At 40.0% G+C, this 57,671-nt stretch carries 50 protein-coding genes and 1 tRNA gene (2 of these 51 running past the window's edge); 35 read left to right on the top strand and 16 right to left on the bottom strand.

Annotated features, from left to right (window positions below):
- The 3 genes from nadA to ACMZOO_RS04525 form a co-directional block, all read left to right on the top strand.
- A protein-coding gene (gene nadA, locus ACMZOO_RS04535) for a quinolinate synthase NadA (protein ID WP_440905594.1) crosses the window boundary here: on the top strand, window positions 1–4 show its 3' end. It extends 1,061 nt beyond the left edge of the window; the window shows 4 of its 1,065 coding nt (coding positions 1,062–1,065); its start codon lies off the left edge, out of view; the stop codon is at window positions 2–4.
- A 120-nt stretch (window positions 5–124) separates the two neighbouring features.
- Window positions 125–215, top strand: a tRNA-Ser gene (locus ACMZOO_RS04530).
- A 274-nt stretch (window positions 216–489) separates the two neighbouring features.
- Window positions 490–1,338, top strand: a complete 849-nt coding sequence (locus ACMZOO_RS04525) for a diguanylate cyclase (RefSeq protein ID WP_440905593.1) — start codon at window positions 490–492, stop codon at window positions 1,336–1,338.
- An 811-nt stretch (window positions 1,339–2,149) separates the two neighbouring features.
- Here ACMZOO_RS04525 and folA read toward each other — a convergent pair.
- From folA to rplU, 4 genes are all read right to left on the bottom strand, one after another.
- On the bottom strand, window positions 2,150–2,647 hold the full coding sequence (gene folA / locus ACMZOO_RS04520; RefSeq protein ID WP_440905592.1) for a type 3 dihydrofolate reductase: 498 nt from the start codon (window positions 2,645–2,647) through the stop codon (window positions 2,150–2,152).
- Window positions 2,648–2,659: 12 nt separating this feature from the next.
- The gene (gene cgtA, locus ACMZOO_RS04515) at window positions 2,660–3,829 is read right to left on the bottom strand and encodes an Obg family GTPase CgtA (protein ID WP_440905591.1); all 1,170 of its coding nucleotides are present in this window, start codon (window positions 3,827–3,829) and stop codon (window positions 2,660–2,662) included.
- Window positions 3,830–3,990: 161 nt separating this feature from the next.
- Window positions 3,991–4,248 carry a 50S ribosomal protein L27 gene (gene rpmA, locus ACMZOO_RS04510; RefSeq protein WP_016955499.1) on the bottom strand — a complete coding sequence of 86 codons (258 nt, stop codon included), beginning with the start codon at window positions 4,246–4,248 and terminating at the stop codon, window positions 3,991–3,993.
- 17 nt (window positions 4,249–4,265) lie between these two features.
- Window positions 4,266–4,577, bottom strand: a complete 312-nt coding sequence (gene rplU / locus ACMZOO_RS04505) for a 50S ribosomal protein L21 (RefSeq protein WP_016955498.1) — start codon at window positions 4,575–4,577, stop codon at window positions 4,266–4,268.
- Window positions 4,578–4,843: 266 nt separating this feature from the next.
- Between rplU and ispB the strand changes: the two genes are divergently transcribed.
- Window positions 4,844–5,815, top strand: coding sequence for an octaprenyl diphosphate synthase (gene ispB, locus ACMZOO_RS04500; RefSeq protein WP_440906281.1), 972 nt, complete (start codon window positions 4,844–4,846; stop codon window positions 5,813–5,815).
- A 34-nt stretch (window positions 5,816–5,849) separates the two neighbouring features.
- Here ispB and ACMZOO_RS04495 read toward each other — a convergent pair whose 3' ends face one another.
- The gene (locus ACMZOO_RS04495; protein ID WP_440905590.1) at window positions 5,850–6,695 is read right to left on the bottom strand and encodes a DNA ligase; all 846 of its coding nucleotides are present in this window, start codon (window positions 6,693–6,695) and stop codon (window positions 5,850–5,852) included.
- A 40-nt stretch (window positions 6,696–6,735) separates the two neighbouring features.
- Entirely contained in the window at window positions 6,736–7,254 is a 519-nt protein-coding gene (locus tag ACMZOO_RS04490) for a retropepsin-like aspartic protease family protein (RefSeq protein ID WP_440905589.1), read from the bottom strand.
- A gap of 1 nt (window position 7,255) precedes the next feature.
- Between ACMZOO_RS04490 and ampD the strand changes: the two genes are divergently transcribed.
- The 5 genes from ampD (at window position 7,256) to ACMZOO_RS04465 (ending at window position 10,485) form a co-directional block, all read left to right on the top strand.
- On the top strand, window positions 7,256–7,825 hold the full coding sequence (gene ampD / locus ACMZOO_RS04485; protein ID WP_440905588.1) for a 1,6-anhydro-N-acetylmuramyl-L-alanine amidase AmpD: 570 nt from the start codon (window positions 7,256–7,258) through the stop codon (window positions 7,823–7,825).
- Window positions 7,822–8,661 (top strand): beta-lactamase regulator AmpE, encoded by an 840-nt coding sequence (ampE, locus tag ACMZOO_RS04480; RefSeq protein ID WP_440905587.1) that lies wholly within the window; start codon window positions 7,822–7,824, stop codon window positions 8,659–8,661. The genes ampD and ampE overlap by 4 nt, the downstream gene beginning before the upstream one ends.
- A 13-nt stretch (window positions 8,662–8,674) precedes the next feature.
- The gene (gene argR, locus ACMZOO_RS04475; RefSeq protein ID WP_026016743.1) at window positions 8,675–9,142 is read left to right on the top strand and encodes a transcriptional regulator ArgR; all 468 of its coding nucleotides are present in this window, start codon (window positions 8,675–8,677) and stop codon (window positions 9,140–9,142) included.
- Between the two features lie 71 nt (window positions 9,143–9,213).
- The gene (locus ACMZOO_RS04470; protein ID WP_440905586.1) at window positions 9,214–9,726 is read left to right on the top strand and encodes a hypothetical protein; all 513 of its coding nucleotides are present in this window, start codon (window positions 9,214–9,216) and stop codon (window positions 9,724–9,726) included.
- 9 nt (window positions 9,727–9,735) lie between these two features.
- A complete protein-coding gene (locus tag ACMZOO_RS04465; protein ID WP_440905585.1) occupies window positions 9,736–10,485 on the top strand; it encodes an NRDE family protein in 750 nt (249 codons plus the stop codon).
- Here ACMZOO_RS04465 and ACMZOO_RS04460 read toward each other — a convergent pair.
- From ACMZOO_RS04460 to ACMZOO_RS04435, 6 genes are all read right to left on the bottom strand, one after another.
- Window positions 10,455–12,212: a lysophospholipid acyltransferase family protein gene (locus ACMZOO_RS04460; RefSeq protein ID WP_440905584.1), complete on the bottom strand. Its 1,758-nt coding sequence runs from the start codon at window positions 12,210–12,212 to the stop codon at window positions 10,455–10,457. The genes ACMZOO_RS04465 and ACMZOO_RS04460 overlap by 31 nt on opposite strands.
- Window positions 12,200–12,826 (bottom strand): HvfX family Cu-binding RiPP maturation protein, encoded by a 627-nt coding sequence (locus ACMZOO_RS04455; protein ID WP_440905583.1) that lies wholly within the window; start codon window positions 12,824–12,826, stop codon window positions 12,200–12,202. Before ACMZOO_RS04455 ends, ACMZOO_RS04460 begins: the two co-directional genes overlap by 13 nt.
- A 65-nt stretch (window positions 12,827–12,891) precedes the next feature.
- The gene (locus ACMZOO_RS04450) at window positions 12,892–14,268 is read right to left on the bottom strand and encodes a phospholipid carrier-dependent glycosyltransferase (RefSeq protein WP_440905582.1); all 1,377 of its coding nucleotides are present in this window, start codon (window positions 14,266–14,268) and stop codon (window positions 12,892–12,894) included.
- A gap of 60 nt (window positions 14,269–14,328) precedes the next feature.
- Window positions 14,329–15,303, bottom strand: coding sequence for a hypothetical protein (locus ACMZOO_RS04445; protein WP_440905581.1), 975 nt, complete (start codon window positions 15,301–15,303; stop codon window positions 14,329–14,331).
- Window positions 15,304–15,314: 11 nt separating this feature from the next.
- Window positions 15,315–15,590 carry a hypothetical protein gene (locus ACMZOO_RS04440; protein ID WP_440905580.1) on the bottom strand — a complete coding sequence of 92 codons (276 nt, stop codon included), beginning with the start codon at window positions 15,588–15,590 and terminating at the stop codon, window positions 15,315–15,317.
- A gap of 27 nt (window positions 15,591–15,617) precedes the next feature.
- On the bottom strand, window positions 15,618–16,319 hold the full coding sequence (locus tag ACMZOO_RS04435) for a DUF445 domain-containing protein (protein WP_440905579.1): 702 nt from the start codon (window positions 16,317–16,319) through the stop codon (window positions 15,618–15,620).
- A 189-nt stretch (window positions 16,320–16,508) separates the two neighbouring features.
- On the opposite strand from ACMZOO_RS04435, the gene ACMZOO_RS04430 reads away from it, so the two are divergent.
- The gene (locus tag ACMZOO_RS04430; RefSeq protein WP_440905578.1) at window positions 16,509–18,533 is read left to right on the top strand and encodes an EAL domain-containing protein; all 2,025 of its coding nucleotides are present in this window, start codon (window positions 16,509–16,511) and stop codon (window positions 18,531–18,533) included.
- 16 nt (window positions 18,534–18,549) lie between these two features.
- On the opposite strand, the gene ACMZOO_RS04425 is transcribed toward ACMZOO_RS04430, so the two are convergent.
- Window positions 18,550–19,299, bottom strand: coding sequence for a tRNA-uridine aminocarboxypropyltransferase (locus tag ACMZOO_RS04425; protein WP_440905577.1), 750 nt, complete (start codon window positions 19,297–19,299; stop codon window positions 18,550–18,552).
- 122 nt (window positions 19,300–19,421) lie between these two features.
- On the opposite strand from ACMZOO_RS04425, the gene ACMZOO_RS04420 reads away from it, so the two are divergent.
- The 9 genes from ACMZOO_RS04420 (at window position 19,422) to ACMZOO_RS04380 (ending at window position 28,335) form a co-directional block, all read left to right on the top strand.
- Complete coding sequence (locus ACMZOO_RS04420; protein ID WP_440905576.1) at window positions 19,422–20,051, top strand: hypothetical protein; 630 nt, start codon at window positions 19,422–19,424, stop codon at window positions 20,049–20,051.
- Window positions 20,052–20,153: 102 nt separating this feature from the next.
- Window positions 20,154–20,756: a DUF2726 domain-containing protein gene (locus ACMZOO_RS04415; RefSeq protein WP_440905575.1), complete on the top strand. Its 603-nt coding sequence runs from the start codon at window positions 20,154–20,156 to the stop codon at window positions 20,754–20,756.
- Between the two features lie 57 nt (window positions 20,757–20,813).
- A complete protein-coding gene (gene mtnN, locus ACMZOO_RS04410; protein WP_440905574.1) occupies window positions 20,814–21,506 on the top strand; it encodes a 5'-methylthioadenosine/S-adenosylhomocysteine nucleosidase in 693 nt (230 codons plus the stop codon).
- Window positions 21,500–22,477, top strand: a complete 978-nt coding sequence (locus ACMZOO_RS04405; protein ID WP_440905573.1) for a cobalamin biosynthesis protein CobD/CbiB — start codon at window positions 21,500–21,502, stop codon at window positions 22,475–22,477. The genes mtnN and ACMZOO_RS04405 overlap by 7 nt, the downstream gene beginning before the upstream one ends.
- Before the next feature lie 26 nt (window positions 22,478–22,503).
- Entirely contained in the window at window positions 22,504–23,505 is a 1,002-nt protein-coding gene (locus ACMZOO_RS04400; protein WP_440905572.1) for an adenosine kinase, read from the top strand.
- Window positions 23,506–23,557: 52 nt separating this feature from the next.
- Window positions 23,558–24,922: an adenosylhomocysteinase gene (ahcY, locus tag ACMZOO_RS04395; protein WP_440905571.1), complete on the top strand. Its 1,365-nt coding sequence runs from the start codon at window positions 23,558–23,560 to the stop codon at window positions 24,920–24,922.
- A 184-nt stretch (window positions 24,923–25,106) separates the two neighbouring features.
- Complete coding sequence (locus tag ACMZOO_RS04390; protein WP_440905570.1) at window positions 25,107–26,363, top strand: extracellular solute-binding protein; 1,257 nt, start codon at window positions 25,107–25,109, stop codon at window positions 26,361–26,363.
- Window positions 26,364–27,467, top strand: coding sequence for a carbohydrate ABC transporter permease (locus ACMZOO_RS04385; protein WP_440905569.1), 1,104 nt, complete (start codon window positions 26,364–26,366; stop codon window positions 27,465–27,467). It abuts the gene before it with no gap.
- A complete protein-coding gene (locus ACMZOO_RS04380) occupies window positions 27,457–28,335 on the top strand; it encodes a carbohydrate ABC transporter permease (protein ID WP_440905568.1) in 879 nt (292 codons plus the stop codon). Before ACMZOO_RS04385 ends, ACMZOO_RS04380 begins: the two co-directional genes overlap by 11 nt.
- An 86-nt stretch (window positions 28,336–28,421) precedes the next feature.
- Here the strand turns inward: ACMZOO_RS04380 and ACMZOO_RS04375 are convergent, their stop codons facing one another.
- Window positions 28,422–29,384: a carbohydrate kinase family protein gene (locus tag ACMZOO_RS04375; RefSeq protein ID WP_440905567.1), complete on the bottom strand. Its 963-nt coding sequence runs from the start codon at window positions 29,382–29,384 to the stop codon at window positions 28,422–28,424.
- 265 nt (window positions 29,385–29,649) lie between these two features.
- Here ACMZOO_RS04375 and ACMZOO_RS04370 point away from each other — a divergent pair, with 265 nt between their 5' ends.
- The 12 genes from ACMZOO_RS04370 to ACMZOO_RS04315 all read left to right on the top strand — a co-directional run bounded on the left by ACMZOO_RS04370 (window position 29,650) and on the right by ACMZOO_RS04315 (window position 47,077).
- Entirely contained in the window at window positions 29,650–30,654 is a 1,005-nt protein-coding gene (locus ACMZOO_RS04370) for a LacI family DNA-binding transcriptional regulator (RefSeq protein ID WP_440905566.1), read from the top strand.
- 160 nt (window positions 30,655–30,814) lie between these two features.
- Entirely contained in the window at window positions 30,815–32,905 is a 2,091-nt protein-coding gene (locus ACMZOO_RS04365; RefSeq protein WP_440905565.1) for a glycoside hydrolase family 32 protein, read from the top strand.
- 109 nt (window positions 32,906–33,014) lie between these two features.
- Window positions 33,015–36,008, top strand: coding sequence for a SusC/RagA family TonB-linked outer membrane protein (locus ACMZOO_RS04360; RefSeq protein ID WP_440905564.1), 2,994 nt, complete (start codon window positions 33,015–33,017; stop codon window positions 36,006–36,008).
- A gap of 57 nt (window positions 36,009–36,065) precedes the next feature.
- Window positions 36,066–37,829, top strand: coding sequence for a RagB/SusD family nutrient uptake outer membrane protein (locus ACMZOO_RS04355; protein WP_440905563.1), 1,764 nt, complete (start codon window positions 36,066–36,068; stop codon window positions 37,827–37,829).
- A 110-nt stretch (window positions 37,830–37,939) separates the two neighbouring features.
- Window positions 37,940–40,774, top strand: coding sequence for a hypothetical protein (locus tag ACMZOO_RS04350; RefSeq protein ID WP_440905562.1), 2,835 nt, complete (start codon window positions 37,940–37,942; stop codon window positions 40,772–40,774).
- A 117-nt stretch (window positions 40,775–40,891) separates the two neighbouring features.
- Entirely contained in the window at window positions 40,892–42,949 is a 2,058-nt protein-coding gene (locus ACMZOO_RS04345; RefSeq protein ID WP_440905561.1) for a glycoside hydrolase family 32 protein, read from the top strand.
- Between the two features lie 297 nt (window positions 42,950–43,246).
- The gene (locus tag ACMZOO_RS04340) at window positions 43,247–43,621 is read left to right on the top strand and encodes a hypothetical protein (protein ID WP_440905560.1); all 375 of its coding nucleotides are present in this window, start codon (window positions 43,247–43,249) and stop codon (window positions 43,619–43,621) included.
- A gap of 148 nt (window positions 43,622–43,769) precedes the next feature.
- The gene (locus ACMZOO_RS04335; protein ID WP_440905559.1) at window positions 43,770–44,159 is read left to right on the top strand and encodes a hypothetical protein; all 390 of its coding nucleotides are present in this window, start codon (window positions 43,770–43,772) and stop codon (window positions 44,157–44,159) included.
- A 111-nt stretch (window positions 44,160–44,270) separates the two neighbouring features.
- A complete protein-coding gene (locus ACMZOO_RS04330; protein ID WP_440905558.1) occupies window positions 44,271–44,711 on the top strand; it encodes a DUF6174 domain-containing protein in 441 nt (146 codons plus the stop codon).
- A gap of 120 nt (window positions 44,712–44,831) precedes the next feature.
- Window positions 44,832–45,677, top strand: a complete 846-nt coding sequence (locus ACMZOO_RS04325) for an MBL fold metallo-hydrolase (protein WP_440905557.1) — start codon at window positions 44,832–44,834, stop codon at window positions 45,675–45,677.
- 375 nt (window positions 45,678–46,052) lie between these two features.
- Window positions 46,053–46,505, top strand: coding sequence for a helix-turn-helix domain-containing protein (locus ACMZOO_RS04320; protein WP_440905556.1), 453 nt, complete (start codon window positions 46,053–46,055; stop codon window positions 46,503–46,505).
- Between the two features lie 5 nt (window positions 46,506–46,510).
- A complete protein-coding gene (locus ACMZOO_RS04315) occupies window positions 46,511–47,077 on the top strand; it encodes a PIN domain-containing protein (protein WP_440905555.1) in 567 nt (188 codons plus the stop codon).
- 61 nt (window positions 47,078–47,138) lie between these two features.
- Here ACMZOO_RS04315 and ACMZOO_RS04310 read toward each other — a convergent pair whose 3' ends face one another.
- Complete coding sequence (locus tag ACMZOO_RS04310) at window positions 47,139–50,426, bottom strand: hypothetical protein (protein WP_440905554.1); 3,288 nt, start codon at window positions 50,424–50,426, stop codon at window positions 47,139–47,141.
- 424 nt (window positions 50,427–50,850) lie between these two features.
- Here ACMZOO_RS04310 and gtfA point away from each other — a divergent pair, with 424 nt between their 5' ends.
- From gtfA to ACMZOO_RS04295, 3 genes are all read left to right on the top strand, one after another.
- Entirely contained in the window at window positions 50,851–52,326 is a 1,476-nt protein-coding gene (gene gtfA, locus ACMZOO_RS04305) for a sucrose phosphorylase (protein WP_440905553.1), read from the top strand.
- A 235-nt stretch (window positions 52,327–52,561) separates the two neighbouring features.
- Complete coding sequence (locus tag ACMZOO_RS04300; RefSeq protein ID WP_440905552.1) at window positions 52,562–53,503, top strand: ABC transporter substrate-binding protein; 942 nt, start codon at window positions 52,562–52,564, stop codon at window positions 53,501–53,503.
- Between the two features lie 5 nt (window positions 53,504–53,508).
- Window positions 53,509–55,494: a methyl-accepting chemotaxis protein gene (locus ACMZOO_RS04295; RefSeq protein ID WP_440905551.1), complete on the top strand. Its 1,986-nt coding sequence runs from the start codon at window positions 53,509–53,511 to the stop codon at window positions 55,492–55,494.
- Here the strand turns inward: ACMZOO_RS04295 and ACMZOO_RS04290 are convergent.
- Entirely contained in the window at window positions 55,491–56,348 is an 858-nt protein-coding gene (locus ACMZOO_RS04290) for a substrate-binding domain-containing protein (protein WP_440905550.1), read from the bottom strand. The genes ACMZOO_RS04295 and ACMZOO_RS04290 overlap by 4 nt on opposite strands.
- Window positions 56,349–56,599: 251 nt before the next feature.
- Here ACMZOO_RS04290 and ACMZOO_RS04285 point away from each other — a divergent pair, with 251 nt between their 5' ends.
- Window positions 56,600–57,671, top strand: the 5' portion of a protein-coding gene (locus ACMZOO_RS04285) for an ABC transporter ATP-binding protein (RefSeq protein WP_440905549.1). 62 nt of this gene lie beyond the right edge of the window; only the first 1,072 of its 1,134 coding nucleotides appear in the window; it begins with the start codon at window positions 56,600–56,602; the stop codon falls past the right edge of the window.

Below are 57,671 nucleotides of genomic sequence, written 5' to 3'. Positions count from 1 at the left end.
TTAATCGGCACAGTTAGCTGATTAAATAAGCAAACAAAACGAATAACTGTTATTTGTTTTAATCAAGACTTGCTAAAGTGGGCTGATTTCCATATTATGCAGCCCGCTTTAACAAAAGCTCTGCGGTGAGGTGGCTGAGCGGCTGAAAGCGCACGACTGGAACTCGTGTATACGTTAATCGCGTATCGAGGGTTCAAATCCCTCCCTCACCGCCATTTCTCCTTTTAAACATTCCGAATTTAAGCTAATAACAATTTACTGGTTATTCCAGTGATTGCTCTCTCGTTTACTTCATTATTTATCAATAAACTCGATTAATTTCCACTGAGTGATTTTTCATATTTTAATTGTTTAATAATTTGTTAATATCAACTACTTATAGCTATGCTTAGCAATAGATAGTTAAGCAGGTTATACAATAAAAATAATATTTTGGTTATAGCTAAATATAACCAGTTTAAAAACACATACACGAAGTTGGAAAACAAAATGAAGAACCTAGTTATAAGCTTGGCATGCAGCTTAGGCATTTGCTTATCTGCTGCGGCCGCACAAGTGACTTTGAAAGTGAACAATTCAGAGTCCATCAATAATAAGTACCAGTTACAATTATTGAAGGAAGCGCTTTCACGCGATCCGAACAATCAATACAAAATTCAAACTTCCCCGGTTGATTTAAACGAAGGGCAAATGCTTAATTACATTAGATCCGGTGAAATGGATGTGATGTGGGGCGGAACCAATAATGACTACGAAAATGCCATGCAGCCAATTCGTATTCCATTATTTAAAGGTTTATTAGGTCACAGGCTCTTTATTATTCGACAAGGTGAGCAGGCAAGATTTAATGGGGTATCTAGTCTCTCTGGGTTAAAAGACTTTAAAGTAGGGCAAGGGCGGCAGTGGGCTGACACACAAGTGCTTAAGTCTGCTGGCTTAGACGTGGTAACTTCAATGAAATACGATGGTTTGTTTTATATGTTAGAAGGAGGGCGCTTTGATGCTTTTCCTCGTGGTGTACATGAACCATTTGCAGAAGTAACAGCTCGTCCCGAGCTTAATTTAACCGTCGAAAAAAACTTACTCTTGGTTTATCCATTAGCAGCATATTTTTTTGTCGCGAAAGACAACAATAAATTAGCCAAAGTAATAGAGTCAGGTTTGATGGAAATGATAGATGATGGTTCGTTTGACCAATTTTTTTATCAAAACCCTATGGTTGCTGAAGCGCTAGAAAATGCGCAGCTCGCTAACCGAACTGTGTTTAGAATTGATAACCCAAATATGCCACCTTTAACCCCATATGATAACGAGAAGCTGTGGTTTAAAGTTGAGTAGTAACAGATAAGTTTGAATTGAGAGAAGAGTGAATGGTGGCGACCTCAGTCGCCACCCAAAGACATATCATCTAACCTTGATGAAGACTTGCCTGTCGTGTGTATCCCTAAAAGCACCTTGCGGTGTGTCCTAAAGTATTATTCTTCTTTTATTTTGCATCCAGCGGGATTCCACCCATCTTTCCTTATACCTCGTCCTGAGCTATCCCATTTCCCTAGCATCAATGCTCTCTGCTCCTTGCTTGCTAACTCCTTAGCCGTTGCTCCATTTCGTCCTACTTCCTATAATCCTTATTCCTATGTGTGTCCTTGGTGCTTGTCCTAAGCTATTTTGTCCTTGTGTCCCTAAATTCCATACCGTCCTGGTTATCCAATCCTTCATCCATTCCTTTTTAACAGCAGTACCATCCGAGTACCCTAGTATCCATACACCTTGTTTTTCCAACTCCACCGGCGTAAGACCATTTACACCTTTTCTTTCCTAGAAAACTAAAATATCCATATATTCCATTTCCTGTTTTGTCCGTGTCGCTCTGAACCTTGGGTGCGTCCTTTTTCCTAAGCAACGAGTGTTATAGTACTTAATTGACTGTTAGTCTGAAACTAACTAAATGAAAATTAATTTTATTCATCAATTTTAAATATTGTTCAGTTAGGTGTAAAAATTAATAAATACAATGACTTATTTATTTTTGTTTCTAAAGAATTACGATAAGTAGGGATAAGTCTCAATGTCGGTGTGAGAAATATCTTACATGTAAAGGGCGAAAATGATATTCAATAGAATGAAATGAGAGCTTAGCAGCGCCGCATCAACGGCGCGTGTAAGTATAAAAGGTATGAGCTAGTGGATTTTTATCGTCTACTAGGCCGACTGTTTCTTCAGATACTTGCCATTCTTGTGGATTAATTTCAGGAAAGTAAGTGTCTGCATCCACTTCTGTTTCTACTATAGTTACGTATAGCCTGTCAGCATGGCTGAGCATGCTTTGGTAAATATGACCGCCGCCTATGACGACAATTTCTTGTTCGTCAGTTAATTCTCGTTTAGCGATTTCAACAGCCTGGTCAATTGATGAGGCTAGCTGCACATCTGGGTGAGGGCTGGTTTCCTGACGGCTTATAACAATGTTTAAGCGACCCGGTAACGGGCGGCCAATCGAGTCATAAGTTTTACGTCCCATGATAACTGGCTTACCTAAAGTTTGTTGTTTAAAAAACTTTAGGTCATTGGGTAAATGCCACAAGAGTTTATTGTCTTTACCTATGGCGCGTTGTGGCGTCATAGCCGCTATCATTGAAATGATCATGCAAAATACTCGCTATTTTTGATAGATAATTTCTGGGCCATCGTCATCATCATCCCAGTCATCGTCGTCCCAATCGTCATCGTCCCATTCTTCCGATTCCATCACACTGTCGTGGTAGTTTTGCCATTTGAACTCAACTTGCTCTTCAGTTTTTTGTTCTTCAAGGCTAGGTAGTGGATGTTCTAACAACCAGTCACCTAATACATTAACTAAATCTTGTGTGCCATTACGCTCAGCAGCAGACATAGAATAAATTGGTCCTTGCCAATCTAGTGCTGCAACAATCTCTTCCATTTTGGCTTTGGCGTCTTCTTCTAACATAAGGTCTATTTTATTAAAAACCAACCAGCGCGGTTTTTCAGCCAACTCAGGGCTGTATTTAGATAGTTCGTCAACAATAGTCACAGCATCTTCAATCGGATCTGAGCCGTCAAAAGGTTCTATATCAACAATGTGCAATAGTACGCGACAGCGCTCTAAATGTTTTAAGAAACGAATACCTAAACCAGCACCTTCTGAGGCGCCTTCAATTAACCCTGGAATATCCGCAACAACAAAACTATTACCTACGCCTTGGCGAACAACACCTAGGTTAGGTACTAAAGTTGTGAAAGGGTAGTTGGCAATTTTGGGTTTAGCCGCAGAAACAGCACTTATAAAGGTAGATTTACCCGCGTTTGGCATACCTAACAAACCAACATCCGCAAGTAGCATAAGCTCTAACTTCAACTCGCGAACTTCACCTGAGGTGCCTGGAGTTTTTTGTCTAGGGGCGCGGTTTACACTACTTTTAAAACGTGTATTACCTAAACCGTGAAAACCACCTTTTGCCACCATCAACTTTTGTTCATGGCGTAATACTTCACCTATTACTTCACCGGTTTCCGCATCAGTTGCACGCGTACCAACAGGCACTTTTAAGTATTTATCTTGACCGCGACGGCCTGTACAGTTTTTACTTTTACCGTTTTCACCACGCTCAGCTGCATGGAATCTTTCAAAACGATAGTCAATTAGGGTGTTTAAACCTTCGTCGGCAATTAAATATACATCACCGCCATCGCCGCCATCACCGCCGTCAGGGCCACCGTTTGGAATGTATTTTTCACGACGAAAACTGACACAGCCATTACCACCGTCACCAGCATCTACTTTAATTTCAACTTCATCGACAAAATTCATGGGTTACCTCTTGGTGTTACCATTAAACGCCAGCTTATTCTAATCTCGGCTTGGTTAAATATTGTACATATTAATTTTAGTTGAGATTGGAATAAACTTGCGGAAATAAAACAAAAAACCCCGCCAGAGCGGGGTTTTTACAAATTCAAATCGGATTGGTCTTAAGCAGCTTCGATGCTTACAAATTTACGATTTTGTGGACCTTTAACTTCAAATTTAACTTTACCATCAGATAAAGCAAATAAAGTGTGGTCACGACCAATACCAACATTGCTACCCGCGTGGAACTTAGTACCACGTTGACGAACAAGGATGTTACCCGCTAATACAGATTCACCACCGAAACGTTTAACACCTAAACGTTTACTTTCTGAATCACGTCCGTTACGAGTACTACCTGCAGCCTTTTTATGTGCCATTGATTCAGTCTCCTAAATTAAGCGTTAATGCCAGTGATCTTAACTTCAGTGTACCACTGACGATGACCAGCTTGCTTGCGAGAATGCTTACGACGTCTAAATTTAACAATCGTTACTTTCTCACCACGACCGTGACCAACAACTTCTGCAGTCACTTTACCGCCGTTTACATAAGGTGCGCCAATTTTGATGTCTTCGCCATTAGAGATTAACAATACGTTGTCGAATTCAATAGAAGAACCAGCTTCTAATTCAACTTTCTCTAGGCGGACGGTTTGGCCCTCAGTTACACGGTGTTGTTTACCACCACTTTGGAAAACCGCGTACATATTCTACTCCGCTCACTATAAAGACGTTAGCTTAACTAACGTACAAATCTTCAAAACAGGGCGCGAATTCTAAGGCAAAGCTTTTAAGATCGCAACCCTAATTTAGCTTAAAATTACTATTTATTCAGTGCTTACTCATATTAATTGTTTATGTTGACTAAATGGCTGAGTTACACGGCTTTGAAACTAGTATCTTGGGTATATTTGAAAAAGCGTGTAAACTTAGCGCAAATTTTAACTCAGACCAAACAATTCAGTTTTTATCAATGCAGCTAGAACAAATAAAGCAGTTGGCCAGCGAAGATATGTTGGCAGTTAACAAGGTTATTGCCGACCAATTACAAAGCGACGTTGCGCTTATTCAGCAGTTAGGTTTTTATATAGTTAATAGTGGTGGAAAACGAATTCGCCCATTAATTACCACGTTAGCTGCTAGAGCACTTGCCGCAAAAACGTCTGAGCACATTACCCTAGCTGCAATTATCGAATTTATCCACACAGCTACCTTATTGCACGATGATGTTGTTGACGAATCAGATAAACGTCGTGGTCGTGATACCGCAAATGCTTTATTTGGTAATTCTGCGTCTGTGTTGGTTGGTGACTTTTTATATACTCGCTCCTTTCAAATGATGGTGTCGCTCAATCAAATGAAAGTGATGCAGGTCTTATCGGATGCAACCAACGTGATTGCCGAAGGTGAAGTGATGCAATTAATGAATTGCAACGACCCTAGCACAACTGAAGCTTCGTATATGGAAGTTATTTATTGTAAAACGGCTAAATTATTCGAAGCTGCGACACGTTTAGCTGCTGTGTTGACAGAGCAAGATGAAAAAGTTGAACAAGCTTTAGCTGATTATGGCTGTTATTTAGGCACTGCTTTTCAATTAATGGATGATTGGTTAGATTATGCGGGTGAGTCTGAAAACTTAGGCAAAAACGTTGGTGACGATTTGGCCGAAGGTAAACCTACCTTGCCGCTTATTCATGCAATGCAACATGCACAGCCAACAGAAGCTGAGTTAATTAGCCATGTGATTGAGCAAGGTGATGGACTAGCGCAACTCAATGCTGTACTAGCTATTATTAAACAAACCAATTCGTTGGACTACACCTATCAGCAAGCGGAAAAACATGCACAAATGGCGGTTGATGCTTTAGCTGTTTTACCTGACTCTGATTACAAACAAGCACTAGAGTCGCTAGCTTGGTTATCTGTACACCGAGACAGTTAGAAGCGACAACTAGGAAATTAATTAGAAGCGAAAGTTAGTAACCTTCGCTTCTAACCCGCAAAAATACCGGAAATCTCGGTAATTCATTTTTAGTTAAACCTGTGAATTTATAAGTGATTATGCTGCCAATCGCCGGTGGGTTGGCTCGCTGCGCTTTTGATAAACCACTACCTATCTTAAATTGTTTACCCGTTAATAAATCTTCTACTAATAAAGCGCCAACTAAACCTGAAAATTGGCCTTTGCCGGCAATATATTCAATGATTTTAGCTTCAGCATCGGTAAATTTTTTCACTTTAATTAGGTCGTCACTGCGTTTACCACGATACAGCGCGGATTTTTTATGCAGCATTAGTCCTTCAGCACCATTATTTACGTATTGATTGAGCAGAGTTTGCAGTTGTTGGTGGGTACCCACATCAAATTGTTCAACTATTTTAATTGAACTGTTGCTGGGTAACTGCTGCGCAAGCTCCAACATTTTTAGATAGCGAGCTGAGAATTCAATGGGTAAATTGGGCAAATCAAACACCATAAACTTTACTTGTTGCCACCTGGGGTCGGTCGCATCATGGATAATTGACATTAAGTCTGCAAATTGATTGTGTCCAAGCCACAATTCACCATCCAGTGGCATATTGGGGAAGTTTGCAACAAAACTAACGGGTGGGTTTATCGGATTGCCTTGCCTAGTCCAAAACGCTTGTCCGTCCCAATAAGCACGCACACCATCATATTTTTCACTGACAAGATAGTCACTTAGTTTTATGTCAGCAGAATATTTTTCTGCCAACATTAACTCTATAGGTTTGGCTTGGATTGAATAGCCGCAAGTTAGCAGCACAACAACAAGAATAAAGCCGAGAGATCTTTGAAACATAGAACACTCCTTGTTCAAATTATTTTAGTAGATTATTCAGTTAATTATATTGGCGCAAAGTGAGTATATTGCCGCGCTGACTAAATTCAATCCGTTTTAACGCGCTCATGCCAAGTAATATTGAGTCTTGTTGCATGTGCGGATTAATATTAGCTCGTACATTGGTTAAGGTTATATCACCTATTTCTAAACGCTCTATGTTGGTGCTATACACAGTGACTGTGCCATTTGCCGTACCAACAGGGAAACTCTCGCCATAACGTAAACCTAAACCTTGAGCTATATGTTCAGGTATAGAAACATGGGTTGCGCCCGTATCCAATAAAAACGTGACAATGCGGCCATTAATTCTGCCATTGGTTACATAATGACCTTGGCGGTTGCGAGTTAATTCTACTTCAATGGCACCTTGACCTGTATAATGGCTTGAAGGGTTTTGATTCGGGTTTTCTTTTTTGTTTAAATAGCCTTCAAACCAATAGGTTAATAGAAAAAATGCAATGATCCATGCGGCATAATTCATCCATTTGCCGGTTTTTTGATTTAAATCTGGTTCCACTATGACTCAACCTCAATTTATGTCTGAGCAACATGATATTTTAACTGACGTAATTTTTAAACCTTCGGCGTTTTATAATCAAAGGCCACAAGGCTGTGATGTTGATTTATTGGTGATCCATTGTATTTCTCTGCCAGAAGGTCAATACGGTTTACCTTATATTGAAGATTTGTTTTTGGGCTGTTTAGATTGCACTAAACACCCAAGTTTTATTGACTTGCAAGGTTTAGAGGTATCGGCACATTTTTTAATTAAACGAAATGGCCAAGTGCTGCAATTTGTTCCTATGAATCAAAGGGCGTGGCATGCAGGTGTGTCTAACTTTGCTGGGCGAGATAATTGTAATGATTTTTCAATTGGCATAGAGTTAGAAGGCACAGACCAAAGTGACTTTACCCAAGTTCAGTACCAAGCTTTAGCAATAACGACACGACAAATCATGGCTTTATACCCTAAAATAACCTTGGAACGTATTGTTGGGCATAGTGACATAGCACCGGGGCGAAAAACTGACCCTGGTGTAGGTTTTAATTGGAAGACATTTAAACAATTGGTGAGGGACATAGAATGACATTACTCAGTATCTTCATTGTTGTGCTACTTGAGCGTGTGGTAAAAGTAGAAGAGCAGTTTCACTACCGCCATTATTTCAATTGGTATCAGCAAAAATTTGCCGATAATTTTAAAGCGACAGATAACATGAGTGCTGAGTTATTTGTTGTGGTGTGGTTGGCATTACCGGTTCTTTTGTTGAGTTTATTGCTGTCGTTGTTGGGTGATGGTTTATTGGCGCTGATAATAAACTGTTTTGTACTTTTTTTATGTTATGGCTGCCCACAACATAGAAGTTGTTATCGTCAGTATTTAGAAGCGGCGTGCCGCAGCGATCAACAAGCTTGTTTTGAATATTCGCTGCAACTAGGCCAACAACTAACCGAAGAAAGCAAAAGCGAAAGTTTAGGGCAAACCTTAGTTTGGATTAATTTTAGACATTATTTTTCCGTGATCTTTTGGTTTGTTGTGTTAGGTGCACCAGGCGCTTTGTTATATGTGTTTGCCCGTAATTTGGCAAAATTGTCTGCACAGCAGCAAGAGTTGGCGTGGATAAAAGATGCAAGTGAACGCTTGTTGGCTATTTTAGTTTGGTTACCTGTGCGTATTTCTGGTTTTGCGATTTTATTTGTCGGTCATTTTTCCAAAGCTTTACCTGTGTGGTTAGCCGGTGTTGGTCAACTCGGGTTGTCTGCGCGTAGCTATTTAGCCAATATTGCTAAAGCTGCCGAAGATGTGCATTCGCCAGAAGATGATCATTTAACTGAGCCTTGTGTCATGTTAAAACTAGCCAAACGTGCATTTTTATTTCAGTTAAGTGTTATTGCTGTTTTAACTTTGTCTGGTGTTATTTAAGGGTTGTAGTCGTTTGAATCAAACAGAAAAACAAGATGCGCTACTTAAAGCGTTTAAAACTTTATTGCGAGAACAAAGCTTTTCTTCGCAAGCGGATATTGTTGATGCGTTAAAAGAAGAGGGCTTTGACAATATTAGCCAATCAAAAGTCTCACGGTTATTGAGCCGATTTGGCGCTGTGCGCACACGTAATGCATTACAAGAAATGGTTTATTGTTTGCCTCCAGAATTAGGCGTGCCAACCACAGACAGCCCGCTAAAGCAGTTGGTTTTAGAGGTTAGCCATAATCAAGCTATGATAATTGTTAGAACAACACCAGGTGCAGCACAGTTGATAGCACGTATGTTAGATTCGTTAAATAAATCGCATGGTGTGTTAGGGACAATTGCCGGTGACGATACTATTTTTATTGCGCCAGTTGATACATCTGTTATTGAAACTACCTGTGAACAAATAGAAGAATTTTTTCAAACCGTTTAATCGCGTATTTTCGCTGAAATTTCAGTTGGGTTTGTTCGGTCTATTCTTCTGTATTGTAATAAGGAAAACATATGGTTGAATATTGTCGCAGTGTACTTAAACAAATTGCAGTCGTAATAGATAGTTTGTCTACACAAGAATACAGTTTGAGTCAGCAACAACAATCGAGCGTGGGTGCACATATTCGGCATATTCTTGATCATTTTATCGCTGTGACCAAAGCATTAGATTCGGGTGTGGTTGACTATAGCCATCGCAGTCGTGGTAGTTTAATTGAGCATTGTGCTGATACTGCAATCGCAACAATAATCGATTTAGATAACACACTAGCTGAGCAATTTTGTCCAACAGTGTGCGAGAAGCGGATTAAACTCATCCCTGAAACGGCAGATTTATTAACTGACCAAGATTTTTTATACTCGAATATACAGCGTGAACTTATGTTTATCGCGAGCCACGCTGTCCACCATTTAGCTTTAATAAAAATGCGTTTCCCAACTGATCATCCGATACAGCAAATCGAATATTTAGGTTATGCGCCTGCGACCATTCAAGCGCTTAAGTCATCGGCGCTACAAGAATAATATAAACTTATGTGTACCTTAACTTGGCAAATGCTGGAAGGTGGTTATCGGCTATTGTTTACGCGGGATGAACAGCGCAGTCGAGCGCCAGCTTTGTTACCTCAAGTTGATGAAAAACTTGCTGCTGTTTATCCGCTCGACCCACAAGGGCAAGGCACTTGGATTGCAACCAATAAACAAGGACAAACTTGGTGTTTATTAAATCTATACGCAGAGCCCAATGCTGAGCCCACCAATATTCGGCCTATACAGGCTAAAAACAGCCGCGGCGAAATTATCCTTATGTGCCTTGAGCAATTGACCCATAGCACACTATCAGACGAGCAAATCAAAGACTGGCTACAGCTTTTGTGCGAGTCCAAAGGTTTTACCCCTTTTACTTTGTGTTATTTCCCCGAGGTGACAGAGCAACAAGACTATCAACCAAAGTATTGGCAATGGGATGGCCAACAGATAACACAAGGCAGTTTACCTAAGATGTTTACATCATCAGGTAAATTATTCTCCGAAGTAAAAAACAATCGCCAAGCTGTGTTTGCGCATATGCCAAAGGTTAATCAGCAGGATGCTCAATGGGCATTTCACCAAAGCCATGTGCCGCTTAAAAGCCATTTAAGCGTGTGTATGCATAGGGAGGATGCAAAAAGCATTAGCCTCACTGAAGTGATAGTCAAAAATAACTTACAGCAGATGTCATACTGGCAAAGTTCACCGTGCAAAGCCGATTATCAACAGCCTGATAGGCTAATTCGCCTATAGTTTTGCCAATTTTTGCCTAAATATAATTTTAACCATTTATCTGCCGTATCGGGCAGGTGAACTTTAAGTAACAATCCAGGTGTTTGGGCAAATTGTCCATCAATGGCTAAGGCAATAAATTCTGCACCTAGTTGATGGTATTGTTTGACTAATACAGGCAAGCCCTTGTTGTCTGGCTCTATTTGTTTAACCAGCCAATCTAAAATTTCTATCTTGCTCGCAGAACAAATTTTATTGTGCTGCTGTGCGCTATCTAAAAATCTTTGCACTTCAGCTATTTTTGCATGAGCAAACGACTGTTTAGCTAAAGCGCTGCTATCGGGTTTTTTAATCAAAAACTGTTCAATTAGATAGACGCTAAGTGGGCTATAACATCTACTTAAAGAGACAGTGCCGTATAAGGTGCGGTATTTAGGATATTTAACAACAAAATGACCTATGCCTTTAAACAGCATCAACAAGGCTTGATAGCTGCGTTGGTATTCAGAAACAATAAAAGAACGACCCATCTCTAAACAAGCAGTTTGTTTACCGACAAACTTGGCTGAAAAATTAAACATTTGTTCCAGGTAGGTCGGTGATATTTGGTCGGTTTGCCCCATGCGATAAGCACCAATAATTTGTTGCTGTTGTTGGTCGAAAATAAACAAATGTTGGTAGCTATAATCAAAATCATCACCATCTTGTGCTGCACCGCTGCCTTCTTGCCAATCTCTAAAAGTTTGTTCTCGCAGCCGCCTGATTTGTGCCAAACAATGCGGAATTTGTTCACCATCCGCATGTAGTACCAACCAAGTTTTATAACTCACTAATGTTTGTGCCTCAGCAATCTGATTCACTTCAGCTGCCATTAAATCGCCACTTTCAGCAGGCGCGAGCGCTTGCATTTTGACACTTTCAACCGCTGGCCAATCACCTTGTAAGCTTGGCTGTTGTAGGTAGGTTGCTAATCTAACTAAATCACTTTGTTGCTGCGTACTTAGGTTAGGTATTGCTGTATTGTCTATTGTTGTTGTCATAGTGAGTTGAATATTTTTATTGGTGGAGGCGAGCATTTCTCTAACTAGCATGAGCAGGCGAAATCGAAAATATATTCGGCCAAAAAAATAAAAGCGTTTACGGTTACTCGCTTGTATATGCACGGGCAATATATCTGCGTTATAGCGTTCTGCTAGCTTAATAAAACTGCGGTTCCATGTGTGATCACTCACAGTGTTAAACGCTTTTTGATAATAGCTAACTCGACCTGCAGGGAAAATAACTAATACGCCTTTCTGTTGTAAATGTTGCTCACATAATCTTAATGATGTGACATTGCCAGTAGCACCCGTTTGCAAAGGATTGGTGAAAATAAAATACTTTTGCAGAGGTTTAAATAAACTCAAACCAAGATTGGCCAACACTTTAACGTCGTTGCGCTGTTTTAATAGTTCACGTAACAATACCACACCATCAACGCCACCAAGCGGGTGGTTGGCAACAATAATAAGTGGTTTGTCCTTGGCTAAATTGTGGAAATTACTGCTGATGTTAAGCTTAAATAAACGGACAAATGCATCTAAAAAGTTTTGCCCATCTAAATGGGCAAAACCATGTTGCTGATAGAGTTGATTTAGTTTGTTGATACCTAATAACCTATCAGCCATTTTAATTAAACTAGCTCTCAATCCTGTTGCAGGTTTAGCTAGAAATTGGGCTAAGGATAAGTCATTGTTTACTTGTTGCATAATTTCCGTTTAATCCAATAATCTAGGCTGGTATAACGGCCTCCACCACTAAAGAGTAACACCAATAACATCACAAAATAGGTTGCCGCAAACTCAATACCATTGTTGAGAACAACAAACTTACCGCTAGAGGTTAGCCAATCAATATGACCATGTTGAGTTAAAATATCATTTGCCCGAGCAAGTTTATCAGCTGATTGCATAATCGACTCATTAAATAATATAGTCCCATTGGCCAGCCAACTATTAGGATCGGCAATGGCTAACCAGCCGTGTTGCCAATGTACTGTAACCATGGCAACCAACATGGTAAAGATTAGCGGAATACTGACTAAACGTGTTAACAAACCGAATAATAACAACAAACCACCAACCAACTCAGCTGCCGTTGCTAAAAATGCCATCAAACCAGGTAAAGGCAAACCTAAGCCCCATTCAGCATCCCCAAACCAACTAACGATATTGTCGAAATTTTGATATTTATTCCAGCCAGCTTGTAGCATAACGGGTGCTAAATACAGCCTTAATAACAAAGGCGCTAAGCCATCTGCGAGTTTTAATTTATTTATAGCACCTTGGTAGCAGTGGGTTAACTTACACAGCAAATCTGACATGAGGGTCCCTTTTTAAAGCATTAATATAAATTTATAGACAGATGTTTTATGTGCTTTCTTTCAAATTAAATCCAACTGCTAAACCACATTCGTTGATAAAAAGCTGATTTTTCCACTGGGATACCGAGTTGAAATGGTAACCAATAAATAAAACTCAGCGCTATACTGAGCAAAATTACCCAAACAGTGAATCTCGCATATTTAGACGTGCTATTTTGTAATCTAGAAAGCGCCGCAGCTAATGCCAAGAAACTAAATACCGAAGCTGATTGATAGTGATATAAAAAGGTACAACGGCTCACCAAAGTCCATGGCAACCAACAAGCAAAATAACCACACACGATAAATATTGAGATAAATTGCGGTTGAGTTATGCTGCTTTGTTCTCGTCTAACCACTGATTTCACTATATTTATTAGCTGAGAAAGTGTCCAGAGCGTAAGCACCAACATAGCTAAACTAGACCACCAGTATAAAAGTGGATTGCCAAACGAATGAATATTTTTGTAACACTGCTGGCCATTTTCAACTGGTAACTTTTCAAAGTAGTAACTGATAGGCCTTTGCATTAAAGGCCAGCTATACCATTTTGAGCAGTATGGATGAGCGTCTTCTGCTACTCGGTTTTTATGGTAGCTAAAAAATTGTTGGTGGGTTTCAACAAAGTCGTATTTAGTATTGAGTTTTAAATCAGGTATCCACAACAAACTATACACTAGGATAGGTAAGCTGATGAGCAATATAAAAATGCCAGCAAAGCGCTGATAACTAGTTGAAGAAATTTTCGTTTGTTGGTGAGGGGTTATAACGCATAATTTAGCTAACAGCAAAATGACAAATATAGCTATGCTAAATGCCCAGTAGCTTAGGCCACTCCACTTCACGCAAATTACACAACCTAAGCTAAGGCTCAATAAAACAGGATAGAGCCAAGATTTTTTTTGCACTGTCAATATGGTCAGATAGCAACTCAAAGATCCCCAAAACAAAATATGGACATTGCTTAAGCCAAAGCGCGCAGCAACAATAAGTGCGCCATCTAAACAAGTAAAGGCAAAGACCAAGAGCGTTATAAAATGTGATCGACTAAGTTTCCAAACACATAAAGTGAAAAACATAGCTGCCAAAAAGCCTAACAGTGCATTGATCCAACGATAACTAACTGGATTAAGTTGACTAAATTCAACTGAACCCAAGGTTGGCTCGTTTACCCAAGGCAGTGCGTGATAAAGCGTAATCGCACCTTGTAAAACATATTTTGCTAATGGTGGATGTGAATGAAAAAAAGGTTGTTGCTGAATGTATTGGTAGGCAAATTTAGGAAAGTAGACTTCATCAAAAACGGGTTTGTTAATATCGCCTAATTGATAAAAACGCAAAAATAACGCAAGACTAGCGATGATTAGGTAGCATATTGTATGGCGCTTGTTAGCAAGAGTCATTGTTATATTTTAATAATTGTTATTTCCATATACAGAGCATATTAAACAAAAATAGCGGCATTACCAATCGTACAAATGGGGTAGGGTGTCCATTTCTTCAATAAGTAGTTTGGTCATTTGTTCTACTTCGGCTTTTTGCCAAGTTTTCATTGAATCAGTTAAATTGGCGACAGTGCTTTCGTATTGGTATTCAGGTAAAAAGTGTTGCAGAACTTGATAATAACTAGCTGCGCTTACAGGATCTGGTGACACCCCATGATGATGGCGAACAGCTAAATTAAACAAAGCATTTAAACTACCTTGTTGGCGTGCCTGCTCTAACCACATCATTTGTTTATGGTAAAAATCTTTTCGTTTAGTCTCGTCGACCTGATTTGGATCCGTCAGTGTCATATCTGGTAAATGTGAAAGTATCATCATGGCTTGAATGTTGCCTTGGTTAGCCACATAGGTTACTTCTTGATAGAGCCTTTTGACATAGTCTAATTTTACACCATTACATAAATTAATTTTATTAATAAGTGATTGGCTGATGTGTTCTGGTACGCCTTGGCTGGCGTGTTGATTTAACGTTACTTCTAATCTTTGTGGTGAGATGTTTATTTTACCTGTTTGGTCAGCATAACGATGAAACGGCATGCATTTTTCTAATGCTAATAAATAACTTAAATATTGCTCGACAGTGGCTTGTTGTTTGAAAGCATCTAAGTCAATATTGGCGATGTCGGCTTCCAAAGGCATGGCATGTGGGTAATGCGCTAGTTTATTCTGTGCAGAACTTTCGCTGGGAGATGGAGTATTCTGTTGAATCGGGTGCTCTGCTGAATCAGTCGCACTTTCAGTGTTAGTTTGTTCGTTAACTAACTTGGCGGGTAGTGTGGTTATCTTTTCTGGATTATTGTCAAATGCACTAATGTTTAGATTGGATTGTTGATTTATTTGTTCGTTTGGCCACAAAAAATAGAACAGCCCAGCAACTAAAGCTAGGCCAGATGAAAACAAACAAATTTGAAAAAGTAATAGCCAATGGCGCAAAATGACTCCTGTTATTTTCCTCCCCAAATTTTCGCCACAGCTTTGTCGTTACCTAACAAACCAACAATTAAACAAACGACACTTGCCCCGCCAAATACAACAAGTGGAATTAAAAAGCCGAGCTCTTCTTTAGGGCTTAACCAAGTAACAGCACTCGCAAGTACTGCAAATAATACACCTACCACTATTAATATAGTGCGGTTTAGCGGTTTGTAGACATAATTATCGTCACCTTTTTCAAATATATTTAAAATAGGTGAAAAAATGCTGCGTAAAATATTTTTCATTATTTGTTCTCGTTGTTAATTATCAAACTAAACCAAATGAGCGATTAACCCAAATATTGCACCAAAAACACCGCCCCAAATGACCAACCAGCCTAAATGTTCGTTTATCATTTTATGTACTATTTTTTTCACCGCTTGGGCGGTTAGCTCGTTGAGTCTCACATCTATTATATGGCTAACTTTGTCGCGCATTTCCGCCAGTATATTTGGTTGCTCTAAACTCTGTTTAACTAGGTTGTCAAAATCAGGTGACTGGCTGATATCAATTAACTTTTGTTTGAGTTTTTCGATATATGGTTCTTTTAATGGATCAATCAGTGAGCGGCCGCCCATCATTTCAAGCATCTGCCCAAATTTAGAGCTTAATACGGTTTCCACCAAAGATTCATAAGCAGGGTCAAAATCTATTTTTTCAATGACTGGCGATAAGTCGAAATGACTGGCATGACCCATATTGTCTGATAAAAATTTATCAATATTCTCATCGCTAAAGAACTCATTCATCATTAAGTCTTTGATTGCAGCTTTAAACTGTTCAAACTTAGCTTCAATGACGCCTGAACCATATAATCCAGGGACTTTTTCAAACAGCATATGTATGGCTAGCCAGTTAGTGCAGGCACCAGAGAGTGAAAATAAGCCGACGGTTAATAACACTGGAATGGCTAAAAAATACCCGGCTAGGGTTGTAACTAATGCGATTAAACTGGTAACAGCACTCATATTCATGGCAAGTTTGACCAAATTGACGAACCTAAAACTACCAGCAGAAGTGGGGGATAAATCACAAATTTCAATGGTCAAACAATTTTATTGTCGATTGGCATTTAAAAGTTCGCTTATTAGTAACATATTGACTACTATTTAGTTACAGCTGTGGTGCTGTTGCACGAGTGTGTTTTCCATATAGGGTTTGATATGTACGCAGCCATTTATCGGCTATTAAAACAATTTTCACTTCATTCATTAAAAGCGCGGGTGGTTTTGGCTCTGATAGTGTCAAGCTTATGCGCTACTTTGCTAATTGTTTCGTTATTTTCGACCGTTCAATTTTACAAAGTATCTGATCAGATAAAAGCCGATATTCAAAAAAACATCGAACTTATAAGTGACAGTTTGTCAGAAGCTTTATGGAGTTTTAAAGAAGAAACAGTCCAGTATATGGCATCGGGTTTAAGTCAAACCCAGTATATTGCCGCAGCAGAAGTGATTAGTGAAACTGGCGAGCATTATTTATACGGCTTAAAAATAGGTGAGCCAGAATTTACCAAAACTCTCAGTCACCAAAATGAAAAAGTCGGTACTATTTATATTTGGTTGGATCAGCAGGCGATAAATCGCTATGTCAAAGATTCTGTCTTTTACGTTATTTTGGTTTATGTGTTTTCCGCCGCACTAGTTGCAATTATTTCCATTCGTTTGATTGGATTTATGCTGTCACGGCATTTGTCTAACATAGTCAACCACATGCGCTCATTTAAGTTAGATGATTCGTTAAAACGAGAAATTGAGTTAGACAGAGCGCCGTATATAGACGATGAACTCAATCAAATCGTCACTAGTTTTAATCGTTTACGCCATGACACGCAAGATTATTTATCGGCTAAACAACAATACGAAAAACACTTAACTTATCAGGCTAACCATGATGATTTAACTGGTATAGCAAACCGACGTCATGGCTTGCAATTGCTTGAAGAAAAAATTCGCCAAGTCGGCTTTAACGGTCGTTTTGCTTTGATGTTTGTTGACCTTGATGGTTTCAAAGATATTAACGACACACATCACCACTTGGTTGGTGATGAAATTCTGCGCATTGTCTCTGCGCGCATTCAGCAATTTGTTAAACCGCATGGCGGCTTTTTGGCGCGAATAGGCGGCGATGAGTTTATGGTAGTGGTTGATTTGCAAGGCGCTGAGCTGAACATTTTTGCTGAAAGTATTTTGAAAAAAATCAAAGAGCCTTATGGTGTTGCCAGTGATAAATTGAGCTTGTCGTGCAGCATTGGTATTTCTATGTACCCAGACGATGCTGACACAGCAACCAATTTAATTGCCAATGCCGATACAGCAATGTTTCAAGCTAAAAACGCCGGTAAAAGCCAATACAAAACCTTCTCAGCTGAGATGTTTGAAGACCTTATGGTTAAGTCTCGGTTAAAGACAGCGTTGAAAACCGCGCTAGAAAACGACGAAATACAGGTTTATTTCCAGCCAATTTTTGCGATAGAAGATGGCACAATTGTTGGTTTTGAAGCCTTATGCCGTTGGTTTCACCCTGAATACGGTGCAGTGCGTCCTGATGTATTTATTGCGTTGGCCGAAGAAACGGGTGATGTAGTTGAAATTGACCGCTACGTTTTAACTGAAACGGTTAAAAAATTGCACAAGTTGCAAGGAAAAGGACTGCCACTATTTGGTACAGTCAATTTTTGTCCACTTGATTTTGAACAACCGGATATTGTCGATTATTTGGATAATGTACTAACTCGATATCCACTTACGCAAAACCGCTTAGAAATTGAAGTAACTGAGCGTTCAATGATTAACGAGTCAGGCAATACGAATATCAACAGATTACTTGAAGAGCTTGAGAAACTTGGAGTCAAAATTGCGATTGATGATTTTGGTACAGGTTATTCTGCATTAAGTTACGTGAAAAATTACCGTTCATTTATCTCTAAAATTAAAGTTGACCGATTGTTTGTGCGAGATATAGAGCAAGACACAGCCGATGTCGCTTTAGTTAGCTCAATTATCAATATGGCTAAAGGGTTAAATATGACAGTGGTTGCTGAAGGGATAGAAACTGTTCAGCAACAAGACTTATTAGCTAGCTTAGGCTGCCAATACGGCCAAGGTTACTTAATTAGCAAACCTTTGCCGATAGAAGAATTTTGTCAGCTAGTGGCGAAACAATCTACGCAAGACAAAGTTAGTTAAGCTGTGTTCAGTTTAACTAACTAGAGGTGTTTTTCTGATAATTTTGCAAAAACTCGTGTTCATTTGTTAGTTGCGGTGTGACATTGAGTTTGCTAGCTGCATAGTGTTGGTTAAAAACTGAAAAATAATTCTGCAATACTTCTGCCGCTTCTGTTTGTTGCCATTGTGAAAATGCTAACGCGGCTGCTTCGGCTGTTGCCAATTGATGGACTTCAGCTGACTTTCTTAATTTGTATTGAGCTTGCTGACTCACATCTAAATTAAAACATGGAATATGGTATAACCACTGGCTTTGATTGAACATGCGTTTACATTGTCGCCATGTGCCATCTAGAACCACTAGGGTTAATTTCTTCTGAGGGCTTTGCGCTTTTATTTTATTGATTGTTGGCGCTATTGTTATCGGACGACTTGGTTGTCTCGCCTGCTCTAACGGGGGCGGAAACAATATCGCGTATTGGCGCTCTTTGTCATTTAGCAAATGAAGTAGTTTTTCTTCTGGTTCGGTACGTGACCACTCGAATAAGTGGCAGTTTTCTCCCAATACTTCACTGATTAAATGTCCGCTATTGCTAGGTTTTAATATCTCATCCGTATGCATTATCAATATAACGTCCAGTTCACATTTTACAGTGGTCTTCCACTGACATATGCAGGCAAACAAGGGAAGTTGGCATTGCTCGCATCGTTTGACCGTAATACCTCGTGCATTAAAAGCTCTAGTGGCTTTGGCAAGACGTAGCTGACGAAATTGATAAAAATTCACACTAAACTCTAAGTTGATATGAGGCTGTATATTTTAAGGTGGAGGCAATTTTTATAGCAAGCGGTAAATATGTATGACATCATCGTTTAACGGTCTAACTATTTAATTAGCTGAGATAAAACATGAAAGGAAATCTGCTTATTGTTGGCATGGGTCAAGGTTTAGGAAGAAAGTTAGTTGAGTTAAAAAATGATTATGATCATGTCATAGGGATATCCCGCAGTAGGATAGATGTTACCGATGACAAACTCATTCAGTTGCACTGTGATATCAAAAATCTCGATACGGCAGAAGTTGCAAAACTACCAGGCGATATCGAATTAGTGATTTACCTCGTCTCTGAATGGGGTGAAAGTTCACAAATGCTAGTTGAAGAATTTGACAAGTTCACGAATTCCGGCCCAAGGGCGCTACTAAATTTATTTCATCTATTGAAAGCACAAAATAAGCTAAAAGCTGGAGCAGTTATTGTCAGCGTCGGCTCCATAGCTAGCCAATTTGACCATTACAGCAAAAGATCTCATCCTATGTACGCAAGCGCTAAACTCTTGCAAAAAACAATAATGTCTAAATTAGCCGCAACTAATCCCGACTATAGATTTGCTGTGTTAACACTCGGTTCGTTACAGCACCTTGGTTATGCTAGTGTTGTTGACGCTGTTCGCAGTATTAAATCTTTAGCTGCAACATCCCAATTTATTGAGCTAGAGCTGTTACCTGCCAACGATATTGCAGGTTTCGATTGTGCTTAAGACGAAATTTATTCACTAACTTGGTACAGCCTTTGCTAAATCACTCCCATAACAGTCATTTTTTTGTTTGAACGTCAATTTTTTGTTGTTTAGGAGTGGTATATGGATCTATTAATTATTGTGCTAATTATGGTGCTAGTTATTGTTGCTGGTGCGGCAATTCATTTAACTCAATCAGGTGCGCCTTTTCCATTTCAAAAACGAAATACACTTTATTCAGCACCAGAGGTCGCCTTTATGATTAAACTTGAGCAAGCTGTAGGTGACCAATTTCGGGTAATTAGCCGAGTAAAGCTAAATGACTTATTGCAGCCAGAAGGCAGTATAAAACCTAGAGCAGCGCAAATTGCTAAAACTAAAGCGTCAAACAAAAGTTTAGATTTTGTATTGCTAGATAGAAAAACGTTCGAGCCAGTTGCGGCAATTGATTTAGTAAACACTGAATCAAAACAAGGTTACAAAGCAAAACCTGATTGGTTTGTTCGTGGAGCACTTGAAACCGTTGGCATTCCGCATGTTCGTATACGTATAAAAGCTGGTTATAAAGCGTCAGAAATCCGTGAATGTTTGTCAGCTAAAATCGGCAAAGGCAAACTTACACCATTAAATGTGCGCCCGGTTGAACCTAAAGGGCCAACACGCCCAGTTAAACCATTAATTGCCAAAATGCCGCAAGATCTTAACGCTCCACAAGCTGTTGCTTAACCTTTATTGTTTTGTGGTATGCTGCAACAAATTAGCTGCTTACAAGGTTATAACTAGATGAAAATCGGCATTATTGGCGCAATGGAGCAAGAGGTTAGTATCTTGCTCAAACAAATGGAAAATAAGGTAGCAGAGCAACATGGACCTTGTACTATTTATACCGGTAGTTTGGCAGGCAAAAATGTTGTGTTAGTGCAAAGTGGTGTTGGCAAAACCGCGGCAGCCATGTCGACCACTATGTTGTTAGATAATCACAAACCAAGTTTGGTATTAAACACTGGCTCTGCCGGTGGTTTTGCTGAAGACTTAGAAGTTGGTGATTTAGTTATCTCTAACGAAGTGCGTCACCATGATGTTGACTTAACCGCCTTTGGTTTTGAGATGGGGCAGGGTTATGGTTTTCCAGCGGCTTTTACCTCGGATGCGAAGTTGGTCGAACGTGCGTTAGCTGCGGCATCACGTCAAAGTGATCTACAAGCTAAAGTTGGTTTAATTTGTTCCGGCGACAGTTTTATGGCGTGCCCAGACAAAGTAGCGCAAGCAAGAGATAACTTTCCAAATATGATAGCGGTTGAAATGGAAGCAGCAGCAATCGCGCAAGTTTGTGCGCAGTTTAATACGCCATTTGTTGTGGTGAGAGCTTTGTCTGATATTGCAGGCAAGTCATCACACCAAAGTTTTGAAACCTTTTTACATCAGGCGGCGAAACACTCGTCGCAATTGGTTTGTGACTTTATTCGTTTATGTTAGACACTGCGGCATTACCTGAGTTTCCAGCTTATAGCTACCAAGTCTTGGTATTAGCGCTGGCCGCTATTACAGCTCGGGTTTTGCCTGTTTCAGTTAAATATCACCCTATTTTCTTTTTCGCTTTGGTGACTTATAAACTTGGCGAAAAAGTTAACCCTGATCCAAAGCGTAATTCCAGCCAACTGGTTATTTCAGGTTTTATGGGCTTAATCAGCGCAATTCTACCTTTGTTGGCCATTATTTGGTTTTATATCCCGTTAGTAGAGTTCCCTTTATTTGTTGACTGGTTGATATTGTGGTTATGTTTAACTGACCAAAGCAATTGGAAAGCTCAGCTCAAAGTAAAACAAGCATTAGACAAACAACAAAAGCTGCTGGCACGAGATAGATTAAGTGACACTGTTTTGCGTGATGTCAGCAAGTTATCGCCCATGGGCGTAGCCAAAGCAAGTATTGAATCTATGTTGTTGCACAGTGCCTATCAATACTTTGCAATTTTATTCTGGTATTTACTACTAGGGCCGCTGTTTGTATTGTTTTATCGTTTGTTGGCTGTACTGCAGCAAAGTTGGAATATTAAACTACCTGCGTTTAAGCATTTCAGTAAAAGCATTAATTTTCTTTTTACTTTAATTAGTTATCTGCCAGTGCGCTTATTCGCATGGTCAATTTTATTATTCCGAGCGCCTGTTAAATCATTTTTTAAAATGGGCAAAACACTGCGCCAGTTTGATAAACAGTATCGCTGTGGTAGTTTTTGTTTATTTTATGCTATGTCGCACAGTTTAAAACGCCAGTTAGCGGGGCCACTTTTTTATGGTGAACAAAAGGTAAATCGTCCGCGAATTGGCGACTTTCCACCACCAGAAGCTGCGGATATTCAACATTGTCGGCGAATTATCAAAGAAACTGCGATGATTTGGTGGATAGTGATTGTAATTAGCTCAGTAGTCATTATGATCTCCGGCTAAATTACTAAGCAATAATCGGAATCTTAATGGCCAAGTACAATGTATACGGACTCGGTAACGCACTGGTTGACCTTGAGTTTGAAGTAACGGACGACTTTTTGGCGCGTCAAAACATTGAAAAAGGTTTAATGACCTTATTAGACGAGCAAGCCCATCAAGTTTTATTAGATAAATTAAACCAAGAATTCACTATGCTTAAACGCGCTGGTGGTGGTTCTGCTGCTAACTCATTAGTGGGTTTATGCCAATTTGGTGGTAGCGCATTTTTATCTTGTAAAGTGGGTGATGACGAGAGTGGTCAATTTTATAGTGACAACTTACAGCAAGCGGGTGTGGATATTCGTGTTGCAGAACTCGACTTACATGGCCAAACCGGTAAATGTATGGTTATGGTAACCGACGATGCTGAGCGTACCATGAATACCTATCTTGGTATTACTGCCGATTTTTCTGCTAAAGAATTATTTATTGAAGAACTAGCTGACGCTGAATATTTATATATTGAAGGTTATTTAGTCACTTCAGATGTTGCACGCCAAGCAATTTTACAAGCAAAAGCTCAAGCTAAAACAAATGGTAATAAAATTGCCATGACTTTCTCAGACCCGTCTATGGTCAAATATTTCAAAGATGGTTTAGATGAGTTATTGGGTAGTGATCCAATCGACTTATTATTCTGTAATGAGGAAGAAGCTTTAACTTTTGTAGGCACTGATAACCTAGCTGAAGCAGCAAAAGTATTGTTAACCCGAGCCAAACAAGTTGCGGTAACACGCGGTGCAGAAGGTGCCAGCGTATTCACAGCTGAAGGCGAAGTAAAAGTAAATGCGCCGCAAGTAAAACCTGTTGATACCAATGGGGCGGGTGATATGTTTGCCGGCGCGTTTTTGTACGCAACTTGTAATGGTTGGCAAACAGCTAAAGCGGCTGAATTCGCTTGTGCTGCCGCTTCTGAGGTTGTGCAAAGTTTTGGCCCTCGCATCAGTAAAGAACAGCAACAAACTTTATTAGCTCAATATCAAGGCTAGCATTAGCTCAGATATTCAGAATTAAAAATTAATCGTAATAACGGAGTCCAGAATGACAGACTATAAAGTCGCCGATATCAGCCTTGCCGATTGGGGCCGTAAAGAATTATCTATCGCAGAAAGTGAAATGCCAGCATTAATGGCAATTCGTGAAAAATATAAAGCTGAGCAGCCATTAAAAGGTGCAAAAATCTTAGGTTGTATTCACATGACAATTCAAACTGGTGTGTTAATTGAAACATTAGTTGAGTTAGGTGCTGAAGTGCGTTGGTCATCTTGTAATATTTTCTCTACGCAAGATCACGCTGCTGCGGCTATCGCTGCTGCAGGTGTACCTGTGTTTGCGTGGAAAGGCGAAACCGAAGAAGAATACGTTTGGTGTATTGAGCAAACCATTAATAAAGATGGTCAGCCATGGGATGCAAACATGGTATTAGACGATGGTGGCGACTTAACTGAAATTCTTCACGACAAATACCCTGCATTATTAGAGCACATTCACGGTATTACTGAAGAAACCACAACTGGAGTACATCGTTTACAAGAAATGATGGCAAAAGGTGAATTAAAAGTTCCAGCTATCAATGTAAATGACTCAGTAACTAAGTCTAAAAACGATAATAAATACGGTTGTCGTCATAGCTTAAATGATGCAATTAAACGTGGTACTGACCATTTATTATCAGGTAAAAAAGCATTAGTAATTGGTTACGGTGATGTGGGTAAAGGCTCTGCACAAAGCTTACGCCAAGAAGGCATGATAGTTTCTGTAACTGAAGTTGACCCAATTTGTGCAATGCAAGCTTGTATGGACGGTTATGAGGTTGTTTCTACCTACAACAATGGTATCAACACTGGTAAGCTTGAAGACATCAACACAGCCTTACTTGCAAAAACTGACCTAATTGTTACTACAACAGGTAACTTTAATGTATGTGATAAAAACGTATTACAAGCATTAAAAGCAGGTGCTGTTGTATGTAATATCGGTCACTTCGACAACGAAATTGACACTGCATTTATGCGTGAAAACTGGCGTTGGGAAGAAGTTAAACCACAAGTACACCAAGTGTATCGTAGTGACGACGCTACTGATTTCTTAATCTTATTATCAGAAGGTCGTTTGGTTAACTTAGGTAATGCAACAGGTCACCCATCACGTATTATGGATGGTTCATTTGCTAACCAAGTATTAGCGCAAATTCACTTATACGGTGCTAAATTTGCTGATTTACCAGCAGCAGAAAAAGCAGAGAAAATTACTGTTGAAGTATTACCAAAACAATTAGATGAAGAAGTTGCTTCTTACATGGTTAAAGGTTTTGGTGGTGTTGTGACTAAGCTAACTGAAAAACAAGCTGAGTACATTGGTGTTGAAGTTGAAGGCCCGTTCAAGCCTGAGACTTATAGATACTAAAACTTACTGCTAGTAGTAAAATTAAAACCCCGTTAGTGTAATCACTACGGGGTTTTTTCATATATGCGGATGAGTACAAGAAAAATAATCAACGTTGTTAATTTATGTCTTTTTTACGCTAAAAACATGACAGAATCATAAGTGCGTGCGATGATTAGCTTAGTGAATAAACTTAGTGCCGGTTATGTTGCGAACAGTTTTGTGTTGTGTGTTGATTCTTTGTTGTGCTCAGTCCAAAGCTGAAACCATAGCGCTTTGGCGAACTTTGTCGGCCGAAGACGAGATGCGCACCTTTGCTCAGCAGGTTGAAAGATTTAATAAACTTAACCCCCTTCAAACTATTTCAGTGCAAGCAATCCCTTACGGTTCGTATAGTGAGAGTGTAATAGGTGGTGCGTTAGCACGAGACTTACCTTGTATATTAGCTGTCGATCTGCCAAATGTTGCAAATTATGCTTGGTCAGGTCTGATTCAACCCTTGTATGTAGATGAGCAACATAGTCACAATTTAATTTCACAAGACGACTTTAGCCACGTTAATCAAAGTGGAATTGGTCAATACAATGGCAAGACATATTCACTCGGGCCTTTCGATATCGCGTTAGCTTTATTCACCCGACGATCCTTGCTCGATTCTTTAAATTTACGTATTCCAACTTTAGCTAAGCCTTGGAAAGTGGACGAATTTAATTCGCTGTTAAAAAAAATTAAGCAGCAAGGGCGATACAAGTACGTATTAGATATGAATTTGGCCGGAGCCGGAGAGTGGCCAGCATACGCATTTTTACCTATGCTTTATAGTTATGGTGGTGACCTAATTGACCGCAAAAATTATCTTAAATCAGAAGGTTATTTAAACAGCTCTGCGGCTGTGATGTGGGGGCTGTGGGTACAAAAATTACTTAAAGAAGAACTCACCCAATTAAGTAGTTTAGAGCATGGCCAGTTTGAGCAAGGTTTGTTGGCTGTGCATTATACTGGAAGTTGGATGGTTGACCGCTACCGCCAAGCAGTGGGTGACGATTTACTTATTTTACCACCGGTAGATTTTGCCAATGGTGCATATATAGGCGGGGGGAGCTGGCACTACACAGTTACTCGCAATTGTTCTAAACCCAAACAAGCCGCAAAATTTATAGCCTTTTTAATGCAAGACGAAGAAATAGCATTTTTTAATCAAGGTACTGGGTTTATTCCTACCTCGAAAATGGCAGCCAAACAATTACCTCGTTATCGAGAAGGTGGTGTATTGCGCGAGTTATATTTAATGTCGGAGAGTAATGTTGTTTTGCGTCCGTCAACACCTGCATATCCAGCTATTTCCGCTATTTTTTCTAAGGCTGTTAGGCGCATAGCACAAGGTTCGGATGTACCTGAGTCTCTTGATAGGGCGGTCGATGAAATTGAGCTTAATATCTTAGATAATCGAGGGTATCGTTAAATGTCATCCAAAATACCTACCGATTCTGAGTTTCAATTTAACTACACAGGTATGCAGCAAGATAAACGACATTATTGGTTAATGGCTATGCCTGCGGCTATCTTGCTGCTCATTTTTTTGTGTCTACCCCTGTTGGTGTCGGTTGGCGTTTCTTTAACGGACGAACGATTACTGTCACCTAACTCTGCTCATTTTATTGGTTTAGAGAACTACAAAAGGTTGTTAGGGATAAAAATTATTGAGTTTAGGCCAGCTAATGTCGCTGAAGGACAAACTGAAGATATTTTTATATACCAAGAAAAAAGTCACACCAAACTCAGAAATTTAGTGCGGGGCACAGAAGCGTTATTTGGATACTCTGAATTGACACAATTACATTGGTTTGGAAAAAACTGGGTGGTCATGGCTAGAGACGTGTTATTTATTCGCTCATTTCTGAATACATGCAAATTTGTGCTTATGGTGGTGCCAATGCAAGTGCTTTTTGCTCTGGCGTTAGCGTTAGCGTTGCGCCTTAATTTTGTAGGAGCAGCGATTTTTAAGCTACTTTTTTTTGTGCCTGTCGTTACCTCTATGGTGGTGGTGTGCGTTGTTTGGACATTAATGTTACATCAGCAAGAAGGCTTGATAAATCAAGCTATCAGCTACTTTTGGCCTGATTATATTGCAATTGATTGGTTAAATGATCCAAAGTGGAGTTTATTTGCTATCGCCTGTATGTCTGCTTGGCAAGGGGTAGGGGTACAAATGCTCATTATACTTGCAGGGCTACAGTCAATTCCTAAATCCTTATATGAAGCTGCAAGCTTAGACGGTGCATCACCTTGGTCTCAATTTATAAACGTAACTTTACCAGGCCTGCGACACACAATGATATTTGTGGTGTTATCCACCACTATTTTTGCATTTGCACTATTTGTGCAAGTGGATGTTATGACGCAGGGCGGTCCTCAAGATTCAACATCAACCGTATTGTTTTATGCCATTGAAAAAGGCTTTCGCCAGCAACAAATCGCCTATGGCGCAACCGTGTGTATCTTGTATTTTATGGTGATTTTGTCTTTGTCTTTAATACAGAAGAGGTTGCTTAGTTATGACAAATAAACCTCTGAAGTTAGCAAAGTATATACACAGAGTTCTGCTGCTATTGATTAGTGCGGTGTTTGTTTTTCCTATTGTCTTTGTATTTATCGCGTCTTTTAAAAGTGAGAGCCAAATATTCTCTGATGCTGGTTTACTTGCGATGTTTGATTTAACCCAAGGGGTTGGTTTAGAGAACTACACAAATGTCATTGAGCAGACGCCGTTTTTAACCTATTTAACTAATTCAATTATTATTACATTGTTTTCTGTGGTGCTCAGTACTTTGGTTAACGCTATGGCTGCATATTCGTTACTGAGATTTCCTTGGGTTGGCAAACAAAGCGTTTTAGTTTTGTTGTTGGCTTTGCTGATCGTCCCTTTTGAAGCAGTGGTGTTACCGTTAGTTTTTATTGTTACTCAATTGCCTTGGATTGAATACCAAAACGGTAGTTGGTCTATGGTTTATTCGTGGTTTAACAGTTTGCACGTGCAAATTATTCCAGAGTTAGCCAATCCATTTTTTATCTTTTTGTTTTATCAATACTTTAAAGGTATTCCGAAAGACTATGAAGAAGCCGCTCTAATTGATGGTGCGAGTATTTGGAAAACTTTCTTCAGCATAGTTATGCCTATGGCCAAACCTGTTATTGCTACGGTTGCTATTTTAACCTTTTTACGTAGCTGGAACGCGTATTTGTTACCCGTTTTGGTTGCAAATGCACAAGACGTCAGGCCTTTAATGACGGGGATGCAGCAATTCTTTAGTCATAGTGTTGATTGGGGGGCTGTCATGGCCTACGCAAGTATGACAAGCATACCCGTGTTAATAGTGTTTTTTGCCTTACACAAGTTCTTGGTTGATGGCGTGAAAGCGGGTGTTAAACGATAGGCTCGGTGAATTTTAGCCAAAAAAAAGCCGCCATGAGGTTAAGGCGGCCAAAGGTCACACATGGTAACCAACACGTGGGAGCGTGCTTAAGCTGCTTTCAAAGCCTTATCCAATTTTTGGATTGAAGCAAAATCGGTTAAACCTGTCATAGGCCCTAAGTATTCGCACACAACACCACTAACTTTGTTACCAAGTTGAACATAACCAGCAAGCTCGGCATAGGTTAATTCTGCTAAGTTGGCTTGTGATAATTGATATAACACAGCACCGATAAACGAATCGCCTGCACCTGTGGTATCTACTGGCGTAATTTCGTACGCTGGAATAATGCTTTTCTCAGTTGGGGTTGATAAGAAACAGCCTCTACTGCCAATGGTAACCGTAATATAACTAACGCCTTTGGTATGCAGGTAATCACAACCTTTGGCTAGGTCTTGTTCTCCTGTTAGTAATGCCAGCTCCTCTTCACTGACTTTAACAAAATTCGCCATTTCGATAAGTTGTATGGAGCGCTGAATAAAGACATCTAAATTATCTTTCCACAAGTCTTCACGATAGTTAGGATCAAAACAAATAAAGTGTTTATTATCGCGAGCATATTTTGCTGCGGTTAAATAACTTTCAAATAGATGACTGCCGAGTAAAGCTGTCGCAGAGCCTAAGTGCAAGATACTGTTTTCTAGCAACAAACTCGTTTGATTGTGCGGCAATGTAAATTCAGCATCTGCGCCACGATTAAAAACGAAATCGCGTTCACCATTTTGAGCTAACGAAATAAATGCCAAAGTGGTAGGGGTGGTAACTTTATGTACGTACTCAATATTCACGTTAAAATCGATTAACTCATTGATTAAGCATGTGCCAAAAGGATCATTGCCTACGGCGCCTGCAAAGTATGAAACGCCACCCAATTTAGCAACACAAGCCGCTACATTTGCTGGCGCACCACCGGGCTTTTTCAAAAATTGTTCAGCCTCTACCAAATTTGTGCCTATGTCAGTGCTCACGAAGTCGATTAACATTTCGCCTATACAAACAACTTTTTTCATACTATTGCCTTAGCTTGCTTAATTTTTGTTAAATTATATTTAAATAAACAACGTTGTCAAATGTTGTCTGGAGCTATTTTAAATAGTTGGTTTTAGTGACAACTCCACGCTAGCTTGTCATTTAACCTGTGTTCTAGTAGAAATATTTAGCAAAAGCAGGCTGAAGTTAAAGGTTTTTAGTTGCTTGAGTATTATTGGTCTTTTATTAGATAATAACGTTGTTTAAGCATACAATAGCAGCATATTGAATAAGTGAAGTGTATCCATGGTAACAATTAAGCAGGTAGCAAAAAGGGCGGGAGTATCATTCAAGACAGTCTCTAGGGTGGTCAACAATGATCCAACTGTTAAAGAAGAAAACCGTGTAAAAATACTTGCCGCAATTGAAGAGCTTGGTTATCAACCTAATTTAGCTGCACGCATGGTGCGTAAGAAAAATTCAGATGTGATAGGTTTTATCTCTGATGAAATATCAACCACTCCAGCTTCGGTTGATATTTTACGTGGCGCACAAGACAGAGCATGGGAACTAGGTAAAACACTTATGGTGTTTAATATCGACCCTAAAAAACCTTCTGCCAGCAACTTATTAGAACAATGCCGTCAGCACAGAGCCGAAGGTGTGGTTTACGGTGCTATGTACCATCAGCCTGTTAAACTTCCAGTTCAATTTGATCAACAACCGCTTGTTATGGTCAATTGTTTTGATCCCGAGCAACAGCGTGCATCAATTATCCCAGACGATGAACAAGCCGCTTACGACGTTACCCTACAATTGCTCAATAAAGGTTACAAACGCATTGCGTTTTTAAACTTAAATCCAGAAATCGTTGCTGCCAAGCTCAGGTTAGCTGGCTTCTTATCCGCACTAAAAGAATTTAGTATAGATGAAGACCAATATGTAGTTGAAGCTGTTGAGAAAGTGGTAGAAGGGCGCACCATGGATATTACCCGCGAAGTAGCTGATAGAGTTATTTCTGAATTTAAACCTGACGCCATTTTATGCGGTAAAGACTTAGTTGCATTGAGTGTATATTTTGTCTTAGAGCGCCGTGGTTTAAGGGTTGCTCATGATATAGGTGTAGCAAGTTTTGACGACTGGGATTGTATTCCACAAATTCTAGTACCATCATTATCATCCATTGCCTTGCCGTATTACCAAATGGGTAGGGCATCTGTCACTCGATTGGTTAACCTGATATCCGGTAAACAAACCTCGCTAGAAACTGAGCGGGTAAAATGTCAGTTATCTTCTAGAGAATCTTTTTAAAAAACAGGTGTTTTAAATAACGCTTAGTTAATTCGTAACTAAAATTGTACATTTCACATCGCTACTTTGTTTTATTTTTGTAAAATTGTTGCAAACAACGTTGTTTTTGATTTATATTGTAGACAACGTTGTTTAAGTTATCGGGAATGGTATAAAAACTATGAAATTCGTTTACCCTCTGCTCGCTGTTGGAATGTTAGCAGCTTGCAGCCAAAGCAATTTAGACTCAATGTCTCAATCGCCTAACGTATCAGGAGACAATCAAGTGGATGCGGCAAGCAGCTTTCATTACCAAGATCATCATAGACCGCAATTTCACTTCACACCCCAAGCGAACTGGATGAATGATCCAAACGGAATGGTTTATCACAATGGCGAATACCATTTATTCTTTCAATATTACCCTGACTCAACCGTTTGGGGGCCTATGCACTGGGGACACGCAGTATCAAAAGACCTAGTTCATTGGCAAGAATTACCTATCGCTTTATATCCTGATCAACACGGTTGGATATTTTCGGGTAGTGCAGTCGCTGACGTAAATAATACTTCTGGATTGGGCACAAAAGAAAATCCACCTTTGATCGCTATTTATACTTATCACAATGAAGCAGAGCGTTTAGTTGGTAGCCAAAACTTCCAAACACAAGGTATTGCCTACAGTTTAGATGATGGCCGAAGCTGGACTCCTTATGCAGACAATCCAGTATTAATTGGCCCGGATATTCCAGATTTTCGCGACCCTAAAGTATCGTGGCACGAGCCAACCAGCCGATGGATTATGACTTTAGCAGTTGACGACCACATCAGTTTTTATTCTTCAGCCAACTTAAAAGAATGGCAATTTGAAAGCGATTTTGGTATTGACGCTGGCACGCATGGTGGTGTTTGGGAATGCCCTGATTTAATTAAAATGCCAGTGACAGGAACCGACGAAGAAAAATATGTGCTGTTAGTTAGCATTAATCCGGGTGGGCCAAATGGCGGCTCGGCAACTCAGTATTTTGTTGGTGATTTTGATGGTAAAAAATTTACCTTAGACGACAAGTTCAAACAAGATGTAAGCAAAATACCTGCGCAATTTCCTGAAGGTTTAGTATTTGCGGATTTTGAAAGTGATCTGGCTGATTGGACATTAACTGGTACGGCATTTTCTGCTAATCCAGTTTCGGGAAACTTTCCTAACCAAGGTGGCGTAACCAATTATATTGGCAAAAGGTTAGTGAATTCTTTTTACAAAGGTGATGAGGCAACTGGGGCTTTAACCTCAAAAACCTTCACAATAGAGCAATCATTTATCAACTTTTATGTTGGTGGTGGTATGCACCCAGGCAAAACTGCTGTCAACTTATTGGTAAATGGTGAAGTTGTGCGCACAGCGACAGGGCCAAATAATGAGCGCTTAGAAATTGCCAGTTGGGATGTGTCTGAATTAATTGGCCAACAAGCAAAAATTGAAATTGTTGATCGTGTTGCTGGTGGCTGGGGGCATATCAATGTTGATCACATTGTTTTTTCAGATAAAGCGGCTCATTCAGACATTGAACCTGCAGTCTGGCTAGACTATGGCACAGACAATTACGCCGGTGTGACTTGGTCAAATGTGCCAGAAGACGATGGACGTTTCTTGTTTATCGGTTGGATGAGTAATTGGTTGTACGCTAACAACACACCAACTGACAGATGGCGCAGTGCAATGACAATTCCACGAGAGTTGCAATTGCATAAAGCTGATGCGGGTTATCGCGTGCGTTCAGTACCTATTGCAGAGCTAGATACACTGCGTGCTAAATCATTTAGCGAGCGAGATACTTTAGTATTAGGCACAACTAACTTAACTGCGTTGGCGAATATATCCAGTGCACAATTTGAGCTAAATGCCACTGTTGATGCTCAGTCAGCTCAGCAATTTAGCATTGATATTGCAAATGCCGTTGGTGAAAAAGTATCGCTCAAATTTGACCGTAGTAATAATCAACTGATTTTAGACAGAAGCGAATCAGGTAAATCGCGTTTCCATGGTTCATTTGCACAAGAACAAATTGCACCTTTGAATGGTGATGCGCAGCAGTATCAAATAACCCTGTATCAAGATGCATCTTCTACTGAATTGTTTGTAAATAATGGCGAAATTGTTATGACTGCACTAGTCTTTCCTAATCAAGATTATAAGCAAGTAACAATAAATGCCGAGCGAGAAATCAAATTGACGAACTGGTCGTTGCACCAATTGCAGTCGATTTGGAAATAAAAACTTCTAACTCACTCAAGGAAGCGTTGTGTTGGATAAATTTTTGAAATTTAAACAACGTTGTAATTAGTTGTTACTTAAATAACCAGAAACATGGGGACACACAAGCATGAAAATGTTCAAGTTAAATCCGTTTAGTAGCAAAAATGCGATCCCACAATTATGTGGCTCGCTGCTGTTAATGTTACCAACAGTCGGCTATACAGCTGAAGAAAGTACATCAGAAGAATGTACACCAGAACAAATTGAATTAGGCGTAAATGGCTGTGAAGTTGAAGAAACTATCATAGTGACAGGTTATAGCACGCAAAGAAAAGAAGACTTAACTGGTGCAGTAACAGTTGTTGAGTTGGATGATATCGAAGATCAGCCAGCCGGTAACATTATGCGTAACTTACAAGGTCGTATTCCAGGTTTATCAATCACAACCGATGGTAACCCTAGCCAAGGAGCAACTGTACGTATTCGTGGTCAAGGTTTAGGTCGTTTAGGTAATAATGACCCTCTGTACATAGTTGACGGCGTGCCAACTAAATTGAGTTTGCATCAGCTTAACTCGCGTGATTTTGAATCAATCCAAGTATTAAAAGATGCAGCCGCAGCGAGCATTTATGGTGCGCGTGCAGCCAACGGCGTTATCGTAATTACCACTAAAAAAGGTAAAAAAGGTAATGTTTCTTTTAATGTTTCGTACAACGAAAGCACCGAAGATTTTGATTATGACTTACGTCCACTTAATTCTGAAGAGCGTGCGCAGGTTGTTTGGCGTGCAGCAGTAAACGATGGTACAAATCCAAACAATGCAAGCCCATTGTATAAATATGATTGGAACGGTGATTATGACAACCCAGAGTTGAGCAAAATTATTTTCCCAAATAAATTAGACTCAGCAGGGACGACTTCGCCATCTATTCCGGGTACCAATTGGTTTGATGAAGTAACACAACAAGCGAAAACTCGCGAGTTAAACTTCGCAGTAAATGGTGGTTCAGACAGAGCGCAAGGCTATATATCATTGAGCTTTTTTGATGCTGAAGGTGTAATTAGAGAGTCGCATTTCGAACGTATCGCTTTTCGTGCTAATTCATCATTTGAAGTTATCGAAGACAAATTTACTGTAGGTGAAAACCTAACTTTAACCCGCCAGTCTTCTAATCAAGTAAACAGTGAATCATACAATATTTTAGGTTTAGCGCTTGAGCAGCAATCTATTGTGCCTGTTTATACTGATGACGGCAGCAAGTTTGCTGGCCCTGCAGCGGGTATAACCGACCGTGATAATCCAGTTATGTTGATTGAGCAAAACAAAGATAGCCAAGATATGTATACCCGTTTTATGGGTAACATTTTTGCTGAAGTTAAGCCAATCGAAACGATTAAACTGAGATCAAATGTCGCATTAGACTTTGGTAATTTTTACTATCGCCGCTTAATTCGCACAGTAGATGCCGGTACTCAGCAACGAGAAGCAGAGTTATATACAGGCAATGCTTGGACGCAAAATTTAACTTTCTCAAATACTGCTGAATACGCAGACACTTTTGCGGACAAACATAATTTAGTTGTATTGGTTGGTACAGAAACCATTGATTACTCAGCTGAAGATTTTAATGTTAATAGCACAGGTATAGCGGTTGAAGACTATGATTTTGCTTTCCAAGGTACAACCACAGGTGAAGCTCTGACGTGGGGTTTAGGTGATGAATGGTCACTAAAATCGTATTTCGCTAAGGTAGATTATAACTTTGACGACAAGTATTTGCTGTCAGGTACTATCCGTCGTGACGGTTCATCTCGCTTTGGTGCAAACAACCAATACGGTAATTTCCCAGCTGTTTCTGCTGGTTGGAATGTAAGCAATGAAGACTTTTTTGACGTGCCACTTATCTCAACATTAAAACTAAGAGGTAGTTGGGGTAAAACCGGTAATCAGGAAATCGATTCACGTGCTAAACAAGATATCTTTGAACCACTATATGCAACCGAGTCGATGTTCACCAACCAACAAGACAATGGTACTGCATATGATATTGGCGGCAATGACACAGGCACTTTACCATCGGGCTTTAGAAAAAATCTAACAGGTAACCCAGACTTAAAATGGGAAACCTCAACATCTGTTAACTTTGGTGTCGACTATAGCCTGCACTACGGCACTATCTACGGTACGTTCGACTGGTTTAAAAAGAAAACCTCAGACATTCTAACCTTAACCACGCCACTTGCGACCTTGGGTGAAGGTGCCGCGCAATGGGTAAATGGTGGTGACGTAGAAAACTCAGGCGTTGAATTTAGTGTGACTTACGACGATTACATTGAATTTGATGGCATAGGTGAATTTAAGTTTGATATTACAGCCAACATATCTAGCTACAAAAATGAAGTAGTCGCATTACCAGACAATGTTAAAAACTCATTTGGTGGTAATGGTGACGATAAAACCATCTTAGGACATTCAGTTAACGCTGTTTATGGTTTAGTTGCTGATGGATTATTCCAAAACCAAGGTGAAGTAGACGCGCACGCCGAGCAAAATGGCGCTGCACCTGGCCGTATTCGTTGGAGAGATACCAATGGTGATGGCGTTATTTCAGATGAAGATAAAATCTTTTTCACAGAGCGAGATCCAGATTTTGAATATGGTTTAAATATCAATATCTCGTACGAAAACTGGGACTTCAATATGTTCTGGCAAGGTGTAGAGGGCGGCCAAAACGAAAACTTTTTCCGTCGTTTTACTGACTTTAGCTCACTAAATGTTGGCTCAAACTACGGTAGCCGTACGCTGCATGCGTGGACACCAGAAAACCCAGATTCTGATATTCCAGCATTAAGCCGAATAGACAACAACGGTGAAGGCCAGTTGTCGAGCTTCTACTTTGAAGATGCGTCGTATCTAAAATTAAGAAACCTTTCGTTAGGTTACCGCTTAGATGAATCCGTCTTAAAAGACTGGGGAATTTCAAGCTTACGTTTTTACATTCAAGGGCAAAACCTAATTACATTCACGCCTGACGGCACATTAAGTCAAGACCCGGAAGCGCCAAACAATGCATTTCCAATCCCAAGACGCTTCACCGTCGGTTTTGATTTAGGGTTTTAACCAAAGGGTTTAAAAACCAATTGATTGAATTTAACCAGATTTTATGAGAGTAAAGAAATGAAAAAATTAGCGAGCTTATTAACCGCATCAGCTTTGGCATTGGGCATGTCAGCTTGTGGCGATTTAGATAAAAACCCTAAAGGGGCACTTACAGAAGAGCAGGTAACAGCGCCTGAGCAAATAGACCAACTTGTTATCGCTTCATACGCATTTTTAGGCAACGACCACTACACAATTCCACATTCGTTTTGGGCAACTGGTAATTTACGCTCGGGCGATGCGCACAAAGGTGGTAATGGCCCAGGTGATATTTTTTATTATCATGCTTTGTCTATGTTTACACCTTTAATTCCTGATATGGCGTCTTATCCACCTGACTTTGCTGACATAAACGGCAATATGTGGGAGCGTTTTTACGCAGCTATTTCTCGTACTAATGCGGCGTTAAAAGCAGTTGCATCAACCGAATTAACCAACAAAGCACAAGTTCAGTCAGAGCTTAGATTTGTCCGTGGTATTTTCTATTTTTGGCTGAAAATTCATTACAAACATATTCCATACATAGACGAAACTGTCAGTGTTGATGAAATTATGCAAATTAGTAATGCCGATTTAACTGACCAACAATTATGGAACAAAATTGCTGACGACTTTGAGTTTGCCGCGGCGAACTTACCAGAAGAGCAAGATGATGTTGGCCGTGCTAATAAATATTCAGCTCAAGCGTTTTTAGCCAAAGTTCGTTTGTTCCAAGCATATGAACAAAACGAGCAAAACGAAGTGGTTAACATCAATACTGATTTACTTAATCAGGTAGTAAGCTTGGTTGATTCAATTGAAGCTTCAGGCAAATACAGCTTGAATGATGATTTTGCGAAAAACTTCTTACAAGAGTTTGAAAACAGCAATGAATCAGTATTTGCAATTCAGCGCTCAATTGACGACGGTACACCAGATGGTAAAGGTAACTTTGCATTCGCGTTAAATGGTCCACAAATTAACATGGATACCTTTTACGGATGCTGTGGTTTCCATATTCCAACTGATAATTTGGTTAATGCGTTTAAAGTAGATTTAAATGGCTTGCCAATGTTTGACGCCTTCAATGATGAACTTTATCAAAGAAACAGCGACACCGTTGACCCACGTTTAGACAGCACTGTAGGCATGGAAGGTAAGTCGTTTAAATATGATGCTGACTTAGTTGTTGAAGCGTCTTGGGCGCGTGATGCCAATAACTACGGTACTTATGTTTCAATGAAAGAACTGGAATTACCAGACTGTAATTGCTTAAGCAAAAATGGTCCATTTACTATTTCATCTTTGAATACTGATCTTATCCGTTATTCAGACGTGTTGTTGTGGAAAGCCGAAGCATTAATACAGTTAGGCCGTTGGGATGAAGCTCTACCAATTATCAATCAAGTTCGTCAACGTGCTCAAGACAGTATTGTGCGTTTCAAACACACGAACGGTAGTCCAACCGATATTGCTGGTAGCTCTGATTATATGGTGGGTTTATACACTTCATTTGCAAATAAAGACGAAGCATTTAGAGCGTTACGTTGGGAACGTCGTTTAGAGTTTGCAATGGAAGGTTTCCGTTTCTTTGACTTAGTTCGTTGGGGTGTAGCGGCAGAAACAATTAATGGTTACCTAGAGGTAGAGAAAACTCGCAAACCATATCTTGCCGGTGACCCAGAAAATGCGACTGATGATGCATTTTTTGTAAAAGGCAAACACGAGTTTATGCCAATACCGCAAGAACAAATTAACTTAAGTAAACAAGGCAAAGCCTATATCCAAAACGCAGGATATTAATAATGTCTGCTCGGGTTGGATGGCCAACCCGAGTGTTGAAAACTAGTACAACAAACTTATCCAAAAGAATAACAACGTTGTAAATGAAAAGAATTGAAGAGGCTAATAAAATGCTTAACAAATTTAAACTCAACAAAATTGTACAACAATGCGCACTCGTGTCAGGCGCTGCAATTTTATCAGCATGTAGTACAGATACTGCTGATCCTGGCGACAAAAGTATCAATGCAGATAATGTCGAAATTATTGTTTTAGAAGAAGGCCAAACGGTTGACGACGTATTAAATCCGGGAGACGGTTCAGATGGTGGTGACGGCGGCGATGGAGGCGACGGCACAGAGGTTGTTATTACCAACGATCCAGAAAATGAAGGTGTAATGCTTTTTACCCGTGTTGAAGATCCAAACCAAAATATTGCGGGTTTTGAATTCTGTTGTGGTGGTTATGATACTTACCAAGAGCATGGCTTTACCAATGCAACAGGCGATTTTATCGAGCTAGATGGTGGATTCTGGGGCGCAGATGTAGGTGGCCATCTCGGTGAGCGTGTTTTTTCAAGCTATGGTGATGGATACGACAACGATGCGGATACATCAGCCGCTCAAGTAGGTGCAGGTGCTACTGGTTCAATTCGTTCGCCTGAGTTTTCAATCAATAAAAATTACATCAACTTTTTAGTTGGTGGTGGCAGCAATAGCTACGGCAGCGCAAACACCACCACGGTTGCTTTAGTGGTTGAAGGCCAAGTAGTACGCCAAGCCAGCGGAACAAATGAACATAACAATATGAGTTGGCAAACTTGGGACGTAAAAGACTACCAAGGCAAAACAGCATTTGTTGAATTTATTGATATGCACCCAGATGATAATTCTGACACCAGCTTAGGTTATATTTTAGCTGACCAATTTAGAGCAGCAGACAAAGCTGCTGTAGCGCCAGCCAGTTCAACTGTTGTTGCAACTTCGGCAACCTTAACCAGCTCACCAGAGTCGGCAGGTATGTCTGCGTTTGTACGTCAGGCTGATTTAAATCAGAACATAGCTGGATTCGAGTTTTGCTGTGGCAAGTTCAATACCTATCAAGCACATAGCTTCCGAGCAACTGGCGACATGGTTTTCTTAGACGGTGGCTGGTGGGCTGCTGATGTAATTAATCATGTAGGCGACCGAGCATTTTCAAGCCGAGCGGATGCATTTGAAGGTGATGGCACGGCGATAGGTTGGATTGGTGATTCAGCAACGGGTACGTTAAGCAGCCCAGAATTTGAAATTGCCAACAAATACATTAACTTCTTAGTGGGTGGCGGCACTAACCCATATACCTCTGGCAAAGCTACGGCTGTAGTATTGCGTGTAAACGGTAAAGTTGTACGCCACGCGACCGGGAATGGCGAAGAAAACAAAGTTGATTGGCAGTCGTGGGATGTTTCAGCATTAATTGGCCAAAAAGCTATATTTGAAATTATCGACCAGCACGATGCGAGTGAAGATGACGGTTCGTTAGCATTTGTATTAGTAGATGAAATTCGCCAAGCAGATAGAGCTGCAGCTCAACCTATCGCAGGCTCTGTCGTTACTTCTACAACTGGCCATACACAAAATATTGTATTGGATATGGGCGATCCAAATCCGTTTTACGACAATGGTAAATACCATGTTTTCTATTTAGAAAACTACGGTTTCCACTCGTGGGCTCTTTCAACAACGTCTGACTTATTAACCTCTACAGCACCAAAAACTGTGTTGCCAGCTTCGGGCGATGCAGCTAAAGCTGATCAATGGATAGGCTCAGGTAGTGTGATTAAAGCACAAGATGGTAGTTATCATTTATTCTACACCGGCCATAACCAAAACCTTTCTCCGGTTGAAACAGTTATGCATGCGGTAGCTGACGACAATACATTAACCAACTGGACACCAGTAGCAGCAGACACATTCAGTGGCTCGAATGGCTACAGCGATTTTGACTTCCGCGACCCATTAGTATTTTGGAATGCAGCCGAAAGCAAATATTGGATGTTAATAACCACACGTTTTGACAACAAAGCGGCAATTGGTTTGTATACATCAGACAATTTAACTAACTGGACTGCTGAAGCGCCTTTATACACTGAAGTGTCTAACCTTAACTTAGAAGTAGCTGATTACTTTGAAATAGATGGCGTACCATTTATTGTTTATTCAGACCAAAGAGATGACTCGCGCCAAGTTAAATACTTAGTTAAAAACGGTGATAACTGGGTTACAGCGAACATGCCAGAGTTAGACGGCCGAGCATATTACGCGGCGCGTACAGCTGGTACAGCTGACGAAAGACTATTATTTGGTTGGGTTGCACATAACTTTGGCCGACGTGATGGCAACAACCCTGATTGGGGTGGCGACTTGCTTATTCATCAGCTAAAACAAGTTAACGGCGAATTAATGGTTGAGTTACCAGAAAAAGTTCGCACAGGCTTAATGCAAACTGCATCAGTAGAAACTGTATTTACTGAAGGTGGCGCAGCAGCTACTGAAACAGGTTTGAACTTGCCAGCACAAAGTGCAATTACCTTGGCTGCCTCAGCTGAAAAAAATCGCTGGGCATTCAAAGTTAACAGCGCAAATGCTAACGCAAGTTTTGGTTTAATGTTTAGAAAACCGGGCGCAGATGATACCGACAAACGTGCGCACTTGAGTGTAGATGCCGCTAACAACCAAGCTAAATTCTACTTTGCAGGTGATGAAAACAACCAGTTCAATTCAGTGGTTGACGTATCAATAGATGCATCAGCTGGCGTTGAATTTGAGTTGATAGCCGACCCAGAAGCAGGTGTAGGCGCGCTGTATATCAATAACTCACGTGCTTTAAGTTTCAGATTATACGAATTAGCAGACTATGAAATTGGTTTTTATAGTACAGCTGATGCAATTAACGTAACCGACTTAAGCCGATATACACGTTAATTGAATGCAAAGTAATTCTGATTAGTACAATTAGAACTCGCGCCACCAGTAGTTTTACCCAAGGTAACTAGCTGGTGGCGCATTTTTCTTAGTTTATATTTATTGAGTCGTATTGTTATGAAGCTTAGAAAATTAACTTGGTTAATTGCACTGTCGATGACCGCGGGGTTAACCACCTTGCCTGCGACGGTTCACGCAAATCAAGCAGTTAAATCAACCACATCAAAACCTGAATACTTTCAACACCATAGATTACAATTTCACTTTTCCCCGCAACAAGGTTGGATGAACGACCCCAACGGCATGGTTTATCACAATGGTGAATACCATTTGTTTTTTCAACATTATCCAGATGGCACAAAGTGGGGGCCAATGCACTGGGGCCATGCAGTTTCTAAAGATTTAGTTCACTGGCAAGAATTACCCATAGCGTTATTTCCCGACGACAAAGGTTGGATATTTTCCGGCAGCGCAGTGGTGGATAAATACAACACCTCAGGTTTAGGCACAGCAGAAAACCCACCGTTAGTTGCCATATTCACCTACCACGACAAAGTTGCCGAAGCCGCTAGAGCGGAAAACGTGCAAACACAAGCATTAGCCTACAGCTTAGACAATGGCCGTAGTTGGCAAAAATATGCGGGCAACCCAGTATTAGAAGGTGGCAAAATTGCCGATTTTCGTGATCCAAAAGTATTTTGGCATGACGAATCAAGCCAATGGGTAATGGCGTTAGCTGTGCAAAACCGCATTAGCTTTTATGCCTCAGCCAATTTAAAAAACTGGCACCACCTAAGTGATTTTGGCGCAGAATATGGTGCGCATGGTGGTTATTGGGAATGCCCAGATTTAATTAAAATGCAGGTTGAAGGCTCAGGTGAAGAAAAATATGTGCTGTTAGTCAGCTTAAACCCAGGTGGGCCAAATGGTGGCTCGGGCACACAATATTTTGTTGGCGATTTTGACGGTAAAACCTTCAAAATGGATCCGCAGTTTAAAGCTGAAGTAACTAAAATCCCAGCTGTATTCCCGCAAGATTATATATTCGAAGACTTCGAAGGCAGTTTAGCTAAATGGCAAAAACAAGGCGACTCGTTTAAACAATCGCCCATTCGTGCAAGAGAAAACGAATTTATCGGCCGCTATGGTGCACAGCTCGCCAACTCGTTTAACACTGGCGATGCATCACGCGGCAAACTCATTAGCCAACCATTTAGCATAGAGAAAGCTTACATTAACTTTGTGATAGCTGGCGGTAAATATCCGAAAGATGCGGCTATGAACCTAATTGTTGACGATGAAATTGTTGCATCAGCTACAGGTAAAAACTCAGGCAGTATGTCGATTGCCAGTTGGGATGTAAGCAAATGGCAAGGCAAACAAGCGCATTTAGAAATTGTCGACAACGCAATTGGCCCTTGGGGACATATTTCAGTAGACCAAATTGCATTTGCCGATGCGCCTGCAAAATCAGCAATAGAGCCAGCAGTATGGTTGGATTATGGCGCAGACAATTATGCTGGTGTAACTTGGTCGGGCATTGAAGATGGCCGCCACTTGTTTATAGGCTGGATGAATAACTGGGCATACGCCAACGAAGTGCCAACCGACCAATGGCGTGGTGCAATGACAGTGCCAAGGGAACTGAAACTGCATAAAACAGCCAAAGGTTACCGTGTAGCATCATTACCAACTGCAGAATTAGACGCCTTGCAACAAAACACGGCTAAAGGCAGTAACTTAGCAGTAAAACAAACAGTTAGCTTAGACAAAAAAGCAAAACTGACCAGTGAATTGGCCGATATTTCGCTTGAAGTAGATATGCAACAAGCGAGCGAATTTACCATAGTGTTAGCCAATAATTTAAACGAACAAGCAGTTATCAGTTTAAATAAGGCAACAGGTTTGTTGTCGGTAGACAGAACTCAAGCTGGGCAACAAAGGTTTGATGAAGACTTTCCTATGATACAAACCGCGCCAATTGATACGAAACAACAATACTCAGTGCGCATAGTGCAAGATGTTGGTTCAATTGAAGTATTTGTTGATGATGGTAAAGCAACTATAACCTCGTTGGTTTTTCCAAATAAACCATTTGAGCAAATTCAATTGCAATCTGACAAAATCAGCCTAGTAACAAGCTGGCAAATTAGTCAGTTAAAATCTATTTGGTAGTTCCTCTTTAAAAAATACCTATTCGGCGCGGTTGTGATGATTGCGCTGAATGGGTTTTTGGCCTTCTTCATCTGCTCAATTTATATTAAGTTACTGATTATTTTAATTTATAGATATACATAACGAAAGCACCAATTCTCGGTTCACGCAGATATTAAGTTCTACAACTAGAAAATAAGCTTGACTAAAGTTGTAAATCGACTAAGTTTTTGAAATTAATTATTTTTATTGATGGATTCGCAAATTGACAGCAATGTTGAATGCGAATTCATGGTAGTTAGCTGTTAGGGATAATCGATGATTCGGATTTTGTTAGCAAGTTTCGTTATTATATTTTCATTAGATAGTTTTGCTAACAAAAAGCCAACTTTGTTGTGGAATGACGAAAGGTCTGGACTTGCCTTTTGTGAACTCAGTGATGAGGGGTCGATTTGTTTTGTTATTTGTGAAAATAAAGCGGTTAACGTTAGCTCCGTAGAAAATGGCAATATTGGTAAACTAGGTATTTCGCCTAAAAATTCTTATGACATTGTTCAAACATTGCCAACAAAGTGGTTAAATTCCGCTGAGGGCTGTATGGTTTCTTTCACTACTTACGCTTGGAAAAATGAACAGCTGTATAGTCGAAACGAAAAAGTATATGTCAACAATGGCACTTATCTTCAAAGATAGTATGTCTAACAAGCTGTTTAAAATTGACAAAATTAACAGGGATTTGAGGTCACTAAAGAATATGCGTAAATATCTGATATCGCTGATTGTATTTTCGTTGCCAGCGTACGCCAATGAAATTATCTCATTTAGCGAAAGTAGAGTGTGCGTGCCAGAAACAGATGATTGTCAGTCGACTCTATTTATTAAAACAAAAAATGGAAATTACGAATTTGAGAATCTTCTAGGTGAGTTTTATCTGTCGACTATAAACAACCAGATTTTTGACTGTGGTGGCAATGAATTAAGATATGGAATGAATGCCAATATAATAAATGCAAACGGACAGTTTTTATCCATATATCATCCAAATGGGGTTGCAAAATGCGGTGTGACTGAAGACAATAAATTCTATTTTATTGTCGATGAGTCTCCAGTTTTAAAGGTATATAACAACAAAGCTGAGTTGCTATTATCTATGCCTGTAAAATTTAATTCCTCGGTAAATTACAATATTAATAATGTCGCATATGAACTTTGGGTTCCTAGTATACCGTAGCCCTAAGTAACAACTCATGTGGGACTGCTAAAACTTGGCTCGGTCCCGCTTCGCTACACATTTTAGCCAAGCTTTATTAGCCCCATGGTTGGGGGTTACAGTTGTTATTCTATGTTCAGTTCTAATAACTATATTTCGATACTATTCGCTACAATAATCTCGGTAGCCTTTGTCTGGGTTTTTACTAGCCTTCAATTTATGCGAGCCACTCACACAATTGAAGAGTTGGATGCAAATATTGCAAAATGGAATAACAACGAGCCGCGAAACTATTCATATAAAATAGTTAAAGGCTGTATGTTTTTACATTCAATTAATGTGACAAATATCGGGGGAAATCTGAGCTACAGTGGTAATGAAGGTGGGGCTAATCCAGCTAATATTGCAGCACTTTTTAAAGAACTACGAAAAGCTATAAATTCTGCTCATAGTTTGCAAATAGAGTATTCGAGTATGGGCTATCCAAAAAGTTATTCCGTAGATTGGTCAAATTCAGTGGTAGATGACGAGTGCTTTGCTACAGTCGAGTTATTGGCCGACATTCGAGAGTAAAAAATTATAACAATTCAATCATGATGGGATGCAAGAAGCTTAGCTGCACTCCTTCTTTGCTAATTATTGCCAAGCTTTTATGTGCTCGTTAGTCGAGCGTTAGTATATTCGGAAATCGACATGTATAGATTTGTGGTTTTTGTTTTCTTATTCAATTCGATGAAGGTAATGGCAGACACCTATGTGCCAGCAATGACTAGTGATAATGGTTATGTTGAGCCTTTTAGAATGTTTGACAACGTCTACTACGTTGGAGATAAGTGGGTTTCTTCTTATGCTATAAAAACGTCTTCTGGTTTGGCCATCATAGATACACTCGACTTCCCATATTGCAAGTGGATTCCACATAACCTTGAAAAACTGGGATTAGATAAGGAGAAAGTCACCCATATTTTTGTAACTCATGGACACTCAGATCATGTTGGTGGGGCGGAATTTCTCCAGTCTCTGTATGGTGCAAAAGTCATAATCTCGGAAAAGGCACTCGAATTAAGTAATGAACAAGCGCTGAAAAGCAAAGATAAAAACAGATTCTTGCCTCCAGTCGTAGAGTCATTTGCTGAGGACGGAGCAATTATGTTGGTTGGCGACACAAAATTTAAATTATACATAACACCAGGGCATACAGAGGGTGATCTTTCAATTGATTTTGTGGTTAAAGATGAGGGCAAGTTGTATCGTGCTTTTGTTGTCGGTGGGCATAGTGCCGATTTTCAAAATTCTACTCTTGCACAGCAATTTATCGATAGCATGGAGCGTATAAAGAAGCTGGCCTTGCAAGGTGTGCCGGTAACCGTTAATTTATCTAACCACCCACATAAAAATAATTTGTTTGAAAATAGAGAAAAAAGCGCAAAAGCGGTGGCAAGCAACCCATTTATCAGTAACGAGCAATTTTTCCAATTTGTTGAGCAACAGACAGATTTAGCGAAAATTGCAATCACCAACAATAATTCAAAGAAATAAGAATGCCAACAAACGGCTTACTCAAGTTATGTTTATGAATATTTGGCGCTGCTGAAGCGGGCGCTAAATTTGGTATTCCGTATGTATTTAAGTCTGCTCCGAGTTAGTTAGCCGACGTTAAATATCCTAAAGCTAAGCGTCAACCTCTGCCACATAAACACCAAACCGAACACCACTAGGTAGCCAAAACCGGCTACCTAGTTTATTTATCGCCTAATCTACAAATCAATTCGAGTCATATCCTTAACCTCAAACATTCCTTTTATTGCTTCAAGGCTAACTTGGTAATCTTTGAGTTGATGCGATTCGTTTATTTCATTTGTTTCGATTATTGCGTTTGTGTACTATAATTTACTAAACAAAAGGAGACATATAATGAGTAGTGCCACGTTATTACATTTACCAACATCTGATGAGATTGACGTTGCAAAGCGATCTAGTAGGACGTTAGCAAAATATGCATCTGTCGATCGTGTTCAAATGTCGATCAGCGGCAGTAATGGAGAGAGTGATCAGTTTGTTCTACCTGGGCATGTTATGCAGATTCTGTTAGATGTGTTGTCAGAAATGTCAAACGGTAACGCAATTAGCTTGATCCCACATAATCAGGAAGTGAGTACCCAAGAAGCTGCTAACATCTTGAACGTAAGTCGCCCATTTTTGATTAAATTACTTGAAGGTGGAAACATTCCTTTTCATAAAATAGGTACTCACAGACGTGTTAAATTGCAGGACATTTTGACTTATAAGCAACAAATTGATGAGAAACGAAACCACGTGCTTGATGAGTTGTCAGAGCTTTCGCAGTCTGAAGGTATGGGATATTAAACTTAATGGCTAAGTTTACGGTTGTATTTGATGCGTGTGTGTTATATCCAGCCCCCTTAAGGGATACCTTGATGCGTTTAGCCTTGACGGACTTATTCAAAGCTCACTGGACAGATAAGATCCACGATGAGTGGATAAACGCATTACTTAGGCAGGGAAAGCATAGCAAAGAAGTACTTGAACGTACTAGGGTTCTAATGGATAGTCATGTACGTGATGCAAAAGTATCTAACTACGAAAGTTTAATTGACGGGCTTAACTTACCGGATCCTGATGACCGTCACGTATTGGCGGCGGCAATTAAAGTGAATGCGGATGCTATCGTAACTTTTAACTTGAAAGATTTTCCAACCGAATATTTGCAGCAATTTGGGATAGATGTTGTCCATCCTGACGATTTTATTCACTATCAAATAGATATGGCAACGGCAGTTTGTTGTGACGCTATTAGACGCCAGCGAGCAGCGTTGAAAAATCCCGAAATTGATGCCGCGAATTTTTTAGCTATTCTACAAAAACAGCAGCTACCTCAAACTGTATCGGCCTTACGTAAATACATTCAATTCTTGTAAGCCAATAACCTCGTGTTGTAAATGCATAGCGGCAGTGTTGCCTGCCACTATGCATTACTTTCTATTCGCTGTAACGTGTTAAACCTGAGGCTGTCGCTGTATTGTTTTCGCTAAACAGACCAATTTGGTATTCAGCTAAATCGTATAAACGGAAGCTCAAGGCTCGATAGTGGTTTAGGTAGATTGCGCCTACACCCGATTGCGGATTTAGCCACAAATCAACATGTACACCTGATTGCAGATCTAAATTAATATCTATGCTTGGGTTAGCGCTATTTTGTTCGTCACCGTCAAAATAGAACTTGGCATTGCCATTCGTTGGGTCGAGTTTTAAATAAGCTAGTTTGTCCGCTTGGCCTGCTACAGGCATTCTGAATTGAATACCGGTAACCGCGCTGGCAGATGCACCCGATATATTAAACTGCAGTCGGTTAACTTGGTTGCTTGCTGGCAAAGTAAATGCGCTGTTGGCTTGCAAGGTTGCACTATTTGTTTGTACTTGCACATTGCCTTGAGTCCAAGTTGGGCTGATAGCCATAGCTGAGTTTAGTTGGCTAATTACTTTATCTGGCATTTTTACTGCCAGTTCACCACTTAGGTGTTTATGCAATTGATGCACAAGTAAATCGCCACCCCAGCTTGCTGATGCACCATCGTTGCGGCCATCAGTATGCGGCACCCAACCAAACAATAAACGCTCATTTTCAGGCCCAGCAGAACGCGCTGCATAAAAATATCTGCCATCGAGTGCATCAAAGTTTGGTTTAACCCATTGGTTATTCTGGTTAATTAAATATTTAACCACTGGCGACTCAGTACGTTGGTCGGAATAAACAATAAAAGGCGTATCGGCAAATTCAAAATACTCGGGTACTTCTAAATTTAGTGTCGAAGTTTCTGTGTATAGTGGTGCTTGTGCAGTCCAGCTGGCTAAGTCGGTTGAGGTATATAAACCAATCGCTGCTTGGCTGTTGTAGCGCGAGGTAATTAACATCCAATAACGCTGTTCATCTTGATTCCAAAATACAAACGGGTCACGGAAATCATAGTCGCTATAGCCGTTGCTACCTGTGAAAGTGTGCTGGTTAATGGTTTGCCAATTTTTTAAGGTATTGTCAGTGGCAACAGCATGCATTACTGCTTCAACTGGATAGTGCTCTTTATTGTGGCCGGTATAAAATAAGTGGTATTGACCACTTTGGTCTTTCATTACGCTACCAGAGCCAATCCATCTATCTTGTGCATTAATGTCGCCAGATGCAGGAATAGTTTCTTCGGAGAAAGTGCCTGTTAATAAATCATCTGTTTTCGACAAGTACCAAGAGTGATAAGCCGAGTTTTGTAGATAGTAGATATAAAACTCGCCATTTTCATAATATGGGTTTGCGTCACCCATATTGAGTTGCAATGCCACTTTATGGCCTTCAACTTGGCTGACGATTGATGAGGTAAGTGGCGCAACTGCTGCTTTATCCGCTTGGCGAATTTCATCCACTAAAATAAACGGTAAGCTGCCATCACTAACTGTATTGTCGTGTTGGTCGATAATTTCAATTACAGCTTGTTGGCCGACTAACGAGCTTGTATCCCAAGTAGTCCAAGCAAGTTCTGTTTCTGAGCCGTTACCGGTTGCATGGCGAACAACTTTGCCGTTTACACGTAAAGCAATTGCAGTTGCGTTGGCTGTATCAAAGGTATTGGTGCCACCTGCGGTTAACAAATTAATGTAAGGCTGTGCGATGGTAAATTCAGGCGACAATAAACGGCCTGTTGCTTCCCAACCATACCAGCTGCCTGTTGTGTCGGTATAATTTGCATAACCTTGGCCGTAGCTGGCAAAAACGCGATCTCCCACATAGTTTGCTAAGCCGCTCGCCCATTGGCCACCGTTAAACCGAACAAAATCACCATAGGCTAAAAAGTTAAACGCATGATAGGTGTCGTAGTTGAAACAACAATTTTCAAAACCTGCAATATGTGTTGTTGGAAATTTACTTGAACTAAAGGCTGCTTGACCTTCTGTTGCTGGTGCACTGGTTATCGGCGCCGCTGCATAATCAATTTCGCCTGCAATATTTTGTGTTGCTGGAATATCTGCTGCACGGAACTGATCCGCAAGTAAATACGGCGTTGCTGCGTCTGAGTTATCGGCAGGGTGGTAGTCTAATAAACGTATTTGTGCATTTTGGCCGATAAATTCATCAACATCCCAACTATGCCAACTCAAATCTGTCGAGTTGTTACCACTGGCCTGACGAACAATTTGATTATTTATTATTAGCAGCGCGGCTGTTGCGTTAGCTGCGTCAAACAGCTGGTTGCCACCGCCTAATAAAAAATTAATGTAAGACTTGCTGATCACAAATTCAGGTGAATCTAAGCTACCAGTTGCTTGCTCGCCGATGGGCTCTAAGCTGGTGTCGTTTATATCTTGGTAGCCATCACCTGCACTAGAAAATACTCTGTCGCCAATTGCGCCGCTGTAGTTTGCAGCCCATTGACCACCATCTAATTTAGCTAAATCATTAACAACGTTGTCAAAATTGTGTTGAGAAAAACTATCATAACCTGCGCAGCAAAACTCAAATCCTGCAATGTCTTGAGATGGATTACTTGCATTTATAAACAAAGGTTCACCAACTAGTTCTGGTTGCACATAATCGCTGGTTGTAGGCATTGCAGCAGCAAGATTAGCTGCTCTAAATTCATCTGCTAATAAGTAGGGCAGAGCGCTATCTATGCCATTATCCGTGTGATTGTCGATTAATCGAATACTTGCTGTTTGGCCTTGTAAATCACTCACATCCCAGCTATGCCAGGCAAGCGCATTATCAAGGTTATTGCCGGTTGCATGGCGTACAACTTGGCCGTTAATCAATAATACCGCAGCTGTTGCATTGGCTGTGGTGTACTTGTTGTTACCGCCACCAATTTTAAAATTAATGTAGTTAGTATTTATGCTGAATGTTGGGCTATCTATACTGCCGGTTGCATCATAGCCGAAGTAACTGCTGCTGCCGCCTTCTGATGTATAACCTAAACCAAAGCTGGCAAATAGACGATCGCCCACCACACCTGTAAAACTGTCTTTCCAGTGGCCACCATCTAAATACAATAGTGCGCCAGTTGCGTTGCTAAATGTATGTTCTTGATAGGTATTATATTGGCCGCAGCAAAATTCGAATCCAGCAATATTTTGTGTTGGTGTATTGCTGTTGGTAAAGAGTGCAGAACCTTCTGTTTCTGGTTGTTGCGTAAGTTGTGGTGCCGCTATGGCGTTGTGTGTTCCTGCTAGAAAAAGCGTTAGAAGTCCTGTTCTCGCTAGATATTTTGTGTGTATTAGTTTCATATTAGACTCTCTAAATTAAATATGTGCCAATTACATCTAGGCGTAATTAATGGTTCACAGGGTGTTTTGTTATGTTTTATACCTCCTTTTTAATTATTTTAATTGTTGTTTTTACAACGTTGTCAAAAATATATACCAAAAACATTTTTTTAACAACTGTCAAGTATAGCAATTTCGTAAATCATAAAATTTGCTATGTCTTTCTTACATAAATAATTGATGCAAATATAAAATTGGTTGAGATGTCATGATTACAGGGATTCTTAAAGCATTAAGTTTTTGTTTGTTGAGTGTTTAATTCAATAATTCTCTAATTTTATTATTAAAAATTATGTGTTGATTTTATTTTAAAAATATACTTTAATTTAACTTAAACGTTTAAGTTTATTTTTAAATTAGAGCTTTTAACTAACCTGAGATCCCTATGAAAAATAATGTACAACTAATTACTTACGCCGACAGACTTTCCGGCAGCGACTTACAAGGATTAAATTCGTTATTAACCAATCAATTTGACTCATTATTTGGCGGCGTGCATTTATTACCCTTTTATTATCCAATTGACGGTAGTGATGCGGGTTTTGACCCAATTGACCATACTCAAGTTGATAGTCGTTTAGGTAACTGGAATGACATTGCCAACATAGGTGAAAGCTTTGACACTATGGCTGATTTAATTGTTAATCACATGTCAGCTCAATCAGAAGCTTTCCAAGATGTGTTAAAAAACGGTCGCAATTCAAAATATTGGGATTTGTTCTTAACTAAAGATAAAGTTTTTCCGAATGGTTTGTCGGATGAAGACAGAGCAAAAATATATCGTCCACGCCCAGGTAGTTGTTTCACTGAATATACTTTGGCGGATGGCACAACTTGTGAATTTTGGACCACTTTTACCTCCAATCAAATCGATATTGATGTGCACTCTACTGCGGGTAAACAGTATTTAACGGATATTTTGACTAAATTTGCTGAGAATAAAGTAAATATCATTCGCTTAGATGCTGCGGGTTATGCAATTAAAAAAGCTGGCTCTAGCTGTTTTATGCTTGAAGAGACTTTTGAGTTTATTAACCAGTTGGCTAAACAGGCGAGCGAGCTAGGCATACAGACTTTGGTTGAGATCCACTCTTACTATAAAACACAAATTGAAATTGCAGAAAAAGTAGACCGCGTATATGACTTTGCATTGCCACCTTTGGTATTGCACAGCATATTTAGCCAAGATTTTTCTGCGTTGGCGAAATGGTTAAAAGTTTCACCAAGAAACTGTATTACAGTGTTAGACACTCATGATGGTATTGGCATTATTGATGTTGGCCCTATGGCGGGCAAAGCTGGTTTATTGAATGAAAATGAAATTGATCACTTGGTTGAAAAAATCCATAACAATAGCCAAGGTCAAAGTCGATTAGCTACGGGCGCGGCCGCCAGCAACGTCGATTTATATCAAGTCAATTGTACTTATTATGATGCACTAGCGCAGAATAACTTTGATTATTTACTTGCAAGAGCCATCCAGTTTTTTGCACCAGGTACCCCACAAGTATATTACACAGGCTTGTTATGCCATGAAAATGACATGGCTTTATTAGAAAAAAGCAAAGTTGGTCGCGACATTAACCGCCCATATTTAAATACCGATAAAGTAGATAGTTTAACTAGTAAAAACATCACCCAAGCTTTGTTTAAGTTAATTAAAATTCGTAACAACAGTGAAGCATTTAATGGTGAGTTTGTGATGCAAGCTGATAAGTCTAAACTGCAAATGTGTTGGACAAAAGAGCATGCCAAAGCTGAACTAACAATTGATTTAACCAGCAATAGTGCAGCGATATTCGTATCTGATATTGGCACAGAAGAAGTATTTGATTTACAGCAAATGCTTGTGGATGATTAATTGGATTAACAACTAATATAGTGCCAGAGTCATACCGTCTGGCACTAAATGAGCTAAGCTGACATTAGAATTTTTTTCATCATTAAGTCCTTATTTTTTAGTTAGATATTTTGTCTGAGCAGAGTAATACATTTGAATATTACCTGAGTTATTTATAAATATTAATGACAACGTTGTTTAATGTGTTTATACTAATTGTACAATTTTTTAACAAATGCATTAAGGTGGGTGGATTATGAGCTATAAAAAGTTAACTATTCATTTTTTATTGATCATTGGTTTAGCTATTTTTACCTTTAGCCAAAAATCTCTGGCTAATTTAACCGTTGGTGTGGCTATTAACGACTTAAACAACCCATTCTTTTTGCAGATTGTTAAAGGTGCTAAGCGCAAGGCTGACGAACTTACTAACGGCAAAGCAAATACTCTGGTGGTTGCAAGTGACTATTCACTAAATAGACAACGTTGGCAATTGGCGCAGTTGGTTGAGCGTAACGCTGATATTGTTGTGATAACCGCAGCCGACCAGCAAGCTTTGGCACCCGAAATTAAAAAAGCGATTAAACAAGGCACACAAGTTATTGCGGTGGATGTTTCGGCTGAAGGCGTTGTTGCAACCGTCGCAACCGACAATGTAAAAGCGGGATTTCAAGCCTGTACGCATCTAATTAACCAGCTTGGTGGTGTTGGCAAAATTGCGATTATTAATGGCCCAAATGTATCAGCCGTGGTTGATAGGGTAGATGGGTGCAACCAAGCAATTGCTGAAGCTAGTGGTATTCAGCTGCTGCAAGTAGACGCGCAAGGCCAAGGCAGTCAATCTGGTGGTGAACAAGCAATGAAATCAATTTTGGCGACCTACCCAGATGTTAACGGCATTTTTGCGATAAATGACCCAAGTGCAATTGGTGCCGAGTTAGAGGCGCAGAATCGCGGTAAACGCGATATTGTCATTACTTCTGTTGATGGTGCGCCATTAATGCAAGAAGCGTTAAAAAATTCAAATGCATTGGTCAGTGCAACCGCCGCCCAATACCCTGATTTAATGGCTGAAAAAGCCGTTGAGTTAGGTTATCAACTAAAACAAGGTCAAAAACTGTCGCAGCAAGTATTTTTAATAGATCCAAGTTTGGTTAATAAAAACAATGTGATGCAGTACAAAGGTTGGGCGGAGTAAAGACTATGACACTTCAATTTAAAATCTCAAGCGTATTTAGTTTTTTAGCTTTGGTTATCATAGTTGTGATAGCTGCTGGTGTACAAAATAGTCAAACTATCAGTAATAGATTTGATCAATTTTCCGAACATGCAACCGAATTATTGCTCAACTTGGCTGATATGCGTGAAACCTTTCAGCAGGTGGACAACAAGGTTTTACAGCACTATTTGGCTCGTTCAACCCATCAACAAAACGGCTTAGAACAACAGCTCAAACAAGATGATACGAATTTGCAGCAACTAACGCGCAAACTGCTAAATAAAGCTGAGTTGTTATTTGCTAACAATGATATGCAGCTAACGGATGTTCAGCCTGAGTTAAAAGCGCAGCAAGCACTTATTTTAACTAATCGACAAGCGTTAGCGTTAGATTTACAACTGCAAAATAAGCAGGCTGACTTTTTAAAGCAGTGGCAACAAGTAAACGAACTTGTTGAGCTGAAACTGAAAGACTTAAACAGTCAAAGTTTTATTTGGTTGTCGTCGTTAATGGCAATTCAAGATGGTTTAGATCGCATTCGTGCTTTAACTGAAATGGTTGCAGTTACCCAAGATCCTGAAGTTTACCCAACACTTATTCCAACGGCTTCAGACAGTATGAAAACCTTGAAAACCAACTTAGAAATTTTGACTTATCAATCAATGTTTTCGGTAAGTGATTTAGCGCAGGTAGTGGATAAAATGGAAAAATCACTGCTGGCACAAGAGGGCATGTTACCAATAGCCGTGAGTTATTTAACCGCACGCGATAAACAAGTTGCGCAGCTTGAACAGTACCGCCAAGTATGGCAAATGGATTTAGCTAAGATTGATAAATTTGCCGATTGGATTAACCAACAAACTTCACAAAACGCACTGCAAAGTAAACAGCAAAACGCATCGGCCACGCAATGGTTAATTATTGCAGGGGTTATCTCGGTAATTATTACGGCAATCATCAGTTTTATTATGGTGATGGGGATCCGCCGTCCAATTAAGCGCTTAACTAAATTTAGCCAAAAAGTCAGCAGTGGTGACTTAACGGAAAATATCTCAAAAACGTCAAGTGATGAATTTGGCACCATAGGTAAAATGCTCAATAGCATTTCCGAACATTTAAATGCGCTAGTGGTGGAAGTTATTCATACCAGCCAAAGTGTTAATTCGGCGAGCGATAATTTGCTTAGTAACAACCAGCGCAGTTTAGACCGAGTATTTAAAATTAGCAGTGATATTGAAACCTTGTCTGCTGCGTTGCAAGAGCTTGGCACTTCGGCCGTGCATATTGAAGAGCGCACAATCAATACGCAAAAAGAAGTTGATAACATTGATAGACTGATTATGCAGAGCCGTGATTTATCTAAACAGAATGCTGACAAGTTAGCCGAACTTGGCACGCAAATGAAAGATGCTTCAAATATTGTGCGCTCATTGCGCCAAAGCAGTGAAGACATTAGCAGCATAGTCGCCATTATCCGCGCGGTAGCAGAGCAGACAAATCTACTTGCGTTAAATGCTGCGATAGAAGCGGCGAGAGCAGGTGAGAATGGTCGAGGTTTTGCTGTGGTTGCCGATGAAGTGAGAGAGCTTGCTGCGCGCACACAAAAATCGACCGAAGAAATTGAAAGCATTGTGAGCAGATTACAAAGCGAAAGCCAAAATGCTGAAAGCATGGTTGACGCAGGTGCCGAGATCACACTAGCACGCATTAGTGATGCGAATAACTTGTCGAAAGATATGCGCTCTATCGGTGACGCAGCGTCCATTATTAAAGATATGAGTGCTTCTATCTCAACGTCTGCGACTGAACAAGGGGCTGTAATTCAGGAGATTGCACAAAATATTGTTGATTTGGCAGAGCAAATTAACGACAACAAAGCGGAGTTTAACGACAACGTAAAACAAACTGAAGATTTGGTTGAACGAGCACATACTTTACGTGGTTTAACGGCTAAATTTACCACGCGCTAGTTTAAAGATGTGTGGGCTAAATATTGGTAAATGCTTTTGCAATTGGGTTCTGGCAGTTTTTGGATAAATGCGTAATCAATAAACATTGGGTTGAGGTAAAGGTCAGTTAGAGGTGTTTTCGACTCTATGTTATTGATAAGTTTAACTGCACTGGCATAACCAATTTGGAAGGCATTTTGGCTGATAAAACCGAGCATTTTATTTGCAGTTGTTGCTTTAATCAGCGCTGGATGGCAATCAAAACCTATTTTGATGTTTTCGATTTCGGCCAGATCCTGATTTAACGCAAGGCTGCCAAGCTCGTTAGTGGCATAAACCACTTGAGCGCTGCGAATGAGCTCTTTTTGTTGAAAGATAATTTCTCTGGCTGAACCAACTGAGCGCCCAGAATGGAGGTGTTTTAATTTTACCTGGCTGAAAGTTTGTTTTAGCAGGTTAGTAAAACCAAGCGCACGTTGGTTTAAATGCGCTTCAGTTTGATTGTTAAGCACAACCGCTAAATCAATGGTTTTTTGACTGAGTTGAATAAGCTGTTTAGCCGCTAATTCGCCAGCAAAATAGTCGTTGGTTTTAACCACAGGTAGCTGGCTATTTTCGGGTTTGCGGTCAATTAATATAATGGGTTTGTCATAGTTGAGCACTAGAGCGTCTACTACTGATTTTTCATTTGGCGCGAGTATTAAGCCGTCACACTCATAGTCTTGGAAAAAATTTATAATTGAAAGTTGTGCACTGGCTGTGGTTGACTCGTAAGTTCCTCTAGAAATGATCTGGTAACCATTATCCGCAGCCGCTTTTTGTGCACCAAGGGTTGTTGCATGCCAAAAGGTGTAGCCTCCGCCTGCTGTGACCATTATCAAACATTTACTCTGAGCGTTAAAAGCGCATAGACTTAGCAGAGTTAGTTGTGCAACAACAATGAATGTTTTTGCTGAAGCTACTATCCTTGTAAAAAAAGAAAGTAGAGTGAACATGGGATGTCCTGCAGGAATTTGTACAAGTATTAGTCTAAATACTAGACGATAGAACAAGATTTGTAACCTAAAAGATAACGTTGTTTTGTATTGGTTTCTCTAGATTTAATTTGGCTTGTTAGGTGTGTAAATTGACACGATTGATATTAAAAAATTTATCTAAAACTTATGTTTTGGGTGAAATGTGTACGATAAAAAATATAGATCTTGAAATAAAGTCTGGTGAACTGATTGTGTTTATCGGCCCTTCTGGCTGTGGCAAAACGACGCTGCTGCGTTTAATTGCAGGACTTGAGCCGCTAACCGACGGTGAAATGTGGTTTGATGAAACACTGATGAATCAGGTAATTCCAGCCAAACGAAAAATCGGTATGGTTTTTCAAAACTATGCGCTTTATCCGCATATGACTGTATTTGAAAACTTGTCGTTTGGACTCAAGCAAAAAGGCATCAACAAAAAGCTAATTAAACACAGAGTAGAGAAGACTGCTGAGAAGCTTGAAATTTCGCACATTTTGGCGGAGAAACCAGACAAGTTGTCGGGCGGGCAGCAGCAAAGAGTCGCGATTGGTCGTTGTATTGTGCAGCGCCCACAACTGTTTTTGTTAGATGAACCCTTGAGTAATTTAGATGCGGCGCTTAGAAGTAAAACCAGGCAGGAGATAAAGCAGTTACATCGCTCATTGGGCACAACTATGATTTATGTAACACACGACCAGCACGAAGCTATGACTTTGGGCGACAGAATTGCGGTGTTTGCTCCTTTGTCGGCTTCTAATGAATGTAACTTGCAGCAAGTTGGTTCACCGCTCGAACTTTACAATAAACCTTGCAACAAATTTGTTGCGCAATTTTTAGGGCAGCCAAAAATTAATTTTCTTGCAGCTATTGTTACTACTAGCTCTGACTCTGGCATTTCCGCGACGCTTAGCTGTAGCGAACAAAGCATCACTTTACCCAGTTGTTCTGTAGTTGCTGGGCAGCAGATTGAACTGGCTTTTCGACCTGAACATATAGTATTTAGCCTTGACCCTGAAGTAACCAATACCGACAAGTATATTGAGCTGCAAGCATGTTTAAGTTCTTATGAGCAGTTAGGCAGCGAATGCATTTTGCACTTTGATTATGCAGACACGCAAATTACTGCAAAAGTACAAAAGCAATTTGATGAGCAAGAGTTGCAGCCTGCGCTGTGGAACTTGT

Origin of the sequence: Catenovulum sp. SX2, from assembly GCF_052056295.1 — a bacterium.
Classification (GTDB): Bacteria; Pseudomonadota; Gammaproteobacteria; order Enterobacterales; family Alteromonadaceae; genus Catenovulum.
This window is presented reverse-complemented; position numbering and strand designations above follow the sequence as displayed.

Coding starts and splice junctions, on each gene's coding strand:
- ACMZOO_RS04525 (WP_440905593.1), top strand. CDS start 490: ATGAAGAACCTAGTTATAAGCTTGGCATGCAGCTTAGGCATTTGCTTA.
- rpmA (WP_016955499.1), bottom strand. CDS start 4,248: ATGGCACATAAAAAGGCTGCAGGTAGTACTCGTAACGGACGTGATTCA.
- ACMZOO_RS04345 (WP_440905561.1), top strand. CDS start 40,892: ATGAAGCTTAGAAAATTAACTTGGTTAATTGCACTGTCGATGACCGCG.
- ACMZOO_RS04430 (WP_440905578.1), top strand. CDS start 16,509: ATGTACGCAGCCATTTATCGGCTATTAAAACAATTTTCACTTCATTCA.
- ACMZOO_RS04450 (WP_440905582.1), bottom strand. CDS start 14,268: ATGACTCTTGCTAACAAGCGCCATACAATATGCTACCTAATCATCGCT.
- ACMZOO_RS04400 (WP_440905572.1), top strand. CDS start 22,504: ATGGCCAAGTACAATGTATACGGACTCGGTAACGCACTGGTTGACCTT.
- ACMZOO_RS04315 (WP_440905555.1), top strand. CDS start 46,511: ATGGCTAAGTTTACGGTTGTATTTGATGCGTGTGTGTTATATCCAGCC.
- mtnN (WP_440905574.1), top strand. CDS start 20,814: ATGAAAATCGGCATTATTGGCGCAATGGAGCAAGAGGTTAGTATCTTG.
- ispB (WP_440906281.1), top strand. CDS start 4,844: ATGCAGCTAGAACAAATAAAGCAGTTGGCCAGCGAAGATATGTTGGCA.
- ampD (WP_440905588.1), top strand. CDS start 7,256: ATGACTCAACCTCAATTTATGTCTGAGCAACATGATATTTTAACTGAC.
- folA (WP_440905592.1), bottom strand. CDS start 2,647: ATGATCATTTCAATGATAGCGGCTATGACGCCACAACGCGCCATAGGT.
- ACMZOO_RS04365 (WP_440905565.1), top strand. CDS start 30,815: ATGAAATTCGTTTACCCTCTGCTCGCTGTTGGAATGTTAGCAGCTTGC.
- ampE (WP_440905587.1), top strand. CDS start 7,822: ATGACATTACTCAGTATCTTCATTGTTGTGCTACTTGAGCGTGTGGTA.
- ACMZOO_RS04420 (WP_440905576.1), top strand. CDS start 19,422: ATGAAAGGAAATCTGCTTATTGTTGGCATGGGTCAAGGTTTAGGAAGA.
- cgtA (WP_440905591.1), bottom strand. CDS start 3,829: ATGAATTTTGTCGATGAAGTTGAAATTAAAGTAGATGCTGGTGACGGT.
- ACMZOO_RS04290 (WP_440905550.1), bottom strand. CDS start 56,348: ATGGTCACAGCAGGCGGAGGCTACACCTTTTGGCATGCAACAACCCTT.
- ACMZOO_RS04310 (WP_440905554.1), bottom strand. CDS start 50,426: ATGAAACTAATACACACAAAATATCTAGCGAGAACAGGACTTCTAACG.
- ACMZOO_RS04375 (WP_440905567.1), bottom strand. CDS start 29,384: ATGAAAAAAGTTGTTTGTATAGGCGAAATGTTAATCGACTTCGTGAGC.
- ACMZOO_RS04435 (WP_440905579.1), bottom strand. CDS start 16,319: ATGAATATGAGTGCTGTTACCAGTTTAATCGCATTAGTTACAACCCTA.
- ACMZOO_RS04325 (WP_440905557.1), top strand. CDS start 44,832: ATGTATAGATTTGTGGTTTTTGTTTTCTTATTCAATTCGATGAAGGTA.
- ACMZOO_RS04415 (WP_440905575.1), top strand. CDS start 20,154: ATGGATCTATTAATTATTGTGCTAATTATGGTGCTAGTTATTGTTGCT.
- ACMZOO_RS04465 (WP_440905585.1), top strand. CDS start 9,736: ATGTGTACCTTAACTTGGCAAATGCTGGAAGGTGGTTATCGGCTATTG.
- ahcY (WP_440905571.1), top strand. CDS start 23,558: ATGACAGACTATAAAGTCGCCGATATCAGCCTTGCCGATTGGGGCCGT.
- ACMZOO_RS04370 (WP_440905566.1), top strand. CDS start 29,650: ATGGTAACAATTAAGCAGGTAGCAAAAAGGGCGGGAGTATCATTCAAG.
- ACMZOO_RS04390 (WP_440905570.1), top strand. CDS start 25,107: ATGTTGCGAACAGTTTTGTGTTGTGTGTTGATTCTTTGTTGTGCTCAG.
- ACMZOO_RS04380 (WP_440905568.1), top strand. CDS start 27,457: ATGACAAATAAACCTCTGAAGTTAGCAAAGTATATACACAGAGTTCTG.
- ACMZOO_RS04495 (WP_440905590.1), bottom strand. CDS start 6,695: ATGTTTCAAAGATCTCTCGGCTTTATTCTTGTTGTTGTGCTGCTAACT.
- ACMZOO_RS04460 (WP_440905584.1), bottom strand. CDS start 12,212: ATGCAACAAGTAAACAATGACTTATCCTTAGCCCAATTTCTAGCTAAA.
- rplU (WP_016955498.1), bottom strand. CDS start 4,577: ATGTACGCGGTTTTCCAAAGTGGTGGTAAACAACACCGTGTAACTGAG.
- ACMZOO_RS04295 (WP_440905551.1), top strand. CDS start 53,509: ATGACACTTCAATTTAAAATCTCAAGCGTATTTAGTTTTTTAGCTTTG.
- ACMZOO_RS04300 (WP_440905552.1), top strand. CDS start 52,562: ATGAGCTATAAAAAGTTAACTATTCATTTTTTATTGATCATTGGTTTA.
- gtfA (WP_440905553.1), top strand. CDS start 50,851: ATGAAAAATAATGTACAACTAATTACTTACGCCGACAGACTTTCCGGC.
- ACMZOO_RS04385 (WP_440905569.1), top strand. CDS start 26,364: ATGTCATCCAAAATACCTACCGATTCTGAGTTTCAATTTAACTACACA.
- ACMZOO_RS04350 (WP_440905562.1), top strand. CDS start 37,940: ATGCTTAACAAATTTAAACTCAACAAAATTGTACAACAATGCGCACTC.
- ACMZOO_RS04320 (WP_440905556.1), top strand. CDS start 46,053: ATGAGTAGTGCCACGTTATTACATTTACCAACATCTGATGAGATTGAC.
- ACMZOO_RS04360 (WP_440905564.1), top strand. CDS start 33,015: ATGAAAATGTTCAAGTTAAATCCGTTTAGTAGCAAAAATGCGATCCCA.
- ACMZOO_RS04340 (WP_440905560.1), top strand. CDS start 43,247: ATGATTCGGATTTTGTTAGCAAGTTTCGTTATTATATTTTCATTAGAT.
- ACMZOO_RS04440 (WP_440905580.1), bottom strand. CDS start 15,590: ATGAAAAATATTTTACGCAGCATTTTTTCACCTATTTTAAATATATTT.
- ACMZOO_RS04405 (WP_440905573.1), top strand. CDS start 21,500: ATGTTAGACACTGCGGCATTACCTGAGTTTCCAGCTTATAGCTACCAA.
- ACMZOO_RS04330 (WP_440905558.1), top strand. CDS start 44,271: ATGTTCAGTTCTAATAACTATATTTCGATACTATTCGCTACAATAATC.
- ACMZOO_RS04470 (WP_440905586.1), top strand. CDS start 9,214: ATGGTTGAATATTGTCGCAGTGTACTTAAACAAATTGCAGTCGTAATA.
- ACMZOO_RS04355 (WP_440905563.1), top strand. CDS start 36,066: ATGAAAAAATTAGCGAGCTTATTAACCGCATCAGCTTTGGCATTGGGC.
- ACMZOO_RS04455 (WP_440905583.1), bottom strand. CDS start 12,826: ATGTCAGATTTGCTGTGTAAGTTAACCCACTGCTACCAAGGTGCTATA.